The organism is Geobacter benzoatilyticus (genome assembly GCF_017338855.1).
Classification (GTDB): Bacteria; Desulfobacterota; Desulfuromonadia; order Geobacterales; family Geobacteraceae; genus Geobacter; species Geobacter benzoatilyticus.
This window is the reverse complement of the sequence record NZ_CP071382.1, coordinates 606208-659543: the sequence shown is the minus strand read 5'-3', so window position 1 is coordinate 659543 and position 53336 is coordinate 606208. Positions and strand designations below refer to the sequence as shown.

The 53336-nt window shown below is 56.3% G+C and carries 69 protein-coding genes (2 of these 69 only partly in view); 50 read left to right on the top strand and 19 right to left on the bottom strand.

Features of this window, described 5'->3' with window-relative positions:
* A protein-coding gene (locus JZM60_RS03110; RefSeq protein WP_207164064.1) for an O-acetyl-ADP-ribose deacetylase crosses the window boundary here: on the bottom strand, positions 1–84 show its 5' end (the start). 438 nt of this gene lie to the left of the window's left edge; only the first 84 of its 522 coding nucleotides appear in the window; the start codon lies at positions 82–84; its stop codon lies off the left edge, out of view.
* A 36-nt stretch (positions 85–120) separates the two neighbouring features.
* Positions 121–1125, bottom strand: a complete 1005-nt coding sequence (locus JZM60_RS03105; protein ID WP_207164063.1) for an integron integrase — start codon at positions 1123–1125, stop codon at positions 121–123.
* 197 nt (positions 1126–1322) lie between these two features.
* On the opposite strand from JZM60_RS03105, the gene JZM60_RS03100 reads away from it, so the two are divergent.
* Complete coding sequence (locus JZM60_RS03100) at positions 1323–1919, top strand: hypothetical protein (protein WP_207164062.1); 597 nt, start codon at positions 1323–1325, stop codon at positions 1917–1919.
* Here the strand turns inward: JZM60_RS03100 and JZM60_RS03095 are convergent.
* Positions 1886–3051 (bottom strand): IS3 family transposase gene (locus JZM60_RS03095; RefSeq protein ID WP_420907825.1). Its coding sequence is split into 2 segments (ribosomal slippage): positions 1886–2793 and positions 2793–3051, totalling 1167 coding nucleotides; the frame shifts between segments, so codons are not numbered across the junction. The genes JZM60_RS03100 and JZM60_RS03095 overlap by 34 nt on opposite strands.
* Between JZM60_RS03095 and JZM60_RS16915 the strand changes: the two genes are divergently transcribed.
* The 5 genes from JZM60_RS16915 to JZM60_RS03070 all read left to right on the top strand — a co-directional run bounded on the left by JZM60_RS16915 (position 3044) and on the right by JZM60_RS03070 (position 5698).
* Positions 3044–3241 carry a PEP-CTERM sorting domain-containing protein gene (locus JZM60_RS16915; protein ID WP_207164061.1) on the top strand — a complete coding sequence of 66 codons (198 nt, stop codon included), beginning with the start codon at positions 3044–3046 and terminating at the stop codon, positions 3239–3241. The two genes, JZM60_RS03095 and JZM60_RS16915, sit on opposite strands and share 8 nt — an antisense overlap.
* A 75-nt stretch (positions 3242–3316) precedes the next feature.
* On the top strand, positions 3317–3934 hold the full coding sequence (locus JZM60_RS03085; protein WP_207164060.1) for a hypothetical protein: 618 nt from the start codon (positions 3317–3319) through the stop codon (positions 3932–3934).
* A gap of 166 nt (positions 3935–4100) precedes the next feature.
* A complete protein-coding gene (locus JZM60_RS03080; RefSeq protein ID WP_207164059.1) occupies positions 4101–4556 on the top strand; it encodes a hypothetical protein in 456 nt (151 codons plus the stop codon).
* A gap of 162 nt (positions 4557–4718) precedes the next feature.
* A complete protein-coding gene (locus tag JZM60_RS03075; protein WP_207164058.1) occupies positions 4719–5123 on the top strand; it encodes a hypothetical protein in 405 nt (134 codons plus the stop codon).
* A 98-nt stretch (positions 5124–5221) separates the two neighbouring features.
* Positions 5222–5698, top strand: a complete 477-nt coding sequence (locus JZM60_RS03070; protein WP_207164057.1) for a hypothetical protein — start codon at positions 5222–5224, stop codon at positions 5696–5698.
* 32 nt (positions 5699–5730) lie between these two features.
* Here JZM60_RS03070 and istB read toward each other — a convergent pair whose 3' ends face one another.
* Together istB and istA are read right to left on the bottom strand one after the other, a co-directional pair.
* Positions 5731–6525 carry an IS21-like element ISGme4 family helper ATPase IstB gene (istB, locus tag JZM60_RS03065; RefSeq protein ID WP_207163103.1) on the bottom strand — a complete coding sequence of 265 codons (795 nt, stop codon included), beginning with the start codon at positions 6523–6525 and terminating at the stop codon, positions 5731–5733.
* Entirely contained in the window at positions 6522–7547 is a 1026-nt protein-coding gene (gene istA, locus JZM60_RS03060) for an IS21 family transposase (protein WP_207163102.1), read from the bottom strand. Before istA ends, istB begins: the two co-directional genes overlap by 4 nt.
* A 268-nt stretch (positions 7548–7815) precedes the next feature.
* On the opposite strand from istA, the gene JZM60_RS03055 reads away from it, so the two are divergent.
* The 9 genes from JZM60_RS03055 (at position 7816) to JZM60_RS03015 (ending at position 13070) form a co-directional block, all read left to right on the top strand.
* Positions 7816–8139 (top strand): hypothetical protein, encoded by a 324-nt coding sequence (locus tag JZM60_RS03055; protein ID WP_207164056.1) that lies wholly within the window; start codon positions 7816–7818, stop codon positions 8137–8139.
* A gap of 95 nt (positions 8140–8234) precedes the next feature.
* Positions 8235–8657 (top strand): DUF4279 domain-containing protein, encoded by a 423-nt coding sequence (locus JZM60_RS03050; RefSeq protein WP_207164055.1) that lies wholly within the window; start codon positions 8235–8237, stop codon positions 8655–8657.
* Positions 8658–8750: 93 nt separating this feature from the next.
* Positions 8751–9134 (top strand): DUF6973 domain-containing protein, encoded by a 384-nt coding sequence (locus tag JZM60_RS03045; RefSeq protein ID WP_207164054.1) that lies wholly within the window; start codon positions 8751–8753, stop codon positions 9132–9134.
* Between the two features lie 7 nt (positions 9135–9141).
* Positions 9142–9528, top strand: coding sequence for a hypothetical protein (locus JZM60_RS03040; protein WP_207164053.1), 387 nt, complete (start codon positions 9142–9144; stop codon positions 9526–9528).
* A 100-nt stretch (positions 9529–9628) separates the two neighbouring features.
* The gene (locus JZM60_RS03035) at positions 9629–10360 is read left to right on the top strand and encodes a hypothetical protein (RefSeq protein ID WP_207164052.1); all 732 of its coding nucleotides are present in this window, start codon (positions 9629–9631) and stop codon (positions 10358–10360) included.
* A gap of 241 nt (positions 10361–10601) precedes the next feature.
* Positions 10602–11273: a transposase gene (locus tag JZM60_RS03030; RefSeq protein ID WP_207164051.1), complete on the top strand. Its 672-nt coding sequence runs from the start codon at positions 10602–10604 to the stop codon at positions 11271–11273.
* A 66-nt stretch (positions 11274–11339) separates the two neighbouring features.
* Positions 11340–11498: a hypothetical protein gene (locus JZM60_RS03025; protein WP_241426355.1), complete on the top strand. Its 159-nt coding sequence runs from the start codon at positions 11340–11342 to the stop codon at positions 11496–11498.
* Positions 11499–11608: 110 nt separating this feature from the next.
* On the top strand, positions 11609–12355 hold the full coding sequence (locus tag JZM60_RS03020) for an SAM-dependent methyltransferase (protein WP_207164050.1): 747 nt from the start codon (positions 11609–11611) through the stop codon (positions 12353–12355).
* Positions 12356–12620: 265 nt separating this feature from the next.
* On the top strand, positions 12621–13070 hold the full coding sequence (locus tag JZM60_RS03015) for a hypothetical protein (RefSeq protein WP_207164049.1): 450 nt from the start codon (positions 12621–12623) through the stop codon (positions 13068–13070).
* A 5-nt stretch (positions 13071–13075) separates the two neighbouring features.
* Here JZM60_RS03015 and JZM60_RS03010 read toward each other — a convergent pair whose 3' ends face one another.
* The 4 genes from JZM60_RS03010 to dapF form a co-directional block, all read right to left on the bottom strand.
* The gene (locus JZM60_RS03010) at positions 13076–13900 is read right to left on the bottom strand and encodes a nitroreductase family protein (protein ID WP_207164048.1); all 825 of its coding nucleotides are present in this window, start codon (positions 13898–13900) and stop codon (positions 13076–13078) included.
* A 3-nt stretch (positions 13901–13903) separates the two neighbouring features.
* The gene (locus tag JZM60_RS03005) at positions 13904–14776 is read right to left on the bottom strand and encodes a deoxyribonuclease IV (RefSeq protein ID WP_207164047.1); all 873 of its coding nucleotides are present in this window, start codon (positions 14774–14776) and stop codon (positions 13904–13906) included.
* A 224-nt stretch (positions 14777–15000) separates the two neighbouring features.
* Positions 15001–15414, bottom strand: a complete 414-nt coding sequence (locus JZM60_RS03000) for an HIT family protein (RefSeq protein ID WP_207164046.1) — start codon at positions 15412–15414, stop codon at positions 15001–15003.
* 87 nt (positions 15415–15501) lie between these two features.
* Positions 15502–16350 (bottom strand): diaminopimelate epimerase, encoded by an 849-nt coding sequence (gene dapF / locus JZM60_RS02995; protein WP_207164045.1) that lies wholly within the window; start codon positions 16348–16350, stop codon positions 15502–15504.
* A gap of 153 nt (positions 16351–16503) precedes the next feature.
* Here dapF and JZM60_RS02990 point away from each other — a divergent pair, with 153 nt between their 5' ends.
* The 5 genes from JZM60_RS02990 (at position 16504) to larE (ending at position 19704) form a co-directional block, all read left to right on the top strand.
* On the top strand, positions 16504–16713 hold the full coding sequence (locus JZM60_RS02990; protein ID WP_207164044.1) for a hypothetical protein: 210 nt from the start codon (positions 16504–16506) through the stop codon (positions 16711–16713).
* Between the two features lie 89 nt (positions 16714–16802).
* Entirely contained in the window at positions 16803–17204 is a 402-nt protein-coding gene (locus tag JZM60_RS02985; protein ID WP_207164043.1) for a cytochrome C, read from the top strand.
* 146 nt (positions 17205–17350) lie between these two features.
* Entirely contained in the window at positions 17351–17815 is a 465-nt protein-coding gene (locus JZM60_RS02980) for an RrF2 family transcriptional regulator (protein WP_207164042.1), read from the top strand.
* Positions 17816–17831: 16 nt separating this feature from the next.
* A complete protein-coding gene (cysK, locus tag JZM60_RS02975) occupies positions 17832–18755 on the top strand; it encodes a cysteine synthase A (protein WP_207164041.1) in 924 nt (307 codons plus the stop codon).
* Positions 18756–18864: 109 nt separating this feature from the next.
* Positions 18865–19704: an ATP-dependent sacrificial sulfur transferase LarE gene (larE, locus tag JZM60_RS02970; RefSeq protein ID WP_207164040.1), complete on the top strand. Its 840-nt coding sequence runs from the start codon at positions 18865–18867 to the stop codon at positions 19702–19704.
* Positions 19705–19743: 39 nt separating this feature from the next.
* On the opposite strand, the gene JZM60_RS02965 is transcribed toward larE, so the two are convergent.
* Positions 19744–20187 (bottom strand): Hsp20/alpha crystallin family protein, encoded by a 444-nt coding sequence (locus JZM60_RS02965; RefSeq protein ID WP_207164039.1) that lies wholly within the window; start codon positions 20185–20187, stop codon positions 19744–19746.
* 128 nt (positions 20188–20315) lie between these two features.
* The gene (locus JZM60_RS02960) at positions 20316–20489 is read right to left on the bottom strand and encodes a hypothetical protein (RefSeq protein WP_207164038.1); all 174 of its coding nucleotides are present in this window, start codon (positions 20487–20489) and stop codon (positions 20316–20318) included.
* Between the two features lie 243 nt (positions 20490–20732).
* On the opposite strand from JZM60_RS02960, the gene JZM60_RS02955 reads away from it, so the two are divergent.
* From JZM60_RS02955 to JZM60_RS02940, 4 genes are all read left to right on the top strand, one after another.
* On the top strand, positions 20733–20918 hold the full coding sequence (locus JZM60_RS02955) for a DUF4177 domain-containing protein (protein ID WP_207164037.1): 186 nt from the start codon (positions 20733–20735) through the stop codon (positions 20916–20918).
* Positions 20915–23593: a DNA polymerase I gene (polA, locus tag JZM60_RS02950; protein ID WP_207164036.1), complete on the top strand. Its 2679-nt coding sequence runs from the start codon at positions 20915–20917 to the stop codon at positions 23591–23593. Before JZM60_RS02955 ends, polA begins: the two co-directional genes overlap by 4 nt.
* 210 nt (positions 23594–23803) lie before the next feature.
* Positions 23804–24832 carry a GGDEF domain-containing protein gene (locus JZM60_RS02945; RefSeq protein WP_207164035.1) on the top strand — a complete coding sequence of 343 codons (1029 nt, stop codon included), beginning with the start codon at positions 23804–23806 and terminating at the stop codon, positions 24830–24832.
* 92 nt (positions 24833–24924) lie between these two features.
* Positions 24925–25665: a DUF4197 domain-containing protein gene (locus JZM60_RS02940; RefSeq protein ID WP_207164034.1), complete on the top strand. Its 741-nt coding sequence runs from the start codon at positions 24925–24927 to the stop codon at positions 25663–25665.
* Positions 25666–25669: 4 nt separating this feature from the next.
* On the opposite strand, the gene JZM60_RS02935 is transcribed toward JZM60_RS02940, so the two are convergent.
* Positions 25670–26299 carry an O-methyltransferase gene (locus JZM60_RS02935; RefSeq protein ID WP_207164033.1) on the bottom strand — a complete coding sequence of 210 codons (630 nt, stop codon included), beginning with the start codon at positions 26297–26299 and terminating at the stop codon, positions 25670–25672.
* Between the two features lie 139 nt (positions 26300–26438).
* Between JZM60_RS02935 and JZM60_RS02930 the strand changes: the two genes are divergently transcribed.
* The 5 genes from JZM60_RS02930 (at position 26439) to JZM60_RS02910 (ending at position 30969) form a co-directional block, all read left to right on the top strand.
* The gene (locus JZM60_RS02930) at positions 26439–27368 is read left to right on the top strand and encodes a DMT family transporter (protein WP_207164032.1); all 930 of its coding nucleotides are present in this window, start codon (positions 26439–26441) and stop codon (positions 27366–27368) included.
* Between the two features lie 2 nt (positions 27369–27370).
* Positions 27371–27736: a peptide chain release factor family protein gene (locus JZM60_RS02925; RefSeq protein WP_207164031.1), complete on the top strand. Its 366-nt coding sequence runs from the start codon at positions 27371–27373 to the stop codon at positions 27734–27736.
* A gap of 158 nt (positions 27737–27894) precedes the next feature.
* Complete coding sequence (locus JZM60_RS02920) at positions 27895–30324, top strand: endonuclease MutS2 (RefSeq protein WP_207164030.1); 2430 nt, start codon at positions 27895–27897, stop codon at positions 30322–30324.
* A 47-nt stretch (positions 30325–30371) separates the two neighbouring features.
* Positions 30372–30650, top strand: coding sequence for a type II toxin-antitoxin system RelE/ParE family toxin (locus JZM60_RS02915; RefSeq protein WP_207164029.1), 279 nt, complete (start codon positions 30372–30374; stop codon positions 30648–30650).
* Positions 30651–30663: 13 nt separating this feature from the next.
* Complete coding sequence (locus JZM60_RS02910) at positions 30664–30969, top strand: HigA family addiction module antitoxin (protein WP_207164028.1); 306 nt, start codon at positions 30664–30666, stop codon at positions 30967–30969.
* Positions 30970–30980: 11 nt separating this feature from the next.
* Here JZM60_RS02910 and JZM60_RS02905 read toward each other — a convergent pair whose 3' ends face one another.
* Entirely contained in the window at positions 30981–32495 is a 1515-nt protein-coding gene (locus tag JZM60_RS02905; RefSeq protein ID WP_207164027.1) for a B12-binding domain-containing radical SAM protein, read from the bottom strand.
* Between the two features lie 112 nt (positions 32496–32607).
* Between JZM60_RS02905 and JZM60_RS02900 the strand changes: the two genes are divergently transcribed.
* The 6 genes from JZM60_RS02900 (at position 32608) to JZM60_RS02875 (ending at position 36990) form a co-directional block, all read left to right on the top strand.
* A complete protein-coding gene (locus tag JZM60_RS02900; RefSeq protein WP_241426354.1) occupies positions 32608–33186 on the top strand; it encodes a formylmethanofuran dehydrogenase subunit E family protein in 579 nt (192 codons plus the stop codon).
* Between the two features lie 13 nt (positions 33187–33199).
* On the top strand, positions 33200–33880 hold the full coding sequence (locus JZM60_RS02895; RefSeq protein ID WP_207164026.1) for a class I SAM-dependent methyltransferase: 681 nt from the start codon (positions 33200–33202) through the stop codon (positions 33878–33880).
* A 409-nt stretch (positions 33881–34289) separates the two neighbouring features.
* Positions 34290–34643, top strand: a complete 354-nt coding sequence (locus JZM60_RS02890) for a type II toxin-antitoxin system MqsR family toxin (protein WP_207164025.1) — start codon at positions 34290–34292, stop codon at positions 34641–34643.
* A 34-nt stretch (positions 34644–34677) separates the two neighbouring features.
* Entirely contained in the window at positions 34678–35259 is a 582-nt protein-coding gene (locus JZM60_RS02885) for a MerR family transcriptional regulator (protein ID WP_167336803.1), read from the top strand.
* A gap of 14 nt (positions 35260–35273) precedes the next feature.
* Complete coding sequence (locus JZM60_RS02880; protein ID WP_153305686.1) at positions 35274–35546, top strand: hypothetical protein; 273 nt, start codon at positions 35274–35276, stop codon at positions 35544–35546.
* Positions 35547–35847: 301 nt separating this feature from the next.
* Entirely contained in the window at positions 35848–36990 is a 1143-nt protein-coding gene (locus JZM60_RS02875; protein ID WP_241426420.1) for an IS256 family transposase, read from the top strand.
* A gap of 103 nt (positions 36991–37093) precedes the next feature.
* On the opposite strand, the gene JZM60_RS02870 is transcribed toward JZM60_RS02875, so the two are convergent.
* Positions 37094–38089: a YhdH/YhfP family quinone oxidoreductase gene (locus tag JZM60_RS02870; RefSeq protein ID WP_207164024.1), complete on the bottom strand. Its 996-nt coding sequence runs from the start codon at positions 38087–38089 to the stop codon at positions 37094–37096.
* A 131-nt stretch (positions 38090–38220) separates the two neighbouring features.
* Between JZM60_RS02870 and JZM60_RS02865 the strand changes: the two genes are divergently transcribed.
* The 3 genes from JZM60_RS02865 (at position 38221) to JZM60_RS02855 (ending at position 40474) form a co-directional block, all read left to right on the top strand.
* Positions 38221–38568: a winged helix-turn-helix transcriptional regulator gene (locus JZM60_RS02865; RefSeq protein WP_045667396.1), complete on the top strand. Its 348-nt coding sequence runs from the start codon at positions 38221–38223 to the stop codon at positions 38566–38568.
* A gap of 291 nt (positions 38569–38859) precedes the next feature.
* On the top strand, positions 38860–39198 hold the full coding sequence (locus tag JZM60_RS16885) for a helix-turn-helix domain-containing protein (protein ID WP_207164023.1): 339 nt from the start codon (positions 38860–38862) through the stop codon (positions 39196–39198).
* Between the two features lie 112 nt (positions 39199–39310).
* A complete protein-coding gene (locus JZM60_RS02855) occupies positions 39311–40474 on the top strand; it encodes a type II toxin-antitoxin system HipA family toxin (RefSeq protein ID WP_241426353.1) in 1164 nt (387 codons plus the stop codon).
* A 111-nt stretch (positions 40475–40585) separates the two neighbouring features.
* On the opposite strand, the gene JZM60_RS02850 is transcribed toward JZM60_RS02855, so the two are convergent.
* Both JZM60_RS02850 and JZM60_RS02845 read right to left on the bottom strand, forming a co-directional pair.
* Positions 40586–40888 carry a type II toxin-antitoxin system RelE/ParE family toxin gene (locus tag JZM60_RS02850; protein ID WP_207164021.1) on the bottom strand — a complete coding sequence of 101 codons (303 nt, stop codon included), beginning with the start codon at positions 40886–40888 and terminating at the stop codon, positions 40586–40588.
* A complete protein-coding gene (locus JZM60_RS02845) occupies positions 40888–41130 on the bottom strand; it encodes a type II toxin-antitoxin system ParD family antitoxin (protein WP_207165446.1) in 243 nt (80 codons plus the stop codon). The genes JZM60_RS02850 and JZM60_RS02845 overlap by 1 nt, the downstream gene beginning before the upstream one ends.
* Positions 41131–41246: 116 nt before the next feature.
* On the opposite strand from JZM60_RS02845, the gene JZM60_RS02840 reads away from it, so the two are divergent.
* From JZM60_RS02840 to JZM60_RS02825, 4 genes are all read left to right on the top strand, one after another.
* Entirely contained in the window at positions 41247–41993 is a 747-nt protein-coding gene (locus tag JZM60_RS02840) for an RluA family pseudouridine synthase (protein ID WP_207164020.1), read from the top strand.
* Entirely contained in the window at positions 41990–42205 is a 216-nt protein-coding gene (locus JZM60_RS02835) for a DUF1456 family protein (protein ID WP_207164019.1), read from the top strand. Before JZM60_RS02840 ends, JZM60_RS02835 begins: the two co-directional genes overlap by 4 nt.
* Before the next feature lie 80 nt (positions 42206–42285).
* Complete coding sequence (locus JZM60_RS02830) at positions 42286–43164, top strand: metal-dependent hydrolase (RefSeq protein WP_207164018.1); 879 nt, start codon at positions 42286–42288, stop codon at positions 43162–43164.
* A 162-nt stretch (positions 43165–43326) separates the two neighbouring features.
* Positions 43327–44370 carry a DMT family transporter gene (locus JZM60_RS02825; RefSeq protein ID WP_207164017.1) on the top strand — a complete coding sequence of 348 codons (1044 nt, stop codon included), beginning with the start codon at positions 43327–43329 and terminating at the stop codon, positions 44368–44370.
* Between the two features lie 133 nt (positions 44371–44503).
* On the opposite strand, the gene cowN is transcribed toward JZM60_RS02825, so the two are convergent.
* Positions 44504–44806 carry a N(2)-fixation sustaining protein CowN gene (gene cowN / locus JZM60_RS02820; RefSeq protein WP_207164016.1) on the bottom strand — a complete coding sequence of 101 codons (303 nt, stop codon included), beginning with the start codon at positions 44804–44806 and terminating at the stop codon, positions 44504–44506.
* A gap of 224 nt (positions 44807–45030) precedes the next feature.
* On the opposite strand from cowN, the gene JZM60_RS02815 reads away from it, so the two are divergent.
* Positions 45031–45618, top strand: coding sequence for a DNA-3-methyladenine glycosylase I (locus tag JZM60_RS02815; RefSeq protein ID WP_207165444.1), 588 nt, complete (start codon positions 45031–45033; stop codon positions 45616–45618).
* Here JZM60_RS02815 and JZM60_RS02810 read toward each other — a convergent pair.
* The gene (locus JZM60_RS02810) at positions 45610–46314 is read right to left on the bottom strand and encodes a YkgJ family cysteine cluster protein (RefSeq protein WP_207164015.1); all 705 of its coding nucleotides are present in this window, start codon (positions 46312–46314) and stop codon (positions 45610–45612) included. The genes JZM60_RS02815 and JZM60_RS02810 overlap by 9 nt on opposite strands.
* A gap of 86 nt (positions 46315–46400) precedes the next feature.
* On the opposite strand from JZM60_RS02810, the gene JZM60_RS02805 reads away from it, so the two are divergent.
* The 7 genes from JZM60_RS02805 (at position 46401) to JZM60_RS02775 (ending at position 52405) form a co-directional block, all read left to right on the top strand.
* Positions 46401–47006, top strand: coding sequence for an SAM-dependent methyltransferase (locus JZM60_RS02805; RefSeq protein WP_207164014.1), 606 nt, complete (start codon positions 46401–46403; stop codon positions 47004–47006).
* 12 nt (positions 47007–47018) lie between these two features.
* Positions 47019–48446: a DUF2157 domain-containing protein gene (locus tag JZM60_RS02800; RefSeq protein WP_207165442.1), complete on the top strand. Its 1428-nt coding sequence runs from the start codon at positions 47019–47021 to the stop codon at positions 48444–48446.
* Positions 48446–49180 carry a GDYXXLXY domain-containing protein gene (locus JZM60_RS02795; RefSeq protein WP_207164013.1) on the top strand — a complete coding sequence of 245 codons (735 nt, stop codon included), beginning with the start codon at positions 48446–48448 and terminating at the stop codon, positions 49178–49180. Before JZM60_RS02800 ends, JZM60_RS02795 begins: the two co-directional genes overlap by 1 nt.
* 265 nt (positions 49181–49445) lie before the next feature.
* Positions 49446–49871 (top strand): hypothetical protein, encoded by a 426-nt coding sequence (locus JZM60_RS02790; RefSeq protein ID WP_207164012.1) that lies wholly within the window; start codon positions 49446–49448, stop codon positions 49869–49871.
* A gap of 327 nt (positions 49872–50198) precedes the next feature.
* On the top strand, positions 50199–51560 hold the full coding sequence (locus JZM60_RS02785; RefSeq protein WP_207164011.1) for an SBBP repeat-containing protein: 1362 nt from the start codon (positions 50199–50201) through the stop codon (positions 51558–51560).
* 244 nt (positions 51561–51804) lie between these two features.
* Positions 51805–52083, top strand: a complete 279-nt coding sequence (locus JZM60_RS02780; RefSeq protein ID WP_207164010.1) for a BrnT family toxin — start codon at positions 51805–51807, stop codon at positions 52081–52083.
* On the top strand, positions 52067–52405 hold the full coding sequence (locus JZM60_RS02775) for a BrnA antitoxin family protein (RefSeq protein ID WP_241426351.1): 339 nt from the start codon (positions 52067–52069) through the stop codon (positions 52403–52405). The genes JZM60_RS02780 and JZM60_RS02775 overlap by 17 nt, the downstream gene beginning before the upstream one ends.
* Before the next feature lie 35 nt (positions 52406–52440).
* Here the strand turns inward: JZM60_RS02775 and JZM60_RS02770 are convergent, their stop codons facing one another.
* Positions 52441–53336: the 3' portion of an STAS-like domain-containing protein gene (locus JZM60_RS02770; RefSeq protein WP_207164009.1), read on the bottom strand. 130 nt of this gene lie beyond the right edge of the window; 896 of the gene's 1026 nt are visible here — the last part of the coding sequence; its start codon lies off the right edge, out of view; it ends in the stop codon at positions 52441–52443.

Genomic DNA, 53336 nt, shown 5'->3' with positions numbered 1-53336 from the left:
GAGCGAATTGTTGGCCGCGTTCACAATGGCGTCCACCGCCAGCTTCGTGATATCCCCCGGTATGATCTCGATCTTTTCCGTCATGGCGCTACCTCCGTGGCAATGGCTTGCCGGACAATTCTACAGCCGATCGAGGGGACTTTCCACCCCTTTGCCGCCCCGGTTCAGCACATGGGTGTAGATCATTGTCGTCTGCACATCCTTGTGGCCGAGCAACTCCTGTACCGTGCGGATATCGTACCCCGATTGAAGCAGATGCGTCGCGAAGGAGTGGCGCAGCGTGTGGGGCGTGGCCGGCTTGGCCAGATCCGCATCCCGCACCGCCTGGCGGATGGCCCGCTGGATACCCTTCTCGTCCGCGTGGTGACGGCGTGTCACGCCGGTCCGCGGGTCCGCCGACAACTGCTTTGACGGGAAAATGTACTGCCACCCCCATTCCCGGCCCGCGTTCGGGTACTTTTTCCCGAGGGCGTGGGGGAGGTGGACCTCGCCGAAGCCGGCCCGCAGGTCCTCATCGTGGAGCCGCTTCACCACTGCCAGATGGTCCCGCAGTGGCGCCGCAACCGCTTGAGGAAGCATGGTGATCCGGTCCTTCGCCCCCTTTCCCTCCCGGACGATGATCTCGCGCCGCTCGAAATCCACATCCTTCACCCGCAGGCGCACCGTCTCCATAAGGCGCATGCCGGTGCCGTACATCAGCCGCCCCATCAGCGCATGGGTCCCCGGCAGCCGGGAGAGGAGCGCCTGAACCTCGTTCACCGTCAGCACCACCGGCAGGCGCTGGGGCTTTTTCGCCTGTTCGACATCGTCCAGCCACGGGAGTTCGGTGTCGAGCACTTCACGGTAGAGAAAGAGAAGCGCAGCCTTTGCCTGATTCTGGGTCGAGGCCGAGACGTTGTGCTTCACCGCCAGGTGAGACAGAAACGCCTCTACCTCCTCCTTTCCCATCTCGGCGGGGTGGCGTTTGTTGTGGAAGAGGATGTAGCGCTTCGCCCATTCGGTGTAGGTATTCTCGGTGCGGAGGCTGTAGTGCTTCAGCCGGATTCTGGTGCGAAGCAGGTCAAGGAGGCGGGGTTTTTCCGGTTCGGTGGTGGTGGCGTTTTTCCCCGTGTTGATAGGGCGCATTTTGCTGTCCAATGATGAGTAGAATTGGTTAATTAGCTTGACGTAAGGCCGCTTTATACACCATACTGGCGCAAAATTCCACGCCTTTTAGGGTGTCCAATTTACGTTGGGGTTCTATTAGTAGAGGTAGGAGCACTAGAGCTTACAGGGGAAGTATATTTGATTGGTTATCATTTATGTATCTGAAGGAGGTCCATGTGAAATTCCATCTTTTGGCTTTTATCTGTTTAGTTTTATTAAACCTTGCTACTCATGCCAATGCGACAACGATAACCATTACTCAAACTGGGACGGCATCGGCTGGTGCTGTGGCTGGTAACGAGTGGTATCCAGAAATAAGCTTCACCATAACAGGGGTAGGGGACACCGCAAACAGGGTACTTGATGGAACAGCCTATTCAATTACGAATGATCACGCATACATCACATTTGAAGGGCTCGGGACATTCGAGTTCCTCGAACCGACACGATACTTTGTGCAGAACAACGGATCGATCGTCGGATTCGGCAAGATCGGTCAATACCTTAATCCTGACCTTTATGATGGGCCGGTAGCCGCTGAATTTGCAACTTGGGATATGTTGTCCTCGATCGGCCCAATAAGTGGATGGGGAGGACTGGCTCAATGGTGGAGCGGATTGCAAACCGATCGGGGTATCGTGATGTTCCCCCACCAATATAGTCCCACAACCTTTCAAGAGAGGTGGCCCCGCCGGACAGGACAGTTTGGCGGCGGGGATAAGGTGGAAAGCCTCCATGGTCATGCCGCCATTTTGAAGGGGCGGCCGGCGTAGCCAGGCCGCGGTTTTTGCCAATATGCCTCATCCGGTGTTCTGTCGTCCAGACTGGAGTGAGGACGGTTTGTGTTGTAGTAGTCGATCCAGCGCTTGAGACCTTGTCGCAGCTCGCTGCCGGTCTCATAGGCATGCAGATAGATGCACTCGTACTTCAGGGAGCGCCACAGCCTTTCGATCATGACGTTGTCCATCCAGCGCCCCTTGCCGTCCATGGAAATCTTGATGTCGGCATCCTTGAGCGCCCCGGTAAACGCGTCGCTGGTGAACTGGCTTCCCTGATCGGTGTTGAAAATCTCGGGCTTGCCATAGCGGAACATGGCATCTTCGAGCGCTGCCACACAGAAGTCGGCATCCATGGTGTTGGACAGCCGCCATGACAAAACCTTGCGACTGGCCCAGTCCATGATTGCCACCAGATAGAGAAAGCCGCGTCGTAGCGGGATGTAGCTGATATCGGCACACCAGACGTGGTTGGGACGATCGATCGTCAGACCACGCAGCAGATAAGGATAGACCTTGTGCTGCGGATGCGGCTGTGAGGTCTTCGGCTTCTGATAAATGGCCGACAAACCCATTACCTGTATCAGGCGGCCGATCCGCTTGCGATTGACCGCATGGCCATGCCGACGCAGGTGCCGCGTCATCTGTCGGGCTCCGTACCACGGCGTATCAAGATACTGTTCGTCGATCAGCCGCATCAGTTCCAGGTTTAGCGGCGATTCGCCCACCGGTTGGTAGTAGTATGTCGACCGATTGATCGAGAGCAGTTTGCATTGTTTGGCTATGCTGAGTCGGCCATGGCCGGGCTCGACCAGGCTTTTCCTTCGAGCGAGACTCAGCGAATGCGTCCGAAGGCTTTGGCTAAAAAATCGCGCTCCACTGTCAGTTGCCCGATTTTGGCGTGCAGATCCTTAATCTGGGCCTCGTCTGACTTGCTGCTTCGCTCCTTGGCACCGGAAAAGGCAGCTGCCATGTTCTCAATGGCTTGTCGCTTCCAGGTGGTAATCATGTTGGGATGCAGTTCGTAGCGACTGGCCAATTCGTTGATGGTCTGCTCACCACGAATCGCCTCAAGGGCAATCTTGGCTTTGAATTCGGCTGAATAGCGTTTCCGTCGGGTTGTGCTCACGGGTGTACCTCCGTCGTCAGTCTGCGGCTGTCCACCTTATCACACTGTCCGAATTCCGGGGACCACCTCTCAAGCAGTAGTTGGAGACCCTACTCCTGTACCTGAACCGTCCACCTTGCTCCTCGTCATAGCAGGCTCAATTGGTTTTATTGCGCATCGGATAAAAACATGGGGTCAAGTAATAGGGTAGCTCTAGCGGGTACTTCCAAGGGATCGTCGCTTACGCGCAAGCCCATGAAGCCTGACTTGGGCAATATGGTTATCAATGATGAGCAAAGTTCGAACCTATAATGCAGGTCATCATAATTTTTTCGATGATTTGGCTCTATTTCTTAGTTCGCTCGCTTCAAGTCTGGTGACTATTGAGGCGTTTAGGATGGGGGGGCAAACGAAGGCAGTATCAGACCCCAAGTATTACATGCAGTTCGAAGCGTGTACCCTTCCAATAAAGCTAACTTGGTATCCCCAAGCTACGTTAATGGCTATTGCCGCAAATGCTTGGCCCAATGAGATCGAACTCCATGAGGACGCTATTCACCCGCGCTATCCTACATTTGGGGTGGGTTCCAGGGGAGCCAAGAACCTTCACGCACTTTCCTTGCAAGCCAGCTTTATTCGTTTTTTCGAAAGCTACAAAGGGCGAGTTTCAGCGCAGTTCGGCTCCGACCCTATGCAATGGCCAAACGAGTGGAACTTTGCACGGATCATAAGAAACGCATTTGCTCATGACGGTGTAATCACATTTGCAAACCCAAATGCTTCGGCAGTCGAGTGGCGAGGCATTAAATATGGTCCTACTGCCCAGGGCCGGCAAGTGATATTTCAAGACATGTCATTTGTTGAAATTTTGGTGTTAATGGAGGACATGAATGCTCATTTGTAGAAGGTTGCTATGTCCTCATGACTACAAAGCCTAAAAGGTAGTTTCACGCGGGCGGCTATTGAATCAAGTGAATATTACAGAGCGTTTTCCCAACCCGTACTTCCAGGGGACCGTCGCTATCGCGCCGGCCCCTGAAGCCTGACGTTAGGTTTCAAGGAGGATATCAATGGTTCATCTATTCAAGATAGAGACAAATTGCCTCGGTGAGTTTCGGATGGGCGTCTGCGGGCATGGCCTCTCAGTCATATGTCGTAATGGACGTTTCTCCGCTCTCAGAGACGTCATCGTCTTTGCATCTTCGGACCCCGATTCCCCTCCAGTTGCAACCGATCTATCTACAGACGATAGGTACTTGGTGGTGAATGGAGAATTTGCAACGTATGTGTTTGACTTGGACGAAATGAAAATATCGCTTTATCGAGCAACGGTCCATGGTGACGAGGGTGTGTGGTGCGAGGAAAACCCAATTCAAGGAAAAGAGGTGGCCCACTTTAATACCCAATCTGGCCGACACTACTATATTCAGTTCCCTTTCGTTGGCGACGCCGAATTCAATAACGTATGGAGCCAATACTTGGCAAAAAGACTAGTGCAAATTAGCGCTATGAAAAACGAAACCTAACGGCTCAATCAACTCGGACTGGCTTACTGTGCGCTGAATTTCACCAGTTCCTCAGTCGTCAGTTGGCAGGTTAGTCAGGCAGCACCACTCCGGTGTCGCCAGCCGGTTATCTCGTGAACGTTGGGGTGGTAAATCAATAAAGCATGTACATTATAGGTCATTATGAACGTTGTTGAAAAAAATTATAATGGCAAAGTAAAGTTAAATGATAGTAAAAATAGGGTTTTAGCTAATAGATTACTTCAAAATGCTAGTCTGTTGGCTGGTATTACATGGTTGATTTATAATGTAGTAACAAAATATCATTACAATAATAGATTTGAGTTTTATGAAATATATATTCTTCCGCAGTCAATAGCACTAATTGTTTCTATTGTGGTGTATTACGCTTTAAATTATGCTTTGTACAAAATGTATGGGAGTTCAAAAGTCAATATTGATATTAAAGTTACAAACAAAATCGCTATTGTTTTTGATAGCACGATAAGAGCATTAACTTTGTTTGTTATTGCGTATGCTTTGTCAGCTTATATTTTTATATTTTGGTCAAATTTTGTAATCAGATAACATTATAACATTCCCCAACGGGTACTTCCAGGGGACCGTCGCTATCGCGCCGGCCCCTGAAGCCCAACGTTGGTAGAAATATGAATGACAGTATTAGTATGATCGAAATATTTAAGGCGCTTTTGACTCCGACCATTGCCGTACTGGGGATCTATATTGCTATTCAGCAGTACAGGTTGGCAAAGGAAAAGCATAGAATTGAAATATATGACCGAAGAATGAAAATTTACACAACAGTGATGGAATTTGTAAGAAATGCTAAACGGAATTTTACAATCAATGAAGATAATTATTACGAATTCGATAAAGGGATAGCAGAAGCCGAATTTCTATTCGGAAAAGAAGTAGTCGCTTTATTGGAAGACATGAGCAATGTCGCGTTTGACATCTTAATGACGCGTAACAAAAATGATTTCCAGGAGGCACCTACCAAGCTGACCACTGCAAATCTGAGACATGCAGAGATTATAGAGAGTTTTCTGGAATTTGAGTTTCGTGTCAAAGACCTTTTCAGCCCATACCTCCGCCTCCCTGGTGTCAACGGCAATCGAAAATTGACCCACCTTACCGGTTGATCGGAAATTGAAAAATGACCCACCTTCCTGGGTTAATCATCAATCTGAGGTGTCGGTAGTTGCTGTCCGAGAATGCCAGCGCGTCGCTTCTCTTTCAGTCGATAGCTGTCGCCCCTGATCTGGATAACGTGGGAGTGGTGCAGCAGCCGGTCGAGCATGGCTGATGTCAGTGCCGTATTGCCGCCGAAAGCCTGTTCCCATTCTCCGAAACTCAGGTTCGAGGTGAGAATGACGGACCCGGTCTCGTACCTTTTGGCGATTACCTGGAAGAACAGGTTCGCCTGCGTTTCGCTGAACGGGAGGTACCCAATCTCATCAATGATGAGCAGTCTCGGCCCCAGGACACTGCGCCGCATTACTTCCTTGTACCGCCCCTGCCGCTGGGCGCTTTCGAGTTGCAGCATCAGATCGGCGGCGGAGATGAAGCGCACCTTCACGCCGCACTGGGTTGCCCGATAGCCGAGCGCGATGGCGAGATGAGTCTTGCCGGTGCCGCTGGGCCCGAGCAGGATTACATTCTCCCGGCGCTCTAAAAACGCCATCGCCGACAGGTCCAGGATTCGCTGCTTCGGGGCTCCGGTGGCGAACTCAAAGTCATAATCCTCGAGGGTCTTGATCGCGGGAAAGCCGGCGAGCTTTGCCATTGTGTGGCGTGAGCGGCCTTGCCGGACCTCGTTCTCGGCCTTGAGGACCTGTTCGAGGTAGTCGATGTAGGAGGACTCCTGCTTTGCCGCGGCATCGGCAAGGTCGGCGTACACATCGGTCACCGCCAGAAACTTCAAGTCGTCGCAGAGAGTAACCATGCGCTGGTGCTGGATGTCGCTCATAGCCGCCCCTCCTGAAGGATCTGCTCATAAAAGGAGGCTGGGCGCTGAAGCGGGATCACCGGCCACGGCATTGGAGTGATGATTTCCGGCTTGCCCGGCTCGACCGCAACCCTTGGCGGCAACGACAGCATCGCCGGTCGCTCTATTTCGAGCCGATCGCAGGGCCGCTCGCCGGTTTCGCCATGGATGCGGCAGTTGGCTACGTCCTTAAGCCAGTTTCGGACCTCGATGTTCGCGGTCGCTACATCGAGGGTTAATCCTGCCTGCTTCAGGCGCGAGACCAGCGGGTAGTAGAAGCTGTACCGCAGGTAGCGGTTGAACCGTTCTACCTTCCCCTTGGTCTTGGCCCGGTACGGCTTGCACAGCCTGGGGATGAACCCGAAATGCTTGGCGGTGTCCCACAGGCCGGAGTGGAAGCGGTGGTTACCCTCACCGAAGGCGTTTCGCTCCAGCACGACGGTCTTCATGTTGTCATAGAGCACTTCGCGCGGGACGCCGCCGAAGAAGGAGAATGCCATCTCGTGGCACTCCCGAAGGACGTCGAACGCCTGGCTGGTGGTGAAGATGACGAACGAATCCCGGCTGAAACCTAGAGTTCCCACGAACGCGTACAGCGGGTGCTTCCCCTTGCGCAGTTCGCACCAATCAGCTTGCATCTGCTTGCCGGGCTCCGTTTCGAACCGGACAACGGGTTCCGGCGTGACGCGGGAATACAGTGTCGCCAAAAACGTTCTGACGGTGCGTTCGCAGCCCTCGTAGCCAAGGCTTTTGATCTCCCGAGCAAGCACCGGAGCGGGAATCCGATGCGGCAGCGCCGCCTTTACCCGCTCTTCGAGAAACGCTTTAAATGGGTCAAGCTTCCCCGGTCGCTTCACCCGTTCTTTGTAACGGGGATCGGCGGTCGACCTGAGAAACTTTCTGACCGTGTTTCGGCATAGCCCGGTGATCCGCGAGATCTCACGAATGCTCTTGCCCTGCTTCTTGAGAATTCTGACTTCCATACACTCTTCCTTTCCGATCATGCCGACCCTCCAGGTCGGCTAGGTTATCAGGAAGAGTGGGTCAATTTTCAATTTCCGAAGTGGGTCATTTTTACATTGCCGCTAACACCCTGTTTCGCAAGTAAGAAATCCAGCACCATATAAGGACCCCATTGCAGACTCAATCCCTGAAGAGAAAATTGAGGGAGAAGAAGATATCACCTTTTGAATCGGCTCCAACTCACACTTCCAGGGGACCGTCGCTATCGCGCCGGCCCCTGAAGCCTGACGTTGGGGTTCGATAGGAAGAATGGCAAGAAAAAACTACACCACCATTCTGGTCGTTCAAGCGTTGGCTGGAATCACTTTTGTGGTAGCAGCTTGGAAATCAGATCGTGCGCTAGACAAAAGCGGAATTGGAGACCCAGAGAGATTCACCTTCTGGAACGAGATAGCTGGCATATCATTCAATGTATTTATAATCGCGTGGTTAATCGGCGTATCAATTTTGCTTTTCAATCACTTCAACTCACGAAAAAGTCATGAACCGAAACAATTATGGCAACAATCAAATCGTGGCGTATGGCTGCCACCGCTTTTACTGTTCATTGGTTGGCTGGTTTGCATCCTTTGAAGTCAATTCACACACAGCCTAGCCCCAACGGGTACTTCCAGGGGACTGTCGCTATCGCGCCAGCCCCTGAAGCCTGACGTTGGGAAGGAATCACAATGACATCTTCTCCACACACAGATAGAGAATACGCTTACTTTTGTGTAACTGGTTATGGAGACTATACGCTAATTACTGAGCGAATTGGGCTTGAGCCGTCAGAAGCATGGAATGCTGGCGAGCCGCGCCGGCGTGTCCCTGGTAACTACCCTTGCACAAAATGGATTTACAAAAGTGGACTCAAAGACACACATCCAATGACAGTGCACATTGAAGCGTTATTAGATGCGTTAGACCAACGAGCGCAAGAAATACGTTCACTTGCACCAGACTACGACTTAATCATAGTTTGTGTTGGCGAATATCCCAGTTCACAACATGGGTTCCATCTGACGAAATCAATGATTCAGAGAGCGGCGTATTTGGGTATTGAATTCGACTTTGATATGTATTTCGTATCAAATGAAGAACACATCAGTTAGTAGGAGCATTCCCAACGGGTACTTCCAGGGGACTGTCGCTACCGCGCCAGCCCCTGAAGCCCAACGTTAGGGTATCAAAAAAGAGGAGATTTTATGTCTGGTTACAGTCAACTGACCGAATCTGAAAAAAATTATGTCAAACGTCATCCGGTCAACGCATACAAAATCGGGGAATGCAAGAATATGGCTGTAGCCGAAACCAGAAAGAGGTTTGGGCATAATGGTCGAAATGACAAGAGTGATGCTTTCAGACATTGTTATTGGTCTGCCCTGCTGGCCCGTGAAATCGGATATCAGCAAGCAATTGAATTCACAACATTGCATGAGTCTCAGCCGGGAAACGACCTGAAAGAAAAGGCGATGGACCTTCATAACAACAGGGCAGGTGCCGATATCGGAAGAAATGGAGGCGCCGACGAAATGCTTGCCTTGAAATGCATGGAGGCATTGAAAAAAGGCAGGCTAATACACTACTGAGGAAAATATGAAAAAATCATTACTACTCATAACATCCTTTCTAGCTATTCTGTTTGGTGCATCATGCACAGCAAACAACAAGATTGAGTCTCTCCGCCGATTGGGTGCTGAAGAATTCAGCAGCGACAAGTGGTCGAAAGCAGATGAGATCGGCAGGGGAAAGATGATCTATGACTTTATAACTAAAAACCAACCTATTACCAGCAAAGACAGAGGTTTTGTTATCAGTCAACTCGGCGAAAGCACTGGATATCATGACTACGATACCTACCCTGCCTATTATGTCGGCCCCAAGCCACCCAAGTCGGAAGCGAAAGCCTATTTAGTTGCTTTTATAATCGACCATAATACGGGCAAGATCAAAGACATATATATCGAACCTGAAATCAAGTGAGGTTCCAACGGGTACTTCCAGGGGACCGTCGCTATCGCGCCAACCCCTGAAATCTGACGTTGGGGTAGTTTCAAAATCGTGAGTTGCAATAAAGGGTTTTATGTCAACTACAGTTTCGGCTCCGTTGATAATCTCATCTTACAAGTTCGTCGAGCAGTTACTGGCAGAAACACTTCAGGTCATTCCCTACTGCGCCGAACACGAGAACGTTTGGTCACCAAGGCTTTCAACTGTTCTACTCGAAGCATGTAGCCAGCTTGATTCTTTGTGGAAATTTGAGTTAAACCAAGACATGCCAGTTGAAAATACTCAAAGGACAATCGTTGACTATTACCAATATTTTGGCAGAAGAGTGGCGGGGCGCTGGCTGGTGTTATGGGTTGACAATGGTGAACGTATCCAGCCGTTTGAAGCATGGAATAGCGTAGCTGATTATTCTAAAGAGTCTTATCAGCCGCTCGAATGGTGGCGGGCCTACACAGACATCAAGCATGATCGGTATCTGAACCACTCCAAGGCAACTCTCAAAAATGCAGTTAATGCAGTTTCTGCCTTATTCATATCAATTGCGCATAGCCCAGCTTGCGCAGAAAGTTTGGCTCAAGAAGGGTTTATCCCATCGCCTTCCTCATATGATATGTCAGCTAAAGAATTGTTGGCTGATTACTCTGGTGTATCTGGTGTCGTTGCAGAAACAAAGCTATTTTCACATCCAATCGTTCCGGGAACTAAATCGCAGCCTGGCAAGCTGTTTGTCGTAACCAAAAGATATCACTCTGGTAGTTACAGGTTTAGAAACTGGTGTTCACAAAACGGTATAAGCTTCTATTGACCTAGCCAGTCTAATCCAACTGTTGCTTCCAGGGTACCGGATCTTCGCGCCGGCCCCTGAAGCCAGACGTTAGGGCCTATCAACGGGAGGCGCTGGAGCAGTGTGCGGAATAACTGGGTTCGAGGCAATTTAATGCGTCGGTTCAACATAACCTTTCCCGGAGGGACGCACGTGTTTAACTGTAAAATTGTTTTATTTGAGGTACTAATAAGGGGACAGGTACCAAATAGGAAGAAGGTAGATGCCAAGATCAGCCAGAGCTATAGCCGATAACTGCTTTTACCACCTGATCAATCGTGGGAACGGCAGGCAGCAGGTCTTTCACAAAGACGGGGACTACCAATCCTTCATTGATGTCTTGTTGGGGGCACGTCAGAGATATCGCGTTAAGGTGCTTGCCTGGTGCCTGATGCCGAATCATTTCCACCTACTCGTCCAACCAGAAGATGCAGCCCTGCTGACCAAATGGATGCAGTGGGTTATGACGACTCATGTTCGCCGCTATCACAAGCATTATGGTACCAGCGGGCATCTGTGGCAGGGTAGGTATAAGAGTTTCATCGTGCAGGACAACGAACACCTGTTAACGGCAGTGCGGTACATAGAGGGGAATCCAGTAAGGGCAATGTTGTCGCCCACGGCCGCCCAATGGCCTTGGGCATCACACGCAGTTCGCAATGCTACCTTGGAAGAGTCCCTGCCCGACCAGTTGCCAATCCCCTTACCCGAGGACTGGTCTGCTTTTGTGGACACACCACTCACCGACACAGAAATAGAGAAGATAAGGAACAGCGTTAATCGGCAGGCACCTTACGGATGCGAAAGTTGGAGAGACGAGATCTGTGCGAAAATGGGACTGGAATCCACTTTAAGACGAAGAGGATGGCAAAGGGGGCGGAAAAGGAAAGGGTAATTGGTGCCTGTCCCCTTATTGGTGTGTGAACCGCTCTTCCAGCTTCTCCTGCTAAGTGCGGTTTTCATGGTTATGACGTTCGTTGTATTCGTCGCCTATGGTTTTCTTGCTCATGCTTTCCGCAAAGCGGTTATCGAGTCGCCGCGAGTACAAACGTGGCTTCGTCGTGGTTTTGCCGCAACCTTTGTGGGCCTTGGCACAAGTCTGGCGCTTACTGAAAAATGACGCCCAACCCATCATTCAACACCGACTGGTGCAATAAAGCCGCGCCAGCCGGTTAATTCAAACATTAGATCATGACGGAGTCTATTCACAATCGTAAGGAAATTTCCACAATGGACATCCCACGAATATTCAACATTACCGAAAGTGCACACCGCATCCACAACCCGATCACACCCGAAAAGCTCGCCACTCTCGGCGCGGCGCTGCGCCTGGAATCGGGGGCCCTGGTGCTCGATCTCGGCAGCGGTTCGGGGGAGATGCTGTGTACCTGGGCACGCGATCACGGCATTATCGGCACCGGCATCGACATGAGCCAGTTGTTCACTGAGCAAGCGAAGCTCCGTGCCGATGAACTCGGCGTTGCCCATCAAGTCAAGTTCATCCATGGCGATGCTGCCGGCTATGTCTCGGACGAGAAGGCGAGTGTGGCGGCCTGTGTCGGTGCAACGTGGATCGGCGGGGGAGTCGCCGGCACTATCGAGCTTCTGGCGCGGAGCCTGCGCCCCGGCGGGATCATCCTCATCGGCGAGCCCTACTGGCGGCAGTTGCCGCCGACGGAAGACGTTGCCAGGGGGTGTCTTGCCAGCTCGATTTCCGACTTTCTCATGCTTCCGGAACTCCTCGCGTCCTTCGGCCACCTTGGCTATGACGTCGTTGAAATGGTTCTGGCTGACCAGGACGGCTGGGACAGATACGAAGCGGCCAAATGGCTCACCATGCGCCGATGGCTTGAAGCCAATCCCGACGACGAACTCGCGAAAGAGGTTCGAGCCCAACTGACCTCGGAACCGGAGCGCTACGCCGCTTACACGCGTGAATACCTGGGCTGGGGCGTGTTCGCCCTAATGTTGCGGTGATGGGGGGATGTGCCTAGCGACTCCGAAAATGGGGACAATCCCTTCACGTCTGACAACTTCACTCAAACCGCCGCCGTTTCGCGTCGCGGCTTTAATTCAGGAGTTAGAGCAGAGGAGATTGCATGAAACTGACCGGTAAAGCTTTAGGAGTTATTTTTGCGCTAGGCATTTTGCTGATGTTTGCTTCGAAATGCAGCCACTGACCCGGCAAACTTCACCGGATGGGGAATGGTAACCGGCCAGTTGAGAGGTCTTTCTCCCGGACATGAACCGTCTGCTTCGCATCATCCGCTACCTATGGGCGACGCCCGCAAGTACCGTGGGGCTTCTCCTGGCGGGTGCCGCTCTTTGCCTGGGTGCCACCTGCCGCGTGGTTGACGGGGTTGTTGAGGTTGCCGGTGGCCGATTCTCTCGCGTTTTCCCTCTTTTGCCCCGCTTTTTCCGCTTTGAGGCCATTACCTTCGGCCATGTGATCATCGGGATTGATCACTCCCTCCTTGCGCATCTGCGCACCCACGAGCACGTCCATGTCCGCCAGTACGAGCGGTGGGGCATCCTGTTCATCCCGCTTTACCTTGCCTCAAGCGCCCTGCAGCTGTTGCGGGGGCGGCATCCGTACCTCCATAACCGTTTCGAGCGCGAAGCGTTCGCCAAGTCGGAGACGCCTCCGGCAGGGCTGCACGCTGCTGCCGGGAAAACTGACGCCGACGCCTGAGGGCGTCAGCGCCAGGTGATGTCCAGGCGGTTTCGCCTCGGGGGGCGCAAGAAGTTCGTTGCGGGAAACCCGAGAAGGATGGTGTAGCCGGGCCGATGCCCTTCGGGGAGGTCCAATGCCTGCTGCAGAGGTTCCCACGATTCGGCGGCCATCTGGAAGAAGCCACTCAGGCAAGTGCCGATGCCGTGGGCCGGTGCCGCGATCTCCAGGTGGGCTGCGGCGATTATGGCATCGACGGCGGCAGTCGGGTGTTGACGGTCGGTGTAGGGGATGACCAGGTGGGGGGCGTTGCGGCAGATGGGGTCGTTCCCCTTCTGCCAGGAGCGGATCATCCCGGCGATGTTGAAGTTGCGGCTCAGGAGGGTGTCGCCGTCCTGCTGGGAGCGGAACCAGTCGACGGCCAGCGCCGTCAGTTGCCGCACCTGGGTGGTCTCGTGGATGACCAGCCACTTCACTCCCTGCCGGTTGCTGCCGCTGGGGGCGTAGCGGACCACGTCCAGGAGTGCCACGATGGCCTCCCGCGGAACCGGGTCGGGACGGAAACGGCGGATGGAGCGCCGCATCCGCAGGTAGGCGTCGAGTTCTTCGGCGTCGAGAAGTGTCTTTTGTGGCGGATAGGAAGCGGGGTCGAGGCGGGGGTCGTCCATTCTCAGGGCGCCGGTGGGGCATACCGCTTCGCAGTGGCCGCAGACGATGCAGCGGTCGGCGCCGGTGCCGGTAAAGCGCGGGAGGAGTTCCTTTCCCGGCAGTTCGAGGATGCGCATGGGACAGATGTCCACGCACACGCCGCAGCGGGTGCAGAGGGAGTTGCTTATGGTCAGATCCGGCATGGTTTAGTTCGTACCCGCGGCGGGTTCCGCACCGATGAGCCCCCGGAGCGTCTTCAGGTTCATGACGTCGAACTCGTCGTCGTCCCCCTTGGGGGTTTCGAGGATTTTCGGGATGTTCGCAAAGCTGGGGTCGTTCACCAGGGAACGGAACCCTTCGAGTCCCATGGCCCCCTGGCCGATGTGTTCGTGGCGGTCGACCCGGCAGTTGAGCCCCTTCTTGGAATCGTTGATATGGAAGCACTGGAGCCGGTCGATGCCGATGATCCGGTCGAAGTCGGCAAAGACCTGCTTGTACCCCTCCGGGGTGGTGATGTCGTAGCCGGCGGCGAAGGTGTGGCAGGTGTCGTAGCAGACGGCGAAGCGGTCGGGGTGGGCCGAGCCGTCCATGATGGCCCGCAGGTGCTCGAAGGTGTATCCCAGGTTCGTCCCCTGGCCCGCAGTGGTCTCCAGGAGGATTTTCCCGGTGAACTCGGGGACTGCGGGTATGAGGGCGTCGAAGGCTTCGCAGATGCGCCTGATGCCGGTCTCCTCGCCGTCCCCCACGTGGGCGCCGGGGTGCATGACGATCTTCGTGATGCCGAGGCGGGCGCAGCGCTCCATCTCCTCCCGGAAGGAGAGGAGGCTTTTGTCCCGGGTTTCTCCCGGAGGCGCCGCCAGGTTGATGAGGTAGATGTCGTGGCAGACGATCTCGTGGAGCCCCGATTCTTCCCACTTCTCCCGGAAGAGGGCCACGTCGGAATCGCTGGGGACTTTACCCCGCCACTGGTTGGAGTTCTGGGTGAAGATCTGGATGACGCCGCAGCCGACCTTCACCCCCCGGTCGGGGGCGTTGTGGAGGCCGCCGGCGATGGACATATGGGCGCCGAAGTAATCCATGAAAACCTTCCTTTCGGATTTAAATAACACGGAGAGACAGAGGACACGGAGGACGGCGACGTAAACCGAAGAAAACAACAGGGGAAATCAGGATATTCAGGAGGGATGACTTTTCAATGAACCGATCAAGAACACTTTTTCAATTTGTATCCTGATAATCCTGGATTTCCCCGGTAACCAAAATGATTGTAGTTTGCTCAGTGTTCTCCGTATCTCTGTGTTATTCAAACGAGCTTTTCTCTGATCTGTTCTATCCGCTCCGCATACTCCCCATCACTGAGTGCCACCTCCCCGTGGGGCTCGCTCCAGATGGGGCGGGGCCAGAGGGGGTCGGCGGCGAAGCGGGGGACCAGGTGCCAGTGCATGTGGGGGACCATGTTGCCAAGCAGTTCGTAGTTCATTTTAGCTGGCTTGAAGAGAGTGTAAAGGGCCTCGGCCACGGCGGTTACCTCTTCCATGATCTCCTGGCGGATGGCGCGATCCAGGTGGAACAGCTCGGTGACGTGCTCTTTGGTGAAGACGAAGGTGTAGCCGGGGAAGAACTGGTCGCGGTTCAGCATGACGAGGGTGTGATCCAGCTCGGCGATGCGCAGGGCCGGTTCATCGTGCCACTTGGTGCACATGGGGCAGGGGGACATGGATACCTCCAAGGACGAAGGGCCAAAGGGAGCCGGGACTGACCCCCGATCCGCCTTTGGCCCTTTGTACGGTTGTGTCAGGCGGTATTACAGCTTCGCCAGGTCGATCTCGCCGGAGAATACTTCCGTTGCCGGTCCGGTCATGTAGAGGAAGCCGTCGTCGGACCACTCCAGTTCCAGGTCGCCGCCGGAGAGGTGGTTGAGGATCTTCTTTTCGGTGAGGCCGTTCAGCGCCCCTGCCACGCAGACGGCGCTGGCGCCGGTGCCGCAGGCCAGGGTTTCGCCGGCGCCCCGTTCCCAGGTCCGCTGGCGCACTTCGGTGCGGGAGATGATCTGGACGAATTCCACGTTGGTGCGGCGGGGAAACATCTCGTGGTTCTCGATGAGGGGCCCGTATTTTTCCACCTGGAAGTTTTCCACGTCGTCCACGAAGATGACGCAGTGGGGATTCCCCATGGAAACACAGGTGATGTTGAAGGTGGTGTGGAGGATGTTGAGGGGCTGGTTGACGATCTGCACGTCGGCGGGCTCGCCGATCATGGGAATCTCTGCCCGCTTCAGGCGGGGGACCCCCATGTTGACCCGCACCTTCTCGACTTTCCCGTCGGCGCCGGGGACGAGTTGCAGCGTCAGGATGCCGGCGCCGGTCTCGGCGGTGATCTCGGTCTTGGAGACGATGCCGTGGTCGTAGGCGTACTTGGCCACGCAGCGGATGCCGTTGCCGCACATCTCCGACTCGGAGCCGTCGGAGTTGAACATCCGCATCCGGACGTCGGCCTTGTCGGAGGGCATTATGAGAATGAGGCCGTCGGAGCCGATGCCGAAGTTGCGGTTGGAAACCTTGATGGCCACCTGCTCGGGATTATCGACCTGCTCCTCGAAGCAGTTCACGTAGACGTAGTCGTTGCCGGCGCCGTGCATTTTGGTGAATTTCATGGAAGTTCCCCTCGTTATTGAAGAAAGTGAATCTGTATCCCGGTAGAAATACCAGAAACAACCGCTGCCAACAAGGAAAAATCCGGCGTCCTTGACCGCGTCGTGCATTCTTGAGTATGATGCGTATAAATTTTCGTATGGAGGCAAGTTCCCATGGAACTCAAAAACAAGATATGGATGACCGGCAACCTCGATTGGTTCGCCTATGTGGGAGAGGAGGAGATGTTTCTCGGCAGGCGCGAGGTTCCGTCCCCCCTCGATGAGGGTGATGCGTGGGTCAACGAGATCGGCGACAGCTTCAAGGTGGAAGAGGGCGAAATAAAATATCTCGGCAGGGTGGAGCCTCCCCAGAAGTTCTGGTGATTCCGGCGTAGCGGCCCGTTGATAATTGCCGGCCCCATGGTATCCTTCTCGCATATTGTTTTTGTTTCGGTAAGGAGGTGTACCATGGGGTGACCAGGCCCGCATTCGCAGTCCTGGCAATCTTGTCGCTTCTGTCGGCAGCCGCGGAACCCGGCTGCGCGGAAACGGCTGATCATCACGGCTTCACGGTCGAGTTGCGCGCCAGCGTCGAAGATTGTGTCGTATGCCATGACGGAAGCATTGCAAAAAATGTTGTTTACTGCCTCAAGGACTGCTCCATCATGACCCCCCACGCCGTCAAACACCGCTATCCGCCCACCGGACGCGAAGCGGCATACCGCCCTGTCGCCTCACTTCAGGAGGCCGGTATCGAGCTTGTGGACGGGATGGTCGCCTGCGTTTCCTGCCACAATCTCGCTAAACAATCCCCCTACCATCTCGCGGTCGGCATTGCCGCCAGCGGGCTATGCCTGACCTGTCACATCCAGTGACCTCATCTGTTCTTCCCTGTTTGCAACGTATTTTCGCCGCTCAATGACAGTTCGTGTTGTGCGGAAATGTTCTCTGGCCATGTTTATATTCTTGACGGCACAAGTAGGGGAACATATAGTTAGGTAAAACAGTGAAGGAGGATGATGTGAAGCTATCCACCAAAAGCCGCTACGGTCTGCGGGCAATCTTTGATATAGCGTACAATGCGGGAAATCTTCCGGCTCAGGTTCAGGATATTTCCCGGCGCCAGGGAATCTCCCCCAGATATCTTGAGCAGATATTTCAGGGTCTGAAACGGGCGGGAATCCTCAAGAGCAAACGTGGTCCCCAGGGGGGGTACTGCCTCGCCAAAAAGCCGGAGGATATCACGGTGGCCGAGGTGCTTGTCGCCACCGAGCGGGACATCAACCTGGTGGAGTGTGCCGGGAAGCGGCAAAAAAAGTCCGATTGCTGTTTTAACGGCAGCTGTGTAACCCAGGATCTCTGGTGCGAAGCGAGCAACCAGCTCCTCACGTATTTTTCGGGAATCACGGTGAAGGATATGTGCGACCGCGGCCAGGCGAAGGGGATAAAACGCGAGCAGGATCATCGCTTTATGTACTTTATTTGAGACAGAGGAGGCAGTGATGCCGTTACTTGATAGCGATAAGGTGATCGAGCAGATTGGCAATACGCCGCTCTTGCGGCTTTCGGGGCTTGAAACTCCCGGTTCTGCCGCCGTCTACGGCAAAGCTGAATTCTTCAACCCGGGTGGAAGCGTGAAGGATCGCATTAGCCTGGCGATGATAGAGGCTGCCGAGCGCGACGGGGCGCTTAAGCCGGGGATGACCGTGGTGGAGCCCACCAGCGGCAATACCGGAATCGGCCTCTCCATGATCTGCGCCGTCAAGGGGTACAAACTCGTTCTCACCATGCCCGACACCATGAGCGTGGAGCGGCGGAGGCTCCTGGCCGCCTACGGGGCCGAACTCGTCCTTACTCCCGGCTCCCAGGGAATGCGCGGGGCTGTCCAGATGGCCGATGAACTGGCTTCCAAGCCGGGGCACGTGATCATGCAGCAGTTCGAGAATGCGGCTAACCCGGAAGCCCATCGGCAAACCACCGGTCCGGAGATTGTCCGCTCCCTGGCGGGGCAGAGCATCGACGGCTTTGTGGCCGGTGTCGGCACCGGCGGCACCATTACCGGCGTCGGCGAGGTGCTGAAGGCGCACAGCGCGGCAGTCCATATCGTGGCGGTGGAGCCCGCCGATTCTCCCATCCTTTCCGGAGGGCAGCCCGGACCCCACAAGATTCAGGGGATCGGAGCAGGTTTCGTTCCGGAGGTTCTCAATACTAAAATCTACGACGAGATCATCCGGGTAACCAACGAAGATGCCTATGCAACCGCCCGGCAACTGGCCAGGACCGAGGGGGTGCTCGTGGGGATATCGTCGGGCGCCAATGTTTTTGCGGCCCTCAAGGTGGCGAAAAAGCTCGGTCCGGGAAAGAACGTAGTGACGATTCTGTGCGACACCGGAGAGCGGTATCTTTCAACGGGCGTTTTCGATTAGGCGTCCGATTTACAACATTAAGATAATGAGGGATTGCGGCAGGGGCGAAGCATGTTTTTATTGCTTCGCCCCTGCCGTGTCCGGATATTTTTTGTCTCACAGGTGATTAATGAGCGAAGCTTACGAGAAATACGAAACTCTAAAAACAATCCTCCAGGAGATGGGATCGGTGCTGGTTGCCTTTTCCGGCGGGGTGGACTCCACATTTCTCCTGAGGGTGGCCCACGATCTTCTGGGCGAGAAGGCCGCGGCCTTTACCGCCACCTCCCCCACCTATCCCGAGACGGAGTTCTTCGAGTCTGTGGCCCTGGCCCGGGAAATCGGGGCAAAACAGGTGGTGGTGGAGTCCAATGAGCTGGATATCCCCGGTTTTGCCGAGAATCCCCGCAACCGCTGCTACCATTGCAAAAAGGCGCTCTTTCAGCTGGCCGGCGAGAAAGCCGCTGAGCTGGGGCTCGCCTGGATGGCTGACGGGAGCAATGTGGATGATCTCGCCGATTACAGGCCCGGCCGCCAGGCGATCCAGGAGCTCGGGGTCCGGAGCCCCCTGCTGGAGGCGGGGCTCGGCAAGGATGACATCCGGCTTCTCTCGCGGGAGTTGGGGCTGCCCACGTGGAACAAGCAGCCCTTCGCCTGTTTGTCGAGCCGCTTTCCCTACGGCACCGAAATCACGCCGGAGCGGCTCCGTCAGGTGGGGTGCTGCGAGGAATTCCTGAAGAGAGAGGGCTTTACAACGTATCGGGTCCGCTACCACGGCGAGACGGCCCGCATAGAGCTGGGCGAAACAGAGATGCCGAAACTCCTCGACCCGGAGATGCGGCGCAAGATTGCGACTGTCTTTAAAGGGGCGGGGTTTACCTATGTGGCGCTGGATCTGGAGGGGTACCGCACGGGAAGCATGAATCTGGGGACCGGGGACCAGGGACCAGGGACCGGGAAAAGCTTTTGATTCTTACCGGTCCCCGGTCCCCGATCCCTGGTCCCGGCTTTATTTCACTTCCACGTTGATCTGTTTCGGCTTGGTTTCTTCGCGGCGGGGGAGGGTGATGGTCAGGATTCCCTTGTCGCAGACGGCCTTAACGGTTTCGCGGTCGATGGTGGTGGGGAGCGAGAAGCTCCTCTGGAATGAACCGTAGTACCGCTCCACACGATGGTAGTTCTCTTTTTTCACTTCCTGGTCGTGCTTGCGCTCTCCGCGGATGGTGAGGGTGTTGTCCTCGATCCGGACATCGATGTCTTTCTGGTCGATGCCGGGGAGTTCGGCCTTGATCACGACGCCGTTCTCATCTTCAAATATGTCGACCGGCGGTTGCCAGACCCCTTCCCGCAGCTCTTCGCCGCTCTCTTTGCTCCATGCCATGTCCAGAAGCCGGTTCATCTGCTCCTGCAGGGTTCTGAGATCTCCAAATGGGTTGTACTTGACGATTGCCATGTTCATGTACCTCCTGTGGTGCGTTTACCCACAACATAATCACTCATTTGCCACAGTCAAGGGGGGAAGAGCCGTTGACCGTCTCTTCCCCCCGCGTGCTGCATTTGCACTATTGCAGTCTCAGGCCGTCAGACCCGCTTTCCCTTGGGCACGCTGTGCTTGAGCTTCTTGGAGCCGTCGTAGAGGTTATCCTTGATGACCCCCCGCCGTTCCTTCAGGTCCCTTTTGTCGTAGTCGGTGGTAAGGGTAATTTCCGCGTCTTCAGCCAGTTCTTCGATTATGTCCGTTTTCTTTTCCGTCATACCGAACACCTCGTCTTTATTGGCTCGCCGTGGAGGGCGGGCCGGTTGGTTGCCTGACCGATTTTCCCTTGTCAACACCTCCTCTCGCTGATATGACATGAATAGTACCATGCCGATGGCGGAATGCAACTGGCGTAAAAGTAAAATTTTGCAACAGTTTTAATGGTTTATGGTCGCGGGAGGCGCTCGCGGCCAAGGCCCGCCCTGGCTGCTGTCCGGGTAAATCCATCAACGAGGTTCCCTGTGCCCATATATAAAGTGGTTGAGGTAAATACCGTAACCGAAGATGTTCTGGAAGAGGTTCTCAACGAGTGGACCGCCAAGGGGTGGCGCTTCGACGGGATGCAGTTCGCCATGCGCGATGCGAGCCGGCGCCCCGCCATGGCCTTCGTCTTCTTCACGCGGGAAGAGCGGGAGGTGGCGCCGTGACCGGAAAGCAGACCCTCTACCTCATTGACGGCTCATCCTATATCTACCGGGCCTATTACGCCATCCGGCACCTGTCGTCCCCCAAGGGGTTCCCCACCAATGCCCTTTACGGTTTCACCCAGATGCTCCTCAAGGTCATCAAGGACCGCCGTCCCGGCCATATCGCCGTGGTCTTCGACGTGGGGCGCACCACCTTCCGCACCGATCTCTACCCCGACTACAAGGCCAACCGCTCCGCCATGCCCGATGACCTGGTCCCCCAGATCGCTCCCATCAAGGATATGGTCCGGGCGTTCAATATCCCGGCGTTGGAGCTGGCGGGGTACGAGGCCGACGACATCATCGGCACCATTGCCCGCCAGTGCGAAGAGCGGGGGATGGAGGCGGTGGTGGTCACCGGCGACAAGGACCTGATGCAGATCGTGACCGATCGGGTTACGCTTCTGGACACCATGAAGGACAAGGTCTCCGGCATTCCCGAGGTGCAGGAGCGCTTCGGCGTCGGCCCGGAAGGGGTGATCGACATCCTGGGGCTTGCGGGCGACACCTCCGACAACATCCCCGGCGTCCCAGGCATCGGCGAGAAGACCGCCATCAAACTGATCCAGGAGTTCGGCTCCCTGGACGCGCTGCTGGAACGGGCCGGCGAAGTGAAGGGGAAGACGGGCGAGAAACTCCGGGAGTTCGCCGACCAGGCCCGCCTCTCGCGGCAGCTGGCCACCATCGTGCGGGACGTGCCGATGGAGTTCGACTTCGCGGCCTTCGCCGCCTCTTCCCCCGACAACCGGCGCCTGGCCGAGCTCTTCAAGGAGTACGGCTTCACCACCCTCATGAAGGAGCTGACCAGCGAGGCGACCCTCTCCACCGAACAGTACCGGACGATTTCCACGGAGGAGGAGTTCCAGGCGCTCCTGGCAGATTTGAAGGCCGCCGGCACCGTTGCCGTGGACCTGGAGACCACGAGCCTCAATCCCCTGGAGGCGGAGATCGTTGGCATTTCCCTGAGCTGCCGGGACCACGAGGCGTGCTACATCCCGGTGGGGCACTTCTACCTGGGAGCGCCGGAGCAGCTCCCCCGCCAGCGGGTGCTGGATGCCCTGCGCCCCCTCCTCACCGACCCGAAAATCCGCAAGGTGGGGCAGAACCTGAAGTACGACTACCAGGTCTTCCGCTGTAACGGCATCAAGCCGTCAGGAGTCTGGTGCGACACCATGGTCGCCTCCTACCTCCTGAACCCGGTCCGCTCCGGCCACGGCCTCGACTCCCTTTCCGTGGAGCACCTGGACCACAAGATGATCTCCTACGAAGAGGTGGCGGGGAAGGGAAAGGAGCAGGTGAACTTCGCCCAGGTGCCGGTGGAGAAGGCTTCCACCTATTCCTGCGAGGATTCGGACGCCGCGTGGCTTCTCCATCGGCTCTTCCTGCCGCGGGTGGCGGATATGGGGATGGAGCGTCTCTTCTTTGATGTGGAGATGCCGCTTGTTCAAATCTTGGCCGAGATGGAGCTGGCCGGGGTGAAGCTGGACCTGGAGCTTCTCGGGGAACTCTCCGCCGGGTTCGGCAAACAACTGGCTGAACTGGAGGGGATGGTCATGGGGCTGGCGCCGGAGCCGTTCAACATCAATTCCCCCAAACAGCTGGGGGAAATGCTCTTCGAGAAGCTGAAGCTCCCCACCGGCAAGAAGACCAAGACCAAGACCGGCTGGTCCACCAACGTGGAGGAGTTGGAGCGCCTGGCCGAGGCGGGCCATGGGATCGCCTCCGCCATCCTCCAGTACCGGGGGCTCGCGAAGCTGAAATCCACCTACACCGACGCCCTCCCCAAGCTGGTGCAGCCGGTAACCGGGCGGGTCCACACCTCCTACAACCAGACCGTCACCAACACCGGGCGCCTCTCCTCGTCGGAGCCGAACCTCCAGAACATACCGGTCCGGACCGAGGAGGGGCGGCGGATCCGCCGTGCCTTCATCGCCGAAGAGGGGCATCTGCTTCTCTCCGCCGACTACTCCCAGATCGAGCTCCGGGTTCTGGCCCACATGTCGGGGGACCGGGTCTTCTGCGACGCCTTCGCCCGGGACGAGGACATCCACACCCGCACCGCCGCCGAGGTCTTCGGCCTCTTTCCCGAGATGGTGACCCCGGAGATGCGGCGCCAGGCCAAGGCCATCAACTTCGGGGTCATCTACGGCCAGGGGGCCTTCAGCCTCGCCAGGCAGCTCGGCATCGCCACCAAGGTGGCCAAGGAATTCATCGATAACTACTTCGCCCGCCACCCAGGCGCCCGGGCTTTCCTGGACGGCTGCGTGCGGGAAGCGGAGGAGAATGGGTACGTGACGACCCTTCTGGGACGGCGGCTCCCGATCCCGGACATCACTAGCAGCAACGGCAACATCCGGGCCTTTGCCCAGCGCAACGCCGTAAACTATCCCATCCAGGGCTCTGCCGCCGACATCATCAAGGAGGCCATGGTGAAGGCGACGGCGCGGATGAAGCGCGAAGGGATGCGGAGCCGTCTCATCATGCAGGTCCACGACGAACTGGTCTTCGAGGTGCCGAAAGACGAGGTGGTGGCCATGGAGCAGCTGGTCGAGCACGAGATGGAGCACGCCGTGGCGCTGCGTGTTCCCCTGAAGGTCGATATCAGCCACGGCAGCAACTGGAGCGAGGCCCACTGAATATATGCCGGGCATCCAACCCGGGGCAGCGGCGAAACAGGTGATTCTTGTTTCGTCCCGATGACGACAGATCCGGCCGTGCTTTTATAGACGTCGCTAATTAACAATATATGCATAGAATTGTGTGCATTTTTCGTGCTACTGTTTACAATCTTATACTAATACTACCGAGAGTTTGCCCCCGGTCGCCACGGGGGAGGGGAGGCAGCGATGGGGAGTGACATTCTGCAGGAGATCCTTGAATCGTGCCTGTATCTGGAGAAGAAGGCCGCCGGCATCTTCAGGGCCTTTGCCTCCCATGCCCTTCAGGATGACGCCCGGCGTTTCTGGGACACCGTGGCCTCTGAAACCAACCATCACAGCGCCCTCTGCGAGCGCCTCAACGCCCCTCTTGCCGATGGCGCTGCCGTGCCCCTGGTCATCTACAAGCCTGCCGAAACCCGTGAAGAGCTTGAGATGATCGGCAAAAACCTCGACGAGCAGTTCGAGCTCTACCAGGCATCCCCCACTCCCGAGGCGGCTTGTCTCCTGGGATTCCGGATCCAGCTCTATCTCCTCCACCCGGCGTTCGCCAGCCTCTGCCGCATGACAAAGGACGTTACCGGCGAGGATGTCAATGACATGGGCTATGGCCGCTATCTGCGCAGTTTCATCGACGGTATCGGCACCTGCGGCATGGCCACGGCAGAAACCGAGCTTCTCGGTGAGGCCCTCTTCCGCCTCTGGAACGAGGCACGGCAACTGGCGACCCAATCCCATGTGGATGCCCTGACCGGGCTCCTTACCCGAGCCGGCTTCTTCAAGGCGGCTTCCGCCATGGCTTACTCGGCCCAACGCAGCGGCACCAATGCCGCCATCATGCTTATCGATATCGATTACTTCAAGCTGTTGGGTGAAAATTACGGCCACCAGACCGGCGACCGGGTGCTTCAGGTGGTGGCTGACACGATCATGTCTCACCTGCGGCGTTCAGACCTGGTGGGGCGGTACGACGGGGACGAGTTCATCGTCTATCTCTCGCCGGTCGAACCGGCTTCCCTTAAGGCCGTGGCCGAGAACCTGCGGATGCAGGTGGAGGAGGCCAGCTCCCGGATTGTTCCGGTAACCATAAGCATCGGCGTCGCCCAGGGAACCTTCGGTTCCGATGTGGACAAGTCCCTGGAGGAGTTGGTCCGCAAGGCCGACGAGTGCCAGATGCAGGCCAAGTACACCGGCAAGAACAGGGTCATCATGAAGTAACACCCTTCCGGTCAATTTATCTCCCGCTTGCGCTGAATCAAAATCGGGGCATACTTCCCCTGTGAAGCAGATTAATCACAGGGAGGTGCCCCATGCGTTCCATCCTCGTCTCCATCCTTTCTCTATCGCTCATCTTATCCGCATCCCCAAGCCGAGCCGGCTTCCTGGATGATCTCACGCGCCAGGCGGCGCCGCTCCTCCAAGGGGGGATGGGGAGCAGCCTGGACGATTCCACCATCATCAAGGGGCTCAAGGAAGCCCTGGCCACCGGCACCGAGCGGGCCGTGAACGAGGTGGCGAAGCCGGACGGCTATTTCGGCAACTCCCTCATCAAGATCATGCTCCCCGGCAAGGTCCAGAAAGCGGCCGATCTTCTGGGGACAGTCGGATACCAGAAACAGGTGGACGATTTCGTGCTGAGCATGAACCGTGCGGCGGAGAAGGCAGCGCCCCAGGCGGCGAGCTACTTCGGCGACGCCATCCGGGAGATGACCGTGGATGATGCCCGGGGGCTTTTGAACGGCGGCGACCGGGCCGCCACTGACTTTTTCGAGAAGAAGACCCGCACCAAACTCTACAATGCTTTCAAGCCGACGGTGGGAAATACCATGGGAGAGGTGGGGACGGTAAAGGCTTTCCAGGATATGGTCGGGAAATATCAGGCGCTCCCCCTTGCCGCCTTCGGGGGAAAACCGTCCCTGGACCTGGATGATTACGTGACCAACAAGGCGCTGGACGGTCTCTTTACCATGGTCGCCGCGGAAGAGAAGAAGATCCGGACCAACCCGGCGGCCCGGACCACGGATTTGCTGAAGACGGTGTTCGGCAAGTAGCGGGTCAGGATAGTTTGTAGGAGACCATAACCCCGTCGCGAAGGGGGAGGATGGTGGTGAAAAAGTCCTCGCGGCCGGCCATGAAGTCGTTGAACTCACGGATGCCGCCAGTGTCGGGATCATCCTCTCCTTCCACAACCTTGCCGTACCACAGGACGTTGTCCGCGATTACCAGGGCGTTCTTTGCCAGGTGCGGGATCATTGCTTCAATGGCCTCCCGGTACTGGTGTTTGTCGATGTCGATGAAGAGGATGTCGATGTCGTGGTATTCGCGGGCGATATCCAGGGCATTGCCGACCCGGAAATCCAGTCGGTCGGCAAGACCGCTTTCCTGGAACCGGGAGCGGGCAAAGGCGATGTTCGTTGCGGAATAGTCGGTCATGACCACCTTGCCGGTGATGCTGATGGCCCGGGCGAACCACCAGGCGGAATAGCCGAAGCCCGACCCCATCTCCACCACGAGTTGCGGCTGCCTGAGCCGGGTCAGCAGGTACAGGAACCGCCCCACCAGCCGGTCCACAATGGGAAAGTCCGATTCCTTCGCCCGGCGCTCCATGCTGAGAATAACCGGATCATCCTCGGGTGCGAGCCCATTCAGGTACTCTTCGATACGGGTATCGGTTATGGGAATCATCGTTCGCATCTCCTCCGGCGGTACTGTTTCCCCTTAATCGACTTAAGTCTAACACTTTCGGCAGTGTGCGCAATTTCGCCCGCCGGAAAAGGCTAAACTGCCTGTTGACTTCCTCATTCCCCCGGTCTTTAATGATTCAATGAATGATGTGCATGAAACCAGAGCGGTGTCCCAGGGTAAAGCCACGGCCATGCTCATCCTCACCACGGTCATGTGGGGGGGGAGCTTTCTCTTCACCAAGATCGGGATGCGGGAAATTCCCCCGCTCCAGTTCTACTTCTTCCGCTTCGCCCTGGCGGCGTTTCTGATGGGGGTTATCTGCATTCCCCGGTTAACTCGCCTGAACCGTGACACCGTCAGGCGCGGGGCGCTGGTGGGGCTCGCGCTGGCGTCGGCGAACCTCATGTTCGTCCTGGGGGTATCCGGCACCACCATCTCCCGGGCCGGCTACCTCAACAACCTCTTTGTGCTCTTCGTACCCCTGCTGTCGTTTCTCTTCTGGCGCGAACGGCTCGACCGGATAACCGCCGGCGGCATCGCCGTAGCCCTTGTCGGCCTCTGGTTCCTGGCCAGCGGCGGGGCCGAGGGGTTCAACCGGGGCGACCTCCTCTCCACCATCTGCGCAGTCTTCATCGCCGGGCAGATTATTGCGGTATCCCGTGTCCTGCGGGACGATGACGTCTATCTGGTCACCTTCGTGCAGTTCGCCACCGTGGCCCTGGTGGGGGCTCTGGTTACCATGGTCATGCCGTGGCCCCCGTTCACCATGGGGGCTTCCGGAGCCTGGTCCCTGGTTTACTGCGCCATCTTCCCCACGATTATCTGCTTCACGCTGCAGAATGCGTTTCAGCGCTACACAACCCCCACCAGGGCCGGGCTCATCTATACCCTCGACCCCATCTGGAGCATGCTGGCCGGGGTATTCATCCTGGGGGAACGCCTCACCCCCCAGGAACTCGCCGGCTGCATGCTGATACTCCTGGCCGTGGCGGGGCCGCTTGCGTTGAGGCTCTACCTGGAGCAGCGCCGCCGACGCCTCTACCGTCTCGATGACGCGGGGCAGGTGTAGCCATGGCCACCCCTGCCTTTGCCGTCAGCGAAGAGAAGAACCGCTGGCTCCGGGAGAAAATGGCGGAACTGGGGGTGGCCGAGGCCGACCTGGAGGAGACCTTCGTCCGGTCCTCCGGCGCGGGCGGCCAGCACGTGAACAAAACCGCCACCTGCGTGCAGATAAAGCACCGCCCCACGGGGATCGAGGTGAAGTGCATGAAGGACCGGAGCCAGTCGGTGAACCGGTTCCTGGCCCGGCGGGAGATCCTGGAGCGTGTTGAGCGGTTGCAGAAGGGGGAGAGCTTCCGGGACCCCAAGGTTGAGAAGCTGAAAAAGCAGAAGGCGCGGCGGAAACGGCGCGCCGGCGGGAAGTACGAGAAGGAATAACACCAACGACCGATTCATACCACGGAGACACGGAGGGCACGGAGAACTTCAAAATCTGAAAAACTCTTTTAAGGGTTTAAAACCCTAAGAAAAGTTTTTCTCCGTGTTCTCCGTGTCTCCGTGGTGAAAAAAGATTTTATCGCATTAAAGGATAATGAATGATACGACCCGAAACCCTCCGCACCCTCGAATTCGACAAGATCCTCGCGGCCATTGCCGTCTATGGCCACAGCACCGCCACCGCCGGGGAGATTGCCCATATCAGCCCCATGGACGACCGTGCTGCCATAACCCGGCGCTTCGGCCAGGTGGACGAGATCCGGCGCATGTCCCAGCTGGGGATCGCCATCCCCCTCTCTTCCTTCGAGGACATTACGGCGCTTCTGGACGCGGTGCGCCCCGAGGGGGCGGTTCTCGACCCCACGGAGCTGGTGGTCCTCTTTCCGTTGCTCCGGACCATGACCGCCATTGCCAAGCAGCTCGCCTACCGGTCCGACATCCCGCTCCTGAGGGAGCTGGCGGGCCATATGACCGGTTTTCCCGACATCCTGGACGAGCTGGAGGTTTCCCTCGACAGCGAGGGGGAGATCCTCGACTCCGCCTCGCCGCTCCTCTTCGACCTGCGCAAGAAAAAGCGCTCCCTCACGGAGCGGATCCGGCGGCGGCTGAGTGAAATAGTCCGGGAGACCGGCGTCACCACCTTCCTCCAGGACGACTTCATCACCCAGCGGGGTGGGCGGTGGGTGATCCCGGTCCGGATGGACTCCAAGGGGATGGTCCCCGGCGTGGTGCACGACGTCTCCAACTCCGGCGAGACCGCCTTCATGGAGCCCCTGGAGATCATCGGCCTCGCCAACGAGCTGGAGAACCTGGTGGCCGAGGAGAAGGCGGAGATGATCCGCATCGTCCGGACCATCTGCCGGATGATCCGTCGGGAGGCCGACGAAATGGCGGAGCAGTTCCGGACCCTGGTCCGGCTGGACCTCCTGAATGCCGTAGCTGCCTTTGCCGATTCCCTCGGCGCCGAGACCCCCGAGATCAACGATGAGCGCTTCATCCGGGTGAGCGGCGGGCGCCATCCCCTCCTGGCCCTCATGGCCCGGCAGTGGGGGACCGGCACGGTGGTGCCCCTTGATCTGTCACTGGGTACGAATTTCCCCTCTCCCACCAGGGGAGAGGGAGCGTTTCCCCCTCCCTCGATGGGAGGGGGTGAGGGGGAGGGAGTTGATTCGGTCATGGTCATCACCGGCCCCAATGCCGGCGGCAAGACCATCGCCCTCAAGACCACCGGCCTCCTTCACCTCATGGCCCTGGCGGGGATTGCGGTACCGGCGGCCTCCACCTCGTCGTTTCCTATCATCTCCGGCCTCCTGGTGGATATCGGCGACGAGCAGTCCATCGAACAGAGCCTCTCCACCTTTTCGGCCCATGTTGCCAACATCGCGGGGATTCTCGAACGGGCTGACGACCGGACCGTGGTCCTCCTGGACGAACTGGGGACCGGCACCGAGCCGGTCCAGGGGGCGGCCATTTCCTGCGCCGTTCTGGCCGACCTCCAGGAGAAGGGTGCCCGGATCATCGCCACCACCCACCTCACCGACATCATCGGCTTCGTCCACAAGCGGGAGGGGATGGTGAACGCTTCCATGGAGTTCGACCGCGCCACCCTCACCCCCCTCTATCGCCTCAAGAAAGGGGAGCCGGGACAGTCCCACGCCCTGGAGATCGCCCGCCGCTACGGCCTCCCCGACCGGGTGGTGGACTTTGCCACCGGTATGCTCTCCCGGATGGAGACCGAGTTCCACGAGCTCCTGGCCGAGCTGAAGGACCAGCGCCGCCGCCATGAGGAGGCCCTGGCCGAGGCGGAGCGGCTGCGGCGGGATGCCGAAGAGAAGGCCCGCAGCGCCCGGGAGCGCCTGGCCGAAGCCGAGGCCAAGCGGCGGGAGGCGGTGGAAAAGGCCTTCCAGGAGGCAAAGGAGATCGTGCGGGGCGCCCGGCGGGAGGTGAACGCCATCATCGAAGAGGCCCGGAAGGAGAAGAGCCGCGAGGCGAGGAAGAAGATCGACGAGGCCGAGGCCGCCGTGGAGGCGAAGCTGCAGGAGTTCCATCCCGAGGAGCGCCTTCCCCTGGATGCCGTCAACGAGGGGGACACGGTCCACGTGAAGCGCCTGGGCCACGACGTGACCGTCCTTGCCGTGGACCGCAAGGCCGGCACCCTCAAGGTCCGGGCCGGCACCTTCGAACTGGCGGTGGATGCCGCCGACGTGGCCCCGCCGAGGGAAAAGGGGGCGAAAAAACCCAAGGCCAGGGCCGCCGCCAAGATCGCCACTCCGTCCATGGAGTCCGCGCCCCACGAACTGAACCTCATCGGCCTGCGGGTGGACGAGGCCCTGGGGCGGCTGGAGCCGTTCCTGAACCACGCATCCCTGGAAGGGTACGGCGAGGTGCGGATCGTCCACGGCAAGGGGACCGGTGCCCTCATGCGGGGAGTCCGGGAGTATCTGGACGGCCACCCACTGGTGCGGGAGTTCCGCCCCGGCGAGCCCTTCGAAGGGGGGGAGGGGGCCACTGTGGTGTTGCTAAGGTAGGGAAAAGTCTGCTTGACGTTTAACGCTGCGCGTTATACTCTTTTGCTATGATCAAGACCTTCCGCTGCAAGGACACCCAGGCATTGTTCGAGGGCAAAAGCCCGCGCCGCTTCAAGGCGTTCGCTACGGTTGCCGAGCGAAAGCTGCAAATGCTCGACGATGCCCATGCGCCCGAAGATCTCCGATCCCCGCCGGGCAACCGTCTGGAAGCCCTGCGCGGCGACCGCAAAGGACAGTGGAGTATCCGAATCAACGATCAGTGGCGCCTCTGTTTTCGCCTCGAGGATGGCAACGCCTTTGATGTCGAGATCGTGGATTACCATTGAGGAGATGAATCGTATGAATCCCACAAACAGAATGCGCCCCATCCATCCCGGTGAAGTGTTGCGAGAAGAATTTCTTGTTCCCTTGGGGATGAGCGCCCATGCGCTGGCGCTTGAACTCAAGGTGCCTGCCCCGCGCATCAACGACATCGTGCGCGAGCGCCGTGCCGTCACGCCGGATACGGCACTAAGGCTGGCCCGGTACTTCGGCACGACTCCCCAGTTCTGGCTTAATCTTCAGACCAGCTATGACCTTAAGATCGCCGAACGGGAGCTGGGGACGAAAATTGAGCGTGAAGTCCATACTCGCCTAGTGGCGTAAACGAGGGGACCTCACTCCGCGAGTTCCTTCCCCTCGAACATGCCGCTGGCGCTGATACTCTCGGCCACCTTCCGGAAGTGGAACCCGTAAATTGCCAGTGTGATGGCCAGGGGGAGGAGGCGGGGGCGCCTCAACAGGGACCAGGCGAAGAGCTTCCAGTACTGGAACCGCTCCCGCCCCAGCACCCCCAGGAACAGGATCGACGAGAAGAACGCCCGCAGGTGGGCCGGGTTCGGCTGGAACCCCCCCGGCGGGGTCCGGTACTCTTTCAGGAAAGTGATGACCCGCCGGTAGTAGGGGCGGGGGGAGTAGATGCTCTTGAGGATCTGCCGGTAGCCCCGGATGAGGGTGTCCGCCGGCATTCGGGTAACGAAGTTGAGGGCGATGGCGGTGTTGTTCCCCGAGGTGTCCCGCAGAAGCCGCCCCTCCTCTGCCAGGCGCCGGTGGAGCTTGGTCCCCCGCAGGGCCGTGAGCATCCCCACCATGGCGGTGACGATGCCGCTCTCCTGGATGAAACGGATCTGCTTCTCGAAGATGGATGCCGGGTCGCTGTCAAAACCGACGATGAACCCACCCTGCACCTGAAGCCCCGCCCGCTGGATCCGCTTGACGCTCTCGAGTAGGTCGCGGTTACGGTTCTGCACCTTGCCGCTCTCGTCGAGCCCCTCCTCGTAGGGGGTCTCGATGCCTATGAATACCTCCGTGAACCCCGCTTCCACCATGAGTGCCATGAGCCTGGGATCGTCGGCCAGGTCGATGGAGGACTCGGTGAAGAAGGAGAAGGGGTGCCCGTGGGCCTCCTGCCAGGCGATGAGGGCGGGGAGGAGTTCCCGCTTCAGCTTGTTCCGGTCGCCGATGAAGTTGTCGTCCACAAAAAAGACGCCCCCCTTCCACCCACGCTCGTGGAGGGCGTCCAGTTCTGCCATCAGCTGCCCCCTCCCTTTGGTGCGGGGCCTGCGGCCGAAAAGCTGGGTGATGTCGCAGAACTCGCAGTCGAAGGGGCAGCCGCGGGAGTACTGGATGTTCATGGCGGCGTAGTCCCGGATGTCGAGAAGCTCCCACCGGGGGAGGGGGGTCAGGCCGAGGTCGGCCCGCCCTTCGGTGCTGTAGCAGTGCCGGGCGCGCCCCGCCGCCAGATCCGCCAGAAAGGGAGGAAGGGTCAGCTCCGCCTCCCCCAGCACCAGGTGGTTCGCCTCGGGGAACTCTTCGGGAGAGCTGGTGAAGAGGGGGCCGCCGGCCACGGTGGTGACCCCGAGTGTACGGCACCGGGCGAGGATAGCCCGCACTGCGTCCCGCTGGATGGTCATGGCGCTCACGAAAACCATGTCGGCCCAGGCGAGATCCTCGTCGGCCACATCGCGGACATTCTGGTCCATGAGCCGCGTTTTCCAGTTTGCTGGAAAGAGGGCGGCAACGGTCAGGAGCCCCAGGGGCGGGAAGGCCGCCTTCTTGCCGACGAATTTCAGGGCGTGGCGGAAGCTCCAGAAGGAATCGGGGTAGCGGGGGTAGACTAGGAGAACGTTCATGGGATCCTCCGTGATCCATGAATTCCCTGTCCGGTGGGGGCAGTTTTGATGTGAAATTGTACCCGCCTGTGGATCAGACGGCTGTAATTTTTATGTAAAAGGAGAGATTGCCATGAAAAAACAACCCGTTTTTACCCTTGTCCGGCTAGTTTCACGCTTTGGCCTCTCGTCTGTCCTTTTCATGGCGCTGGCTGCCGGCGGGGCGGGTGCCAGCCCTCAGGCCTCAGCCCCGCCCGACCCCGGTCTCTACGACTTCCTGCTCCGGTTCCACGGCCATACCTGCGCCGGCTCCCTCATGGGGGCGCGGTTGGGGCTCGCGGCCAAGGCCGCCCTGAAGGCTGCCGGAGGCGAAGGTAAGCTGAAGGCCCGGTATTTCGACCACTCCTGCCCTGTGGACGGCATCCAGGTGGCAGCGGGAATCACCCTCGGGAACAAGGCCATGGAGGTGGTGGACAAAAACGAGCACCGGCTTCTCCTCACCGCCGAGAAGAACGGCCGCCAGGTGGAGGCCCGCCTGACTAAAGTGGCCGAGGAAAAGGCAAAGCCGACCCGCGACCTCTCCAAGAAGGCCCGCGCCCTTCCCGCAGGTTCACCGGAGCGGCAGCGGCTGGAGAAGGAGGTCGAGGGGATCTATGCCTGGTTCCGCACCGCCCCCGAAGCCGAGGTGGTCACGGTGCGGGTGGTCAAGTAGCACGGAGGGCACCATGATCCAGGACCCCACCGACGAGTATATCCTCACCATCACCGCCCACTGCGGCCTGGCGGGCAAAGAGCTTCTCGAAGTGGGGTGCGGCACCGGCCGCATCACCCGCGACCTGGCCCGCCACGCAAGTCGAGTGGTGGCCGTGGACCCCGACGAAGCTGCCCTGGCAAAGGCCCGGGCAGCCGACCCCGCTGATAACGTCACATTCTTCCCCATGCCCGACGGCATCCTCAACTTCCCCCCCGCTTCCTTCGACGTCGTCATCTACACCCTCTCCCTTCATCATGTCCCCCTTGCCCATATGGACGAAAACCTCTGCATCGCCGCATCTCTCCTGCGGGAAGGGGGCGTCATCGTCGTGGTGGAGCCGGGCGACGGCGGCTCCTTCACGGAGATCAAGGAACGCTTCGGCGCCGGCAGCGGCGACGAGCGCCCCGGCCGGGAGGCCGCCATCGGGGCCATGAACCGGCTCGACGGCTGGACCGTGGGGGAAACGGTTTTGTTCAGGGTGCAGTTCCTCTTTGCCGACGAGGATGACTTCATTGCCGCGAAACTCCCCGGCTTTGCCGGGAAACCGGAGGCGTACCGGCATGAGGTGCGGGAGTTTATTGCCCGGTATCGTGTGCCGGAGGGGGTTGTGCTCGATGCTGGCAGGAGGTTGAATGTTTTGCGGCGGGGATGAGAACGTGGGGCTTGATCTTACTAATCATGGGTAGTAATAAAGTGAAAAATTACTAAATATGGTTAGGGTCAGAAATAATCTGGGGAGTGTCCGAAGAAAAGAGCTTCACAAGATTGTCCATGATTTACTCCAAATAGCCAAAAGAAGAACATGGCATAACCAGCCGGTTGCACGCCGCCCCGCCCGGAAAAACTGGGCGAAGCGGGTGAACCGGGCACCCCGTTATACAGGACCAATTGAAAGAGATGATCGATCACCGTGTCATGGCTGAAATCATTAGCAGTCTTGAGAAATTAGTATTGAATTCGCTGCCTGAGATGTTATGGTTAGCCTGCGCCGACAAAAACACCCGAGTTCAATTATCGGTTGACAACTGTCAACTTTTGATTATTATTGAGGGCAAGCGAACGTGCCAACTAGCTCACCACACTATCCTTTAGCTGGCGTTAAAGCCAAAATCAAGGCCGGAGAATTTGAAATCAAGCCTAATGCACTTGACGGGGCGCGTAACGATTTTGGATGGGGGCCAGAAGAAATTAAAAAATGCCTTTTGAAGCTCAATGATAAAGACCATGCTGCCGATAAGCAAAACAACCATTACTACAAGAAAGAACAGCACCGACACCTTCCGCATACAGTCATAGACTATTATAAGGCCAGAAATATCATGGATGGCGAAAATGTCTATATTCACTTGTATATCAGAAACAGCGATCAAAAAGTAATAATCAACAGCTTTCATGAACTAGAATTCTACAATTAATTTATTTCTTATTTTGCCGTTTAGAAAGGCTATTATGCGTTGTGATATGTGCAACGGAGCAGTTAGTTCAGTAATTGGAAGTATTAGTTTTGCCAGTAAGGTGCTTGGGCGCATTTTGGTCCCGCATGTTAAGCACTCGAAATGTAGAGATTGCGGAGACATTTCTATAGATTTTAACGAATCCAAGAAAATACATGATTTTATAAGCAAAAAAGAGTCTGATGCAATTTATTCCCTTCCTATAGGTGACTTTATTTCTTTGAATGAAGCCGCTGACATCCTTGGCATTACAAAGCAAGCTTTTAGCAAGCATTCTCGCATCAAAAGAGGCTTTATTTACTCTGTCACTATCGATAACAAGAAGCTATTTTATAAAAAATCAGTGGAGGAGTTCAAGCGCACAGGCAAAGATGGACGGATTATGTTAGCTCCCCAAAAACAAGAGTTTTATGAGAAAAAGAAGGCGCATACCAATTACATCGATGCCATTATTCCATATGACAAATCGCTATATGGCAAGCTTGAAATTTACGGGATGAAACCCCATATGGAATTATTCACTAAGTGCTCTGGGCAGGCCCGCACAAAAAGGATTTTTTGTGCAACTACACATTGATAAAGGATTTACTTATGCCTGAAAAAGCTGAAGTTAAAATTAAATTAAGCAGTTTGCCTACTATGCATACCGATGGAGTTAATATCGCTTGCCGGCTTGACGGCGGCATACTGTTGCAATTAATTTCAGAATCCCCTGATGGATATTATGAAAATGTCCGAACTGTTTTTACTAAGGATTCAGCAATTGAATTCCTGGAAAATTTAGCCACTGCTCTAGATCATTTTCCAGTTAAACAGGCACCAAAAGCGAGTAAAGCCAAAAAAGTATCTAAGCCCAAGGCTTAATCTCACAACTCTGATAAACGTAAACTAAAGCGCCGTCTACATGGCGCTTTTTTTATTTGATTTTCAAAGAGCGAATCGTATAACCAGTACGCTAGACCTGACACGGTAAACCCATGCAGATAACGTAAAATATTTTTCGCTTTTTTAAAATGAAGCACGGCAGTGCCTCGAATCGGTTAGAATTGCGTCGCCAAACGAAAATTCGACCCGAAAGGAGCACGCTGCCGTGGAAGAACATTGTACCCCAAAGGCCCAAATCATCCAACTGAATGAAACTGCCGTCCGCGACCACCTTGGAGAAATGGTCCGCAGTACCGTAGAAGAGACCCTGAACCGAATGCTCGATGCCGAGGCAGACCGTTTGTGTAACGCCGAGAAGTATCAGCGTCATGAGGCCAGAGCCGATACCCGAGCCGGCTATTACCAGCGTAAGCTCCAGACTAAGGCCGGAGAAGTGACGTTAAACATGCCGAAGCTCCGGCGCCAGACCTTTGAGACGGCCATCATCGAGCGCTACCGTCGGCGTGAAACCTCGGTGGAAGAAGCGTTGATCGAGATGTACCTGGCCGGTGTTTCAGTAAGACGAATCGAAGACATTACCGAAACCCTGTGGGGAACCAAGGTCAGTCCCGGCACTATCAGCAACCTTAACAAGAAGGTCTACGCCAAGATCGAGGAGTGGCGAAACCGTCCCATCAAAGGGGAGTTCCCCTACGTCTATCTGGACGGCATCGTGCTTAAGCGCTCCTGGGGCGGCGAAGTGACCAATGTCTCGGTACTAGTAGCCATCGGCGTCAATGACCAAGGATATCGCAAAATCCTCGGTGTCTGCGAAGGGGCCAAGGAAGACAAGGCCGGCTGGTCGAGCTTCCTGCGCCACCTCAAAGAGCGGGGTCTCACTGGCGTGCGGCTGTTCATCACCGACGCTTGCATGGGGCTTGTGGAATCCCTGGCTGAGTTCTACCCGCAAACCAAATGGCAGCGCTGCACGGTTCATTTCTACCGCAATGTCTTCAGCGTGGTGCCGGCAAAGCGGATGGCGGAAGTAGCGGCCATGCTCAAGGCGATCCATGCGTCGGAAGACAAGAAGGCGGCCCTGGAAAAGGCCGAGGCTGTCTTTGCCAAGCTGGAGGCGATGAAGCTCAAGGAAGCGGCCAAGAAGGTTCAGGAATCGATTGCCGAAACCTTGTCTTACTATGACTTTCCCCGCGAGCATCGCATCCGCATCCGGACCAATAACGCCCTTGAACGGATCATGAAAGAGATCCGACGGCGGACGAAAGTTGTTGGCGCTTTCCCCGACGGGCACTCGGCATTGATGCTCTGCGCCGCTAGACTGCGTCACATTGCTGGAACCCAGTGGGGAACGAAACGCTACCTCAATATCGATCTTCTCAGAGAACAGGAACTGAACCAGCAACTCGAAGGGGCTGAGGCTGTCTAACTTTTTGAAGGCACTGCCAAAAAGAAAAAAGCGAAAAATTCTTTACACTACCCCCATGCAGGTCAGCTCGAAGCCGTTGGTCGCATAAATAATTAAAAATGAATTAGAACAGCCGCACAAGTATACGTCTTTTGAGCCCACCCTTCAGCATCGACTGAATCTTCTCTTCGAGCCCGTCAAGGCCAACCTCTTCGACCATCGACTCAAGAGCGTTGAGTTTCCACTTCGTTGCCAGACTGTGCCAGACTTCAGTACGGTGAAGCATCGGGCACTCAGCGGAATCAACCCCGATTAATCGCACTCCTCTGAGTATAAAGGGAAAGACATTCAGCGCTAGGTCGCTGGAACCGACTAGACCGCAGCAGGTGACAACTCCCCTAGGCTTGGTCGACTTGATGGCTGCCACAAGCATCTCGCCACCGACACAATCTACAACCCCGGCCCAGACGGGTTTCATCATGGGTCGCTCGCTCCCCTGCGTGACCTCGTTCCGCTCGACAACGTCGGCTGCGCCGATTGCCTTTAAATACTCTTCCTCCGACATTTTTCCAGTAGCAGCCGTCACCTGGTAGCCAGCCTTGGCGAGAATTGCAACCGCAAGGCTGCCAACCCCTCCTGTTGCCCCTGTGACGAGTATCGGGCCGTCTTCCGGTCTAACACCACCCTGTTCCAGTTCGTAGACTGAGAGCGCTGCCGTCAATCCGGCAGTCCCCAGCATCATGCTTTCCCTGAGGCTGAGACCAGCCGGCAGCTTCAATGCCCATTTGCTTGGCACCCGGATCATCTGCCCGAAGCCGCCATCGGTCTCCATGCCAAGATCATAACTTGTGACTATGACCTGATCACCGGGGGCAAAACTGCCGTCACTGCAGCTGACCACTTCTCCGGCTGCATCAATCCCGGGTGTATGTGGGAAGTTGCGGGTTACGCCGGGATTACCCGTGGCAGACAGAGCATCCTTGAAATTGAGAGAAGAATAGTGTACCCGAACCAGCAATTCGCCGGCAGGGAGATCATCAACATCGCGCTCAATAATCGTGCGCGTAAAGACTTTTTTCTCGGGTTGTTTGACCAACAGTGCCTTGAATTTTCCGGACATGACTTTCTCCCAAGGAATGATAATTGATTTGATTTTTTCAGCCTAGATCAATATTGTGATAATAACAAGTACTGACAATTAAGTTATGTAGTATCGAAAATGATACTATGCTGAATATAAAGAGGTTTATTATGAGTGTCTCAAATTTTAGTTGTGGAGTGGAAGTTACTCTGGCGGTTGTGGGTGGCAAGTGGAAGGGGCTTATTCTCTGGCATCTGCGTCTCAAGACCTTGCGCTTCGCTCAATTGCAGCGTCGCCTGAGATCAGTCACCCAGAAGATGCTGACTCAGCAACTGCGGGAGCTTGAAGCGGATGGACTGATCCACCGAAAAATATATGCCGAAGTTCCGCCACGAGTCGAATACTCCTTAACCGACGAGGGTCGAAGGATTCTTCCGATTCTGGAACTGATGTGCCAGTGGGGGCAGGATTATCTGCAAAAGACTGAAGGTATCGACCTGTGTTGCACAGAAGAGTAGGACGAAAACAAGAGACGGGTCAGCCTTTGGAAAAGGAAAATTAGAAATGGATACCCAACAAGGCCCATGGACGCCGACCGCCCGAAAAACCTGGGCGGACGGGTCATTGCCCACGCCGTTGGGCGAGAAAAAATGAGAATAATAATTGAATAAATTGCTGTGCGTTGAACGCTCGAACGGATCACAGGTTCGGAGTCTGCTCCCTAACCAGTATTGACAATTTACTCTAGAAAATGGATACTATGGTATCCTTTAAGAGTGCAAAGACTACTATAGTGTCCAGGCGGACTTATGCCATCATCACAAAACAGAACGTATCTCCCTGCTACCCGCGAGGCGACGGAACTTCTAGGTAAGCTGATTCGACTGGAGCGGCGGGAGCGCAGGATGTCTGAGAACGACTTAGCCGGACGCGCTGGTATAGCTCGCCGGACATTGCAAAGAATTGAACGCGGTGATCCTGGGTGTGCAATCGGGTTATTTTTCGAGCTGGCTGTACTAGTTGGGGTAAAGTTGTTCGACTCAGGCGACCGTTCCACTATTACTATGCATTTGGACCGGGTGAACGACAGGCTCGCAGTTCTGCCCAGCCGGATCAGGTCTTCGATAAAGGTTCACGATGATTTCTAATCCAACAGAACTATATGTCTGGATCTGGCTTCCGGACGAGACAGAGCCGGTTGTTGCAGGGAGACTCGCGGCGCAGGGGCGGACGTACATTTTTAACTATGGACGCAGCTACTTGGAACGCCACAACGCCATACCTGTTTACGACGCAGAGCTGCCGCTGACGTCCGGCATCATCCCCCTCGTGACAGGGCTCACTATGCCAGGTTGCTTACGTGACGCAGCCCCCGATGCTTGGGGTCGCCGGGTAATTCTGAATAAAAGGTTCGGTAAAACAGCCTTACAGATTGACCCGGGCAGCATTGATGAGCTTAGTTATCTAATCGAGTCCGGGTCCGATCGAATAGGAGCACTGGATTTTCAACTTTCTCCAACGGAGTACATACCCAGGTTTGCTGCCGGCGCCCCCCTGGAAGAGCTAATCAAGGCCGCCGAATTGGTAGAGAAAGGAGTGCCGCTAACTCCTGAACTCGCCCAAGCTCTGCAGCATGGCACCTCTATTGGCGGGGCACGGCCGAAAGCGTTGGTACAAAGCGACAATCACAAATACATCGCCAAATTTTCAACTTCAACTGATCTTTACTCGGTTGTAAAAGCCGAGTTTATCGCCATGAGGTTGGCGCTGATGGCTGGTTTACAAGTAGCCCCGGTGGACCTTTTGAATGTAGCTGGCAAAGATGTATTAATGGTGAAGCGATTTGATCGCGTTGCTACACCTGCTGGCTGGCAACGGAAGGGGATTGTTTCCGCATTGACGATGCTACAGCTCGACGAGATGATGGCGAGATATGCAAGCTATCATGATTTGGCGAATTTGGTACGGGAAAGATTCGTGCTGGCCCCATCAACGCTTAAAGAACTTTTTTCCCGCATTGTCTTCAATATCTTAATAGGCAACACCGACGACCACGCCCGTAACCATGCTGCTTTTTGGAATGGTCGCATGCTGCAACTTACCCCTGCTTACGACATTTGCCCGCAGTCCCGAACTGGCCGAACAGCATCGCAGGCAATGTTGATTTCAGATGGCCAAAATTCGAGCCAGATTACCACCTGCTTGAAAGCTGCTCCACATTTCCTGCTCCACGAAGCAGAAGCAGTCCGGATTATTGAAGGGCACATCCGTTGTATTGAGGAAAATTGGTCAAAGGTTTGTGAAGAGGCGGATTTGAGCGAGATTGACCGTAACATGATGTGGAGAAATCAGGTACTTAATCCCTTTGCCTTTGAAGGTTTAGAGGGCGGTTCGCTCAAGGGGTTAGCAAAAAGGTATTGTTAAGGCAAACCACTCAATTAGAGCATGACCAACACGCGGCGGCACGCGGTCTTCACTGCGCTCGCCGGCGCGCCTTTTGGCGTTGATCGCCCCATATCTCGCAAAACAAGGATCTCAGGCCGAATAAAGCCGCGTGTCACAATCCATGCGCCCATGCAGAATACGGACAATCTCGATGGCGTCATCGGACTTTTGCCGATAAAAGATTACATGGCTACCGGTGCGGAATTTCCGGTACCCATCCCGAATATCGCTGCAATCCTTACCCGCAAGGAGATTGTCTGCCAGTTGCCGAAAGGAAGCATCCGGCATTCCCAGATAGAGGTTGCGTTGGTCGCGCCCCCAATGCTTTTGTGTGTACTGTCCGATTTCTTTCAAATCAGCTTTCGCCAGGTTGGTGAGGGTGAAAGAAGGCATCAGTTGAGACCTTCATCGTCAATCTCATTGATCAGGTCCTTCAGGGAATAATCGGCGGTGCCGCTTTCATCACCTTCGATAAGCGCGCGTCGCAACAGGGAAAGCTTGGTCTCCCGTTCCTCCAGAAGCCGTAGACCAGCCCGGATAGCCTCGCTTGCCGAACCAAAGCGGCCCTGGGCGACCTGCTGGGAAATGAATTTCTCGTAGTGCGGACCTAACGTGACACTGGTATTTTTTTGCATCACAATACCTCCAGTGATTTTAATATAATCTCAAATTATTAATATCTATTGGTATAAATTAAGGTGGGAAACCAATAGGAAACAGCCGTTGAAAAGAGAAGGCGAGAAAGGCAACCATGCCTGCTGCCAAACGCCCGACAACCAAACATCACCCCAAAGGACTTACGGTCCTTTACGAGGACAAGGATGTCATCGTGGTGGAAAAGCCGTGCGGCCTCCTGACGATTGGGACGGACCGGGACAAGTCGCGAACGGTTCATACCATTCTCAACGAGTACGTCCGCAAGGGCGATCACCGCTCCAGAAACCGGGTCTACATCGTCCATCGCCTTGATCGGGATACCTCCGGCATCCTGATCCTCGCCAAGAGTGAAGCCGCCAAGATGTATCTGCAGGAGCACTGGCAGGATACCGACAAGCGCTACCTAACGGTCGTGCGTGGCAGGCTCGCGGTGAAGGCAGGGACAATCAGCAGCTGCCTGGCTGAGAACAGCGCCCTTAAGGTCTATTCAACCCCTGACCCGGCGCTGGGGAAGCTGTCCCATACGGAGTACGCGGTCATCAAGGAGGCGAAAGGGTTCAGCCTGCTGGAGATCCACCTCCTTACCGGACGCAAGCATCAGATACGGGTGCACCTGTCGGAAATGGGCCACCCCGTCGTGGGGGACAGAAAATACGGCAAGGGGAGCGAGTCCCATGGCAACCTGGCGCTCCATGCCCGGTCGCTCTCATTCACCCATCCGGTCAGCGGCAAACGGCTGACCTTTGAAACCCGCATCCCCGATTATTTCACCCGCCTGGTCGGAAGCATCGCAATGCCGACAGCCGCACCGGTCGGGACTCCCGCAAAGGATACACCATGACCAATAACGATCTGCTCCGCAGGCTCCGCTACGCCCTGAACCTGAATGGCGAAACCATTGCCGGATTATGCGCGTTGGGCGGCCATGACATCAAACCGATCGATGTGCTGAAGCTGCTGAAGAAAGAGGAAGAGCCGGGCTTTGCTGCCTGCGACGACCAGTTCCTCCGCAACTTCATACGGGGGTTGACGCTTGGGGACCGGTCTTCCTGATCGTCCCCCGTCCAAGGGAGCTCTTTGTTGTCTGATTTCAGGAAATGATGGAAAGCCAAGATCATGATAGGAGAAATCGTATGACCCCGAGACGTTTTTTCAGCATCGTGTTTGCCGCCGCTCTTTTAGCACTCCTGCCGGTTCTCGCCCTGGCCGCGCCGCTGACCCAGGTCACCTGGCTTGGCCAATCGGCCTACAAAATCGTCACCCCCGGCGGCAGGATTCTCTTCATCGACCCATGGATCGACAATCCCAAGAACCCCAAGGGGGCGGAAACCCTTGCCGCCATTGACAAGGCGGACCTGATCCTCCTCACCCATGGTCATGGCGACCACATTGGCAATACGGTGGAGATTGCCAAAAAGACCGGTGCCCAGCTGGTGGCCACCTTTGATCTGGGCAAAGCCATGGTCCAGTATGGCGGTTTTCCGGAGAAGCAGTTCGGCTTTGCCACCACGGGGTATTTCGGTGGACATATTGCGCTCCTTGACGGCGAGGTGAAGGTGGCGTTCATTCCGGCCGTGCACGGTTCGGGCCTCGAAGCGGCCGAAGGCGCGGCGGTGCCGGTGAAGAGCCTCCAGTACGGGGGACAGCCGGGGGGCTTCGTCATCTCGGTCAAGAATGGCCCGGCCATCTACCATACCGGCGATACGGACCTGTTCGGCGACATGGCGCTGGTGAAGGATTTCGGCCCCATCGACCTGATGCTGGTCTGTATCGGCGACAAGTTCACCATGGGGCCGAAGCGGGCGGCCCAGGCGGTGAAGCTGACGGGCGCCAGGGTTGCCGTGCCGATGCACTACGGCACCTTCCCGGTACTGACCGGCACCCCCGGCGAGTTCGCCGAGGAGACGAAAAAGGCCAGCCCCGGCACCACCGTGAAGATTCTCCAGGTGGGGGAGACCTTGACCCTGCCCCTGGCGCATGCAATGAAGCCGCCCCGAGGCGCCGGGAGGTGATATGACCATCAGATGCACGGAAATCCGGGACAGATTTGTTTGGTTTTCAATGACGATAATTGCCAACTCACTTGAGGATTTGCCGACATCGGCGTAGATACCGGCGCGGCAAACTCTGCCGCACCGGTTAAACTCAGCTCCGTTGATCACGAAAACGAGAAAATGAAAAAAACAGCCCTGCAATCGGCAATTCTCTCCGCAACGCTCTTCGGCATTTCTCCGGTCGCTTGCAAAGCCATTATCGGAGAGATGCCATCATCACTTCTCGCCGGACTTCTCTATCTCGGGTCGGGCATCGGTCTTACCGGCGTGGTGTTCCATCGGGGGACCGACATTCGCCGACACCTGCTGAACCTTTCCTTGAGACAGAAGTGCCTTTTGGCGGGGGCCATCCTTTCGGGCGGCGTTGCGGCGCCGCTCTTTCTCGCCTATGCCATACAACGGGGGACAGCAAGCGAGGTGGCACTGCTGCTGAACTTCGAGGCGGTTGCCACAACCCTGCTTGCGTGGCTGATATTTCACGAAAATATCGGACGGAGGTTATGGCTGGGGAAATTGTTGATCGTGGCCGCGTCGGTGCTGGTCGTCTCCACCGGTGCCGGCGCTCTGCACGTGTCGATTCCTGGTCTGGCCGTGCTTGCCGCCTGCCTATTCTGGGGTATCGACAACAACCTGACGCGAGAACTTGAAACAATTCCCGCCCCTCTTTTGGCAAGCCTCAAGGGATGGAGCGCCGGTTTGTTCAACGTGCTCATGTCCCTGGTTCTCTTCAGAGGCCACGTCACGGCATTCCAAATCACCGGGGCGCTTCTCATTGGCGCATTGAGCTATGGCGCCAGCCTGGTGCTCTTCATTCACGCCCTGAGAGAGATCGGTTCCGCCAGAACCAGCACCTGGTTTGCTTCGGGGCCGTTCATCGGTTCGGTGCTTTCGGTTATCCTCCTGGGAGAGCGGCCGCCGGGAGAGTACTGGCTTGCGGCACTGATAATGGTTTCCGGGGTGTTTTTACTGTACGGGGAAGCCCATCGACACTTCCATCGCCATGACGCGGTTGCCCATTCCCACTCCCACGAGCATGACGAGCATCATCACCATGAGCACGTCGAAGGCGAGAGTGAAGAAAAGCACGAACATTTCCACGTCCACGAACCGATTACCCATTCCCATGTCCACTGGCCGGACATCCATCATCGGCATAGTCATTAGGGGAAGGACGTGCAATGCTCGGGGAGGGAGGGAATGTTGAGAAAACAACGTCTCCGGGAGATCGCCGTTTCTTCGGTTTTCTATTCTGATTGGAGTTTCTGTTGCCGGGCTGGCCGGGATGTTTTCCGGTTTTCTAGCAGGACTCTTCCTCGATCCTGTCCAGCAGTTGCAGTGCCTCGCGATCATCCTGCTCCTCGAGCAATTCACGGATATTGTTGATGTAGGAGTGGATCAGGAATAGCTCGTCGAGCACGCGGCCGTTGTTCGATTCGGGGGAGTTGCAGAGAGCGAGCTTCTTTTTGAAGTGTTCCCAGAAGGGATTGCTCGTTTCCGGATTGTCGATATGCCGCCGCATCATGGCGACCAAGCGGCGCGCGTTGCCGTCTCCGTCGATTCCCTTGAACGTCACATAACGGTCAGTCTCCTTTGCTTTCATGGGGTCTCCTTTCGTGTATTATTGCCTTTAAAAAGTCCCGGTGCTGCCTGTTCTTGCGGCAGGTGAGACCGATGGATGGGTGGGGCGGCATCTTAACATTAAAAGATGACGGGATTCTTCGGCCGTTCTTGTTCCATGGGCAACATAACGAATGGTAGTCTTTGCAGGGAGTGGACCAGAATGATACCCGCCGGGTACGAGGAGATCGATCAATGGGAGATGATATGACCATAAGATGCGGCTGGTGCGGCACCGACCCCCTATACATCGCCTACCATGACGAGGAGTGGGGTGTTCCGGTGCACGACGACCGGCACCTTTTCGAGATGCTGATCCTTGAGGGTGCCCAGGCGGGGCTTTCGTGGCTGACGATCCTCCGCAAGCGCGAGGCGTACCGCCGGGCCTTCGCCAATTTCGATGCGGAAACGGTCGCCGCCTGGTCCGAGCCGGAGGTGCAGCGCCTTCTGGCCGACGGGGGAATTGTGCGGAACCGCCTGAAGATCGAGTCGGTCATAAAAAACGCGCGGGGAGTCCTGAAAATCCGGGAGGAGTTCGGATCGCTGGATGCGTACCTATGGGGCTTCGTGGATCACCGGCCCCGGCAGAACGCCTGGCGCACCCTTGCGGAAGTGCCGGCCCGGACGGAGCAGTCCGATGCCATGGGCAAGGATTTGAAGCGGCGGGGATTCAATTTCGTGGGGTCCACCATCTGCTACGCCTTCATGCAGGCCGTGGGGATGGTGAACGACCACGTGACCTCCTGCTGCCGCTACGGGGAGATCCGGCAACAGGTTCAGCGGGAGTCAGGGTGAAAAGGTCACGAGGAAGGGGTGGTTGCAGCCGGCCCGCTCCACCAGGTCGCGCACCGCATTAACTCCCCCGGCGGCGGTTTCGCTCAGGCGATGCTCCCGCTCCAGATGGACGAGGACCGGGAGGTTTCCGTAGAGGTTGAAGCCGAAGGTTTCCGCCATGCGGCCGGCGGCACAGCTCTCGAAGTCCTGCCCCAGGTCCTGGGTCGCTTTCACGTAGTGCATGGGAAACGCCACAACGCTCTGGTCGAGGCTCTCCACGAACCCCTGTTTTTCCTCCCGCGAAAGGGTCGAGAAGTCGGCGCCGCACCAGCGGCTCTCCTTGGTGGAAAGGAGTGAGCGGCAGGAGAAGGGGCGCCGGTCGTAAATGCCGCAAGCGCCGTCTGAGTCGAGAAAGGGGCAGCCCCCCAGGGAGCGGCGCGCCCGGAGAAACGACGGGAAATCAGGTGCGGCGAAGGCGGCGGCCCGGATTTCCGCCGCGTGCCCGGCAAGGGGGGCGGCATGGCGGTCGGCAAGGACTCCCGAAACGGCGAGGGCCTCGGTGAACGTGCAGTTCACCGCCAGGCTGCAGCAGGCATGGCACCCCTTCCCGCAGTGGATCGTCCCCTTCTTCAGGGCGTATCCGGCAAGCCAGTCCCTGACGGCAACGTCGAACAGCGCCTGCTGGTCCATTATTTCATCCATAAGCTCTTGCCACATGACTAACTCCTTCGTATGCTGCGGTAGATGCTGCCGGCGGCACCGGCGACAGTAATTGATTGGGATTGAATTGTAAAGGAGCAGCAATGTCCAACCAGAGAACACCATGGGATGAACGATACGATACGGCCGATTTCGCCTACGGGCGGGAGCCCAACGCCTTCCTCGCCGGGAAGGGCGGGATGATTCCGACGGGGGATGTCCTTTGCCTGGCGGAAGGGGAGGGGCGAAATGCCGTCTTTCTGGCGAAGCTGGGGCATCGGGTGGTGGCGGTGGATTCCTCTGCCGTGGGGCTGGCCAAGGCAGCGCGGCTGGCCGGGGATAACGGCGTGCGGATCGAGACGGTGACCGCCGATCTGGCCGAATTTGCCCTGGAGCCGGGGCGGTGGGACGCCATTGTTTCCATCTTCTGCCATGTGCCGCTCCCGGTGCGCCGGGCTCTCCACCACAAGGTGGTCGAGGGGCTGCGCCCCGGCGGGCTCTTCATTCTGGAGGCATACACCCCGGCGCAACTGGCGCTTCGGACCGGCGGCCCGCCGTCGGAGGATATGATGATGACCCTGGCCGGTCTGCGGGAAGAGCTTGCCGGACTGGAGTTTGTGGAGGGGCGGGAGATTGAGCGTGACGTGGTGGAGGGGCGGCTCCACACGGGCCGCGGCGCCGTGGTGCAGGTGGTGGCGCGGAAACCGTGAGGAGGTGAATTCATGCGGGTAAATTGCCCGAAGTGCGGCCTTTCCGGCCAGATGGACGACGCGCGCATTCCCGGTCAGGGGGGGCACCTAACCTGCCCCCGCTGCAAAGAGCGGTTCTTCGTGGCGAAGGAGGAGTCGCCTCCAGCCCCGCCCCCCGTTGCCGCTCCGCCTCCCCGTGCCGCGGAAAAATCTCCGGCCGCCGGGGGCGTCGCCTCCGCCGGGGCGCACGACGAGGGGATCTCCTTTGTCCGGAAGCTCGAACGGGAGACCGCGGCGTGGCAGGATGAGGGGCTCATCGACGCGGGGCAGCGGGACCGTATCATGGCCCGCTACCGGCGGCTTCGCGAGGTGGAGGAGAAGGCGGGGCCGGGGAGGCTGGTGACGGTCATCTCGGTGCTCGGCTCGATCCTCGTGGGGGTCGGCATCCTTCTCTTCATCTCCTCCAACTGGTCCGAGATTCCCCGCTGGGGAAAGCTCGCCATCATCTTCTCCGCCATGCTAGGAAGCTACGACGCCGGCTACCGGCTCCGCTACGAGGGGGGGACCTTCCCCAGGGTTGGTGCCTCTCTCATCTTCCTCGGCACCGTGATCTTCGGCGGCGGCATCTTCCTCGTCGCCCAGATCTTCCACGTATCAGTCCACTACCCGAACGGCCCCCTCATGTGGGGGCTCGCCATCCTTCCCCTGGCCTACCTGCTCCGGTTCAAAAGCATCCTCACCCTGGCCATCGGCGTGCTGCTCGTCTGGCTCGGCACGGAGGCCGGGTTTCACCTCGAAGGGGAGTACGGCTACAGCGGGCTGGCGATGATCTCGCTCTTTCTTGCCGCCGGGCTCCTCCTCTGGGGCGTGGGGCTCGCCCACCGGGGCGCTCCGGCGCTTCGCGACATGGCGGCGCCATGGCTCCAACTGGGCGTGGCCGTCACCTTCCTCTGCGCCTTTTTCCTTACCTTTGCCGAGGTCTTTCGCCACTGGCGGGCCGCTGACGGACTCAGCCCCTTCCTGGGGGTGATGGGGGTCCTCTTCTGCGGCGCGGTCCTTCTCCGGGCGCGGCTCCGGGAGCCGGAAAAGGGGTGGAAGGCCGAGATTCTCATCCTCTGTGCTGCCATGGCGGGCGTCATCTATCTCGCCACCGGCTTCACCGGCGTAAATACCGAAGGCGGGGCAAGCGCCGTCGCCATCGTGGCCAATCTGATCTACGCCGCCGGTTTGATAGGTATCATCGTCCTCGGCTACCTGCGCCGCACGACCGCCTACATCAACCTGGGGCTCATCTTCTTCGTCATCGACATCATCGCCCGCTACGTGGATTTCTTCTGGAAGCTGCTCCCCCGCTCCCTCTTTTTCATCGCGGGGGGGCTCATCCTGCTGGCGGGTGGCGTTTTCCTCGAACGTAAGCGCCGCAGCGTCATCGAGTCGTTCCACAAAGGGGAGGTGGCCTGATGCGCGTGAAATTCATTGCCCTCGTCCTCCTGCAGGCCCTTCTCCTCGCGGGGATCGCCGGGTACCGCCAGTGGTGGGTCGCCACTGGAACCAGCGTCCTGCTCCGCACCGAACCGGTGGACCCCCGGGACCTCTTCCGGGGGGATTACGTGCAGCTCACCTACGGCATCACCAACCTGGATATCGACCAGCTCGGAGCGCGGGATGATTTCCGGCGCAACGACCGGGTCTACGTCCTGCTTCAGCGGGAGGCCGACGGCACGTACCGCCCCACGGCCCTCCGCACGATCGAACCGACATCCGGCACCTATATCCAGGGGCGGGTACTGAGGGGGGCGACCCCGATTTCGCGCTGGGAAATTACGGTGCGCGACGATGCCGGAGCGATACAGGTGCTGCGCCCCCGCTGGTTCACCTTCAAACAGGGGGATCGCATTCGCCTCTGCCTCAATGCCCAGGATGCCGTCATGAACATAAGCAGGGCCGACTCCGGCGACGGCTGCTGGAACAAGGAGTGGCGCCAGGTGATCGGCACCGTGGAGGAAGTGCGGGAGCGCCGGAGCCGCCAGGTAGCGGTTAACTACGGCATCGAGAACTATTTTGTCGAAGAAGGGAAGGGGCGGGCCATCGAAGCCGCCCGCAACGCCAGTGACCTGCGGGTGGAGGTGAGCCTCCGCCGCGACGGCAAGGGGACCATCACCGGCCTGCTTATGGACGGGAAACGGCTGCGCTGAGAGGATGGGCTGAAGGCGAGTGCGGGAGCTGTCTCTGCCGCTTATTCAATGGTATTGGATATTGCTAATCATGGGGATTTTGCTACAGTTCCGAAGGTATTCTCTCTTGTGGAGGAGGATGGCCTGGCGGCGGTGTGGTTCCTTTTTCCCAAGTTTCCATTTGGGTAGATTAACGGTTCTGCGCGCATATGTGAATCGGTCAATTACGAGTTGAAATGCGTAACAAATCAAAGGAATTCTGAATTTCATAGAAGCCGAGGTAATTATGCCAAAGGACAGATGGGATAAAGCAGATATTATTGCTAAAATATTTGCGACACTTCTTGTGCCAGTGGTGCTAGCTACAGCCGGAATATATTATAATAATGCGATGAAAGTAAAAGAACAGTTGCAGAAAGACAAGGAGATTAGTCTGAAAAATATAGAGATAGCTGTAGGTATTCTTAATGCTAAACCGACTAACCAAAACCAATCTTTAAGGGATTGGGCAATAAAGACAATTAATATATACTCTGAAATAAAACTGTCACCAAACGCTATGAAATTATTAAAAGAAAGGTCATTGCCTAAACCACAAGTGATTTATAAGGAGAATCCAGTTACCATTATTGACGGTGGTACCTTTATTACAGATGAAAAAGGTAGCAAATTGACAGATGAGAAGGGAAATCCTCTTGCTACTGATAAATAGGGTAATGCCTATAGAACGTTAGAATCTATGATACCAACGAGAAAATGCACCCGTCCCAAACGGTAGATTCTATTCGAATCAGATTCAAAAAAAGGGGCAGGCTACTTTTTGAGGTAGTGCGATGCCTAGAATCGCGCGAGTACATGCTGGCAGAGAAATTTACTACCTTATTAACCGTGGTAACGGGCACCAGATGAGGTAAAAGTAGCCTGTCCCCTTTTCTGCGTTCTGTCCCCTTTTCTGCGTTGTACCCTTTTCTGCGTTCGGTTTTTCCGGATTTTCGCGCGGATTTCCGCGATGCCCGTTAGGGGAAAAAGGAGGGAACTGATGATCACTACCTATCGTAGTGTACGGGCTGTACTCCTGTTTATCATAATCTTTGGCCTTTCAGGATGCGGAGGAGACTCTTCAACTGTTGATGTGGCCGATAGCTCTTCTGTACCCCCGAAAAATCAGTTAGCAATCATGTCCGGGTCGTATGGGAATGACCGGGGCAATTCAATAGCAGTTGACAGCGCCGGCAATATCGTAGTTGCCGGGTACACAGAAGGCAGTTTCGATTCAGGCATAAAGATGGGTAACTCCGATCTACTTCTTGTCAAGTACGACAAGAATGGCTCCAAGATGTGGTCGACCCAATTGGGGGTGACGGGCGCTGTTACTAAAGCTACCGGGGTTGCCATTGACGGTGCAAGCAATGTTTATGTAACTGGTTATACAGAGGGAGAACTTGACGGGCACATCACTGATGGCAACAGGGAAATGTTCCTGGTTAAGTTCACCCCACAAGGCGTTAAGTTATGGTCGAGACTGCTGGGGGAAACATATGCTTCTACCGAAGCACACGGTGTCGCCGTTGATAGCGACAGCAGCGTCTATGTTACAGGATTTTCCAGCAAATTAGTTCATCCTTATGCTTTCGACGGTAACCCATTTGTCGGCGATACAGATACCTTCCTCGTGAAATACCGCAGCAATGGAGATAAAGTGTGGTCCAAACTATTGGGTGCGTCGTCATCTTATACTGGTTTTCCAAAGACCATTGGGAACGGAATTGCAGTTGATTCATCATCTAATATTTACATAACCGGTTGGACTACAGGTCAATTTGATGCCAACGACTCATCTCATTGGCCGTATTCGTCTGTATTCAATGCTAAATTCGACGTCAACGGGAACCTCCAATGGGCAAAGACATTCGGTTCCGGAACCGTTGCCTCGAGAGCCAATGGGGTCGCAGCCGATAACCAAGGCAACACTTACATCGCAGGTTACAATTACAATTCCCACGCAAGCCTTCTTCTTTTGAAATTCGACAGCAATGGCAATGTGCAATGGTCGAAGGAAGAACAAACTGCCACTTCTGATGCTGTTTTCCAAGCGGTTGCTGTAGATGCTTCCGGGAATGTGTACCCCACAGGGTACACCCAAGTTGCTCTAGACGGGAATATAGTGACAGGTGTTGGTGATATAGTGGTTGTTAAGTATGGTCCGAATGGAGACAAAAAGTGGCAAAAACAACTGGGGTTCTCAGGTGTTTTCATGGCTGGTTACGGCTGTGCAGTGGGGCCTGAAAGTCTGTACGTAACAGGGTCTGCCTATTCCCACTGGGACCTCACCCCATCAGTGGTAACCAGTGGAACGGATATGATAATTGCGGGGTTTGACTTGTCATCTGGCTTTCATTAGCTGTGACCCTAAAGCGGATCAGTGCCCCCTCGGGAGAAAACCGGGCCCACTCGGGGGACGTAGTTGATTAGTTTACTAACTCAACGCTTAAATCAACAAATCAACTACGTCCCCTTCTCAGTCCCCTTAACCTCGTTACTTGCCCTCAATCCAAAGGGATGTTCTTTCTCTGACCTCAACAAGACTTCTCTCCCATCATCCTTAGCTTCTTGATAGTACATACTTTTGTGCATACAATAAAACCATGAAAATCATCTGGGATTCCGAAAAGGCAGCGGCAAACCCTAAGAATAATGATGGCGTTACCTTTGAGGAAGCCCGGCATGTTTTGCTTGATCCCTACGCATTAACTCGTGAGGACAGTGACTCGAAAAACGAGCAACGCTTTATCATCACGTTTGGCATGGGTGGGAAGAATCGAACCCTGATCGTTGTCTACACCTACAGAGGCGAAACAATCCGGATCATTTCGGCCTGGAAAGCCAGTGAGCCGCAGTGGAGGCGCTATGAAAGCCAGTTCTGACAAAATGCACGACAAATACAAAGACCTTGATTTTACCGATGCAAAACCGGTTGGCGAAACGCCGCACCTTGCCAAATTACAGGCAGAAGCGGGAGGAAAATCGAGAATTACCATGCGGGTTGATAACGATGTACTGGCAACGTTCAAGGCACGGGCCGAGATGAACGGTGGCAACTACCAGACGCTGATGAATGATGCCTTGAAGCAGTTTGCCCAAGGACTGAGGCTGACGGACGTGGTACGCGAAGCTATTCATGAAACATGGGAATCATGCCTAACCGCGCGCTCAACCGGTCGCGGGAAAAAACTCCGCGCCGGTTAGCTCTCCAACGTTGTGTGGATTGAACACGAGAAAAATTAGATACTAAAGCCACTTTCATTTGAAGCAAGCGCTCGACGGATCATCCATTCAATAGAATCGTTTGCATTAATGTAAAATAAATGGACCTCAGGGTGACTTTGGGAGAAAACCCTGAAGATTTCATCGACAAAGGCCTGCCCGACCTCCATGACGCCTTTAAAATCTAGAATTACTTCGGTAAATTTGTCAACCCGTGCTAAAACTCTCTTAGCTTGAGAACGTGACACCATATTCTCATCACCATATTGAGCCAGAGCTACTGGAACATGAGTCTTGTAAAATCCTGGATGATCAGTTGTGGCATATTCTTCAAAAATTTCTTTTGTTGTTCTTTTGCTATTAACTCGTATTTCCATAAAAACTGAGGTGCCTTCACCATTTTCTTCTACGTCCAACAACCAATCGTCATGCTCAGTGGTGTGTGAGAAATATTGTTTTCCTGAAAGTATTGCAAAGCGGTCAAACATTCTACTAGTAAAAAAGATTCCTTCACCACTGTGTCGTGAAGGATCAGATGTTAATTTTCCTTTAGAAAGTTCAAGAATTGCATGACGTTCGTCATCCAAGCCAAAAACACGTTTAATTTTACGGAATATACCAACACCATTATCTTTGACCGACAGCTCTAGGTGGTATGCCGATCTCTGTACTGCTACAATTACGTCAGTTCCTTCTGAATGATCAATAACGTTATTAAACATTTCTGTAAAGCCATACTGACAGATAGAGAGAACATTGTGTGGTATCTCATCCAATTCTGGCCTAATGAATGAGCGCCACACCACATCTTCATTTATTTCTGGAGAAATCTTAAACATAGTTGATTTGTCGGACATTGACGCCAACTTGTATTTAGCGGAGTTAGTAGTGCCGGACATTATCAATATGCCTT

Excerpts from the sequence above, each read along its gene's own strand:
- JZM60_RS03030 (WP_207164051.1), top strand. The coding sequence starts at position 10,602 with ATGCCAAGATCAGCCAGAGCTATAGCCGATAACTGCTTTTACCACCTG.
- JZM60_RS02805 (WP_207164014.1), top strand. The coding sequence starts at position 46,401 with ATGTCCAACCAGAGAACACCATGGGATGAACGATACGATACGGCCGAT.
- JZM60_RS02850 (WP_207164021.1), bottom strand. The coding sequence starts at position 40,888 with ATGCCTTCTTTCACCCTCACCAACCTGGCGAAAGCTGATTTGAAAGAA.
- istA (WP_207163102.1), bottom strand. The coding sequence starts at position 7,547 with ATGATCGGAAAGGAAGAGTGTATGGAAGTCAGAATTCTCAAGAAGCAG.
- JZM60_RS02840 (WP_207164020.1), top strand. The coding sequence starts at position 41,247 with ATGCCTGCTGCCAAACGCCCGACAACCAAACATCACCCCAAAGGACTT.
- JZM60_RS03010 (WP_207164048.1), bottom strand. The coding sequence starts at position 13,900 with ATGCCGGATCTGACCATAAGCAACTCCCTCTGCACCCGCTGCGGCGTG.
- JZM60_RS02925 (WP_207164031.1), top strand. The coding sequence starts at position 27,371 with ATGGCCACCCCTGCCTTTGCCGTCAGCGAAGAGAAGAACCGCTGGCTC.
- JZM60_RS03105 (WP_207164063.1), bottom strand. The coding sequence starts at position 1,125 with ATGCGCCCTATCAACACGGGGAAAAACGCCACCACCACCGAACCGGAA.
- JZM60_RS03015 (WP_207164049.1), top strand. The coding sequence starts at position 12,621 with ATGAACCGTCTGCTTCGCATCATCCGCTACCTATGGGCGACGCCCGCA.
- JZM60_RS02830 (WP_207164018.1), top strand. The coding sequence starts at position 42,286 with ATGACCCCGAGACGTTTTTTCAGCATCGTGTTTGCCGCCGCTCTTTTA.
- JZM60_RS03070 (WP_207164057.1), top strand. The coding sequence starts at position 5,222 with ATGATCGAAATATTTAAGGCGCTTTTGACTCCGACCATTGCCGTACTG.
- JZM60_RS02870 (WP_207164024.1), bottom strand. The coding sequence starts at position 38,089 with ATGTCCGGAAAATTCAAGGCACTGTTGGTCAAACAACCCGAGAAAAAA.
- dapF (WP_207164045.1), bottom strand. The coding sequence starts at position 16,350 with ATGAAATTCACCAAAATGCACGGCGCCGGCAACGACTACGTCTACGTG.
- JZM60_RS03050 (WP_207164055.1), top strand. The coding sequence starts at position 8,235 with ATGACATCTTCTCCACACACAGATAGAGAATACGCTTACTTTTGTGTA.
- JZM60_RS02780 (WP_207164010.1), top strand. The coding sequence starts at position 51,805 with ATGAAAATCATCTGGGATTCCGAAAAGGCAGCGGCAAACCCTAAGAAT.
- larE (WP_207164040.1), top strand. The coding sequence starts at position 18,865 with ATGAGCGAAGCTTACGAGAAATACGAAACTCTAAAAACAATCCTCCAG.
- JZM60_RS02920 (WP_207164030.1), top strand. The coding sequence starts at position 27,895 with ATGATACGACCCGAAACCCTCCGCACCCTCGAATTCGACAAGATCCTC.
- JZM60_RS03005 (WP_207164047.1), bottom strand. The coding sequence starts at position 14,776 with ATGGATTACTTCGGCGCCCATATGTCCATCGCCGGCGGCCTCCACAAC.
- JZM60_RS02800 (WP_207165442.1), top strand. The coding sequence starts at position 47,019 with ATGCGGGTAAATTGCCCGAAGTGCGGCCTTTCCGGCCAGATGGACGAC.
- JZM60_RS02875 (WP_241426420.1), top strand. The coding sequence starts at position 35,848 with ATGGTCCGCAGTACCGTAGAAGAGACCCTGAACCGAATGCTCGATGCC.
- JZM60_RS03045 (WP_207164054.1), top strand. The coding sequence starts at position 8,751 with ATGTCTGGTTACAGTCAACTGACCGAATCTGAAAAAAATTATGTCAAA.
- JZM60_RS02775 (WP_241426351.1), top strand. The coding sequence starts at position 52,067 with ATGAAAGCCAGTTCTGACAAAATGCACGACAAATACAAAGACCTTGAT.
- JZM60_RS02795 (WP_207164013.1), top strand. The coding sequence starts at position 48,446 with ATGCGCGTGAAATTCATTGCCCTCGTCCTCCTGCAGGCCCTTCTCCTC.
- JZM60_RS02900 (WP_241426354.1), top strand. The coding sequence starts at position 32,608 with ATGAAAAAACAACCCGTTTTTACCCTTGTCCGGCTAGTTTCACGCTTT.
- cysK (WP_207164041.1), top strand. The coding sequence starts at position 17,832 with ATGCCGTTACTTGATAGCGATAAGGTGATCGAGCAGATTGGCAATACG.
- JZM60_RS03085 (WP_207164060.1), top strand. The coding sequence starts at position 3,317 with ATGATGAGCAAAGTTCGAACCTATAATGCAGGTCATCATAATTTTTTC.
- JZM60_RS03080 (WP_207164059.1), top strand. The coding sequence starts at position 4,101 with ATGGTTCATCTATTCAAGATAGAGACAAATTGCCTCGGTGAGTTTCGG.
- JZM60_RS03040 (WP_207164053.1), top strand. The coding sequence starts at position 9,142 with ATGAAAAAATCATTACTACTCATAACATCCTTTCTAGCTATTCTGTTT.
- JZM60_RS02935 (WP_207164033.1), bottom strand. The coding sequence starts at position 26,299 with ATGATTCCCATAACCGATACCCGTATCGAAGAGTACCTGAATGGGCTC.
- JZM60_RS02825 (WP_207164017.1), top strand. The coding sequence starts at position 43,327 with ATGAAAAAAACAGCCCTGCAATCGGCAATTCTCTCCGCAACGCTCTTC.
- JZM60_RS03055 (WP_207164056.1), top strand. The coding sequence starts at position 7,816 with ATGGCAAGAAAAAACTACACCACCATTCTGGTCGTTCAAGCGTTGGCT.
- JZM60_RS02905 (WP_207164027.1), bottom strand. The coding sequence starts at position 32,495 with ATGAACGTTCTCCTAGTCTACCCCCGCTACCCCGATTCCTTCTGGAGC.
- JZM60_RS02895 (WP_207164026.1), top strand. The coding sequence starts at position 33,200 with ATGATCCAGGACCCCACCGACGAGTATATCCTCACCATCACCGCCCAC.
- JZM60_RS02940 (WP_207164034.1), top strand. The coding sequence starts at position 24,925 with ATGCGTTCCATCCTCGTCTCCATCCTTTCTCTATCGCTCATCTTATCC.
- JZM60_RS03075 (WP_207164058.1), top strand. The coding sequence starts at position 4,719 with ATGAACGTTGTTGAAAAAAATTATAATGGCAAAGTAAAGTTAAATGAT.
- JZM60_RS02990 (WP_207164044.1), top strand. The coding sequence starts at position 16,504 with ATGGAACTCAAAAACAAGATATGGATGACCGGCAACCTCGATTGGTTC.
- JZM60_RS02810 (WP_207164015.1), bottom strand. The coding sequence starts at position 46,314 with ATGTGGCAAGAGCTTATGGATGAAATAATGGACCAGCAGGCGCTGTTC.
- JZM60_RS02915 (WP_207164029.1), top strand. The coding sequence starts at position 30,372 with ATGATCAAGACCTTCCGCTGCAAGGACACCCAGGCATTGTTCGAGGGC.
- JZM60_RS03025 (WP_241426355.1), top strand. The coding sequence starts at position 11,340 with ATGGTTATGACGTTCGTTGTATTCGTCGCCTATGGTTTTCTTGCTCAT.
- JZM60_RS03020 (WP_207164050.1), top strand. The coding sequence starts at position 11,609 with ATGGACATCCCACGAATATTCAACATTACCGAAAGTGCACACCGCATC.
- JZM60_RS02835 (WP_207164019.1), top strand. The coding sequence starts at position 41,990 with ATGACCAATAACGATCTGCTCCGCAGGCTCCGCTACGCCCTGAACCTG.
- JZM60_RS03000 (WP_207164046.1), bottom strand. The coding sequence starts at position 15,414 with ATGTCCCCCTGCCCCATGTGCACCAAGTGGCACGATGAACCGGCCCTG.
- JZM60_RS02880 (WP_153305686.1), top strand. The coding sequence starts at position 35,274 with ATGCCTGAAAAAGCTGAAGTTAAAATTAAATTAAGCAGTTTGCCTACT.
- JZM60_RS02930 (WP_207164032.1), top strand. The coding sequence starts at position 26,439 with ATGAATGATGTGCATGAAACCAGAGCGGTGTCCCAGGGTAAAGCCACG.
- JZM60_RS02885 (WP_167336803.1), top strand. The coding sequence starts at position 34,678 with ATGCGTTGTGATATGTGCAACGGAGCAGTTAGTTCAGTAATTGGAAGT.
- istB (WP_207163103.1), bottom strand. The coding sequence starts at position 6,525 with ATGAGCGACATCCAGCACCAGCGCATGGTTACTCTCTGCGACGACTTG.
- JZM60_RS02815 (WP_207165444.1), top strand. The coding sequence starts at position 45,031 with ATGACCATAAGATGCGGCTGGTGCGGCACCGACCCCCTATACATCGCC.
- JZM60_RS02790 (WP_207164012.1), top strand. The coding sequence starts at position 49,446 with ATGCCAAAGGACAGATGGGATAAAGCAGATATTATTGCTAAAATATTT.
- cowN (WP_207164016.1), bottom strand. The coding sequence starts at position 44,806 with ATGAAAGCAAAGGAGACTGACCGTTATGTGACGTTCAAGGGAATCGAC.
- JZM60_RS02965 (WP_207164039.1), bottom strand. The coding sequence starts at position 20,187 with ATGGCAATCGTCAAGTACAACCCATTTGGAGATCTCAGAACCCTGCAG.
- JZM60_RS02945 (WP_207164035.1), top strand. The coding sequence starts at position 23,804 with ATGGGGAGTGACATTCTGCAGGAGATCCTTGAATCGTGCCTGTATCTG.
- JZM60_RS03035 (WP_207164052.1), top strand. The coding sequence starts at position 9,629 with ATGTCAACTACAGTTTCGGCTCCGTTGATAATCTCATCTTACAAGTTC.
- JZM60_RS02910 (WP_207164028.1), top strand. The coding sequence starts at position 30,664 with ATGAATCCCACAAACAGAATGCGCCCCATCCATCCCGGTGAAGTGTTG.
- JZM60_RS16885 (WP_207164023.1), top strand. The coding sequence starts at position 38,860 with ATGCCATCATCACAAAACAGAACGTATCTCCCTGCTACCCGCGAGGCG.
- JZM60_RS02785 (WP_207164011.1), top strand. The coding sequence starts at position 50,199 with ATGATCACTACCTATCGTAGTGTACGGGCTGTACTCCTGTTTATCATA.
- JZM60_RS02960 (WP_207164038.1), bottom strand. The coding sequence starts at position 20,489 with ATGACGGAAAAGAAAACGGACATAATCGAAGAACTGGCTGAAGACGCG.
- JZM60_RS02845 (WP_207165446.1), bottom strand. The coding sequence starts at position 41,130 with ATGCAAAAAAATACCAGTGTCACGTTAGGTCCGCACTACGAGAAATTC.
- JZM60_RS02865 (WP_045667396.1), top strand. The coding sequence starts at position 38,221 with ATGAGTGTCTCAAATTTTAGTTGTGGAGTGGAAGTTACTCTGGCGGTT.